The 57225-nt window shown below is 47.3% G+C and carries 59 protein-coding genes (2 of these 59 running past the window's edge); 33 read left to right on the top strand and 26 right to left on the bottom strand.

Going from position 1 to position 57225, the window contains the following annotated elements; translation table 11 throughout:
- The 3 genes in view from H7R39_RS10865 to H7R39_RS10855 are tightly spaced (at most 44 nt apart) and all read left to right on the top strand, a layout consistent with a single transcriptional unit that may run on beyond the window.
- Positions 1–1147 carry the final stretch of a cytochrome C gene (locus tag H7R39_RS10865; RefSeq protein WP_185899335.1) on the top strand. The gene continues 1226 nt to the left of window position 1, outside the view, so the window shows 1147 of its 2373 coding nt (coding positions 1227–2373); the start codon falls outside the window, past its left edge; its stop codon occupies positions 1145–1147.
- A gap of 44 nt (positions 1148–1191) precedes the next feature.
- The gene (locus H7R39_RS10860) at positions 1192–1827 is read left to right on the top strand and encodes a thioredoxin family protein (RefSeq protein WP_185899333.1); all 636 of its coding nucleotides are present in this window, start codon (positions 1192–1194) and stop codon (positions 1825–1827) included.
- The gene (locus H7R39_RS10855; protein ID WP_185899331.1) at positions 1824–2297 is read left to right on the top strand and encodes a thioredoxin fold domain-containing protein; all 474 of its coding nucleotides are present in this window, start codon (positions 1824–1826) and stop codon (positions 2295–2297) included. Before H7R39_RS10860 ends, H7R39_RS10855 begins: the two co-directional genes overlap by 4 nt.
- 2 nt (positions 2298–2299) lie before the next feature.
- On the opposite strand, the gene H7R39_RS10850 is transcribed toward H7R39_RS10855, so the two are convergent.
- Positions 2300–2938: a Crp/Fnr family transcriptional regulator gene (locus H7R39_RS10850; protein ID WP_185899329.1), complete on the bottom strand. Its 639-nt coding sequence runs from the start codon at positions 2936–2938 to the stop codon at positions 2300–2302.
- A gap of 209 nt (positions 2939–3147) precedes the next feature.
- Between H7R39_RS10850 and H7R39_RS10845 the strand changes: the two genes are divergently transcribed.
- The 17 genes from H7R39_RS10845 (at position 3148) to H7R39_RS10765 (ending at position 19191) form a co-directional block, all read left to right on the top strand.
- Positions 3148–3780 (top strand): riboflavin synthase, encoded by a 633-nt coding sequence (locus H7R39_RS10845; protein WP_185899327.1) that lies wholly within the window; start codon positions 3148–3150, stop codon positions 3778–3780.
- Positions 3781–3805: 25 nt separating this feature from the next.
- A complete protein-coding gene (locus tag H7R39_RS10840; RefSeq protein WP_185899449.1) occupies positions 3806–4528 on the top strand; it encodes a polyphenol oxidase family protein in 723 nt (240 codons plus the stop codon).
- A gap of 135 nt (positions 4529–4663) precedes the next feature.
- A complete protein-coding gene (locus H7R39_RS10835; protein ID WP_185899325.1) occupies positions 4664–5233 on the top strand; it encodes a tetratricopeptide repeat protein in 570 nt (189 codons plus the stop codon).
- Between the two features lie 132 nt (positions 5234–5365).
- Complete coding sequence (locus H7R39_RS10830; RefSeq protein ID WP_185899323.1) at positions 5366–5581, top strand: acetyltransferase; 216 nt, start codon at positions 5366–5368, stop codon at positions 5579–5581.
- A 196-nt stretch (positions 5582–5777) separates the two neighbouring features.
- Positions 5778–6917, top strand: a complete 1140-nt coding sequence (gene iadA, locus H7R39_RS10825) for a beta-aspartyl-peptidase (protein WP_185899322.1) — start codon at positions 5778–5780, stop codon at positions 6915–6917.
- A 268-nt stretch (positions 6918–7185) separates the two neighbouring features.
- Positions 7186–7986, top strand: a complete 801-nt coding sequence (gene rpsB / locus H7R39_RS10820) for a 30S ribosomal protein S2 (protein WP_122861894.1) — start codon at positions 7186–7188, stop codon at positions 7984–7986.
- Entirely contained in the window at positions 7986–9050 is a 1065-nt protein-coding gene (gene tsf, locus H7R39_RS10815) for a translation elongation factor Ts (protein ID WP_185899320.1), read from the top strand. The genes rpsB and tsf overlap by 1 nt, the downstream gene beginning before the upstream one ends.
- 6 nt (positions 9051–9056) lie before the next feature.
- Complete coding sequence (locus H7R39_RS10810; protein WP_185899318.1) at positions 9057–9713, top strand: ABC transporter ATP-binding protein; 657 nt, start codon at positions 9057–9059, stop codon at positions 9711–9713.
- 407 nt (positions 9714–10120) lie between these two features.
- The gene (gene fliR, locus H7R39_RS10805) at positions 10121–10882 is read left to right on the top strand and encodes a flagellar biosynthetic protein FliR (protein ID WP_002952713.1); all 762 of its coding nucleotides are present in this window, start codon (positions 10121–10123) and stop codon (positions 10880–10882) included.
- A 64-nt stretch (positions 10883–10946) separates the two neighbouring features.
- Positions 10947–12542, top strand: coding sequence for a saccharopine dehydrogenase (locus H7R39_RS10800; RefSeq protein WP_185899316.1), 1596 nt, complete (start codon positions 10947–10949; stop codon positions 12540–12542).
- Positions 12543–13151, top strand: coding sequence for a guanylate kinase (gene gmk / locus H7R39_RS10795; protein ID WP_185899314.1), 609 nt, complete (start codon positions 12543–12545; stop codon positions 13149–13151). It abuts the gene before it with no gap.
- Positions 13152–13191: 40 nt separating this feature from the next.
- The gene (locus tag H7R39_RS10790; protein ID WP_002952710.1) at positions 13192–13416 is read left to right on the top strand and encodes a twin-arginine translocase TatA/TatE family subunit; all 225 of its coding nucleotides are present in this window, start codon (positions 13192–13194) and stop codon (positions 13414–13416) included.
- Between the two features lie 9 nt (positions 13417–13425).
- Complete coding sequence (gene argS, locus H7R39_RS10785; protein WP_185899312.1) at positions 13426–15012, top strand: arginine--tRNA ligase; 1587 nt, start codon at positions 13426–13428, stop codon at positions 15010–15012.
- A gap of 68 nt (positions 15013–15080) precedes the next feature.
- On the top strand, positions 15081–15428 hold the full coding sequence (locus H7R39_RS10780; protein WP_185899447.1) for a VanZ family protein: 348 nt from the start codon (positions 15081–15083) through the stop codon (positions 15426–15428).
- Between the two features lie 252 nt (positions 15429–15680).
- On the top strand, positions 15681–16550 hold the full coding sequence (gene ypfJ / locus H7R39_RS10775; protein ID WP_185899310.1) for a KPN_02809 family neutral zinc metallopeptidase: 870 nt from the start codon (positions 15681–15683) through the stop codon (positions 16548–16550).
- 217 nt (positions 16551–16767) lie between these two features.
- Positions 16768–17706, top strand: a complete 939-nt coding sequence (locus H7R39_RS10770) for an aldo/keto reductase (RefSeq protein ID WP_185899308.1) — start codon at positions 16768–16770, stop codon at positions 17704–17706.
- A gap of 162 nt (positions 17707–17868) precedes the next feature.
- Positions 17869–19191, top strand: a complete 1323-nt coding sequence (locus H7R39_RS10765; RefSeq protein WP_185899306.1) for a hypothetical protein — start codon at positions 17869–17871, stop codon at positions 19189–19191.
- Between the two features lie 366 nt (positions 19192–19557).
- On the opposite strand, the gene H7R39_RS10760 is transcribed toward H7R39_RS10765, so the two are convergent.
- The 3 genes from H7R39_RS10760 to nadD form a co-directional block, all read right to left on the bottom strand.
- Positions 19558–20385 (bottom strand): dienelactone hydrolase family protein, encoded by an 828-nt coding sequence (locus tag H7R39_RS10760; RefSeq protein WP_185899304.1) that lies wholly within the window; start codon positions 20383–20385, stop codon positions 19558–19560.
- A gap of 960 nt (positions 20386–21345) precedes the next feature.
- The gene (rsfS, locus tag H7R39_RS10755; RefSeq protein ID WP_009492759.1) at positions 21346–21672 is read right to left on the bottom strand and encodes a ribosome silencing factor; all 327 of its coding nucleotides are present in this window, start codon (positions 21670–21672) and stop codon (positions 21346–21348) included.
- Entirely contained in the window at positions 21636–22208 is a 573-nt protein-coding gene (gene nadD / locus H7R39_RS10750) for a nicotinate (nicotinamide) nucleotide adenylyltransferase (protein ID WP_185899302.1), read from the bottom strand. Before nadD ends, rsfS begins: the two co-directional genes overlap by 37 nt.
- Positions 22209–22521: 313 nt before the next feature.
- Between nadD and gap the strand changes: the two genes are divergently transcribed.
- The 6 genes from gap (at position 22522) to H7R39_RS10720 (ending at position 28443) form a co-directional block, all read left to right on the top strand.
- The gene (gap, locus tag H7R39_RS10745) at positions 22522–23517 is read left to right on the top strand and encodes a type I glyceraldehyde-3-phosphate dehydrogenase (RefSeq protein WP_185899300.1); all 996 of its coding nucleotides are present in this window, start codon (positions 22522–22524) and stop codon (positions 23515–23517) included.
- 16 nt (positions 23518–23533) lie between these two features.
- Positions 23534–24736 (top strand): phosphoglycerate kinase, encoded by a 1203-nt coding sequence (locus H7R39_RS10740; RefSeq protein ID WP_185899298.1) that lies wholly within the window; start codon positions 23534–23536, stop codon positions 24734–24736.
- Positions 24733–25410, top strand: a complete 678-nt coding sequence (locus H7R39_RS10735; protein ID WP_185899296.1) for a triose-phosphate isomerase — start codon at positions 24733–24735, stop codon at positions 25408–25410. Before H7R39_RS10740 ends, H7R39_RS10735 begins: the two co-directional genes overlap by 4 nt.
- Before the next feature lie 291 nt (positions 25411–25701).
- On the top strand, positions 25702–26520 hold the full coding sequence (gene fabI / locus H7R39_RS10730) for an enoyl-ACP reductase FabI (RefSeq protein ID WP_185899294.1): 819 nt from the start codon (positions 25702–25704) through the stop codon (positions 26518–26520).
- Between the two features lie 204 nt (positions 26521–26724).
- Positions 26725–27030: a DUF2625 family protein gene (locus H7R39_RS11375; protein ID WP_228724783.1), complete on the top strand. Its 306-nt coding sequence runs from the start codon at positions 26725–26727 to the stop codon at positions 27028–27030.
- Positions 27031–27417: 387 nt separating this feature from the next.
- Positions 27418–28443, top strand: a complete 1026-nt coding sequence (locus tag H7R39_RS10720) for an NADH:flavin oxidoreductase/NADH oxidase (protein WP_185899292.1) — start codon at positions 27418–27420, stop codon at positions 28441–28443.
- A gap of 243 nt (positions 28444–28686) precedes the next feature.
- On the opposite strand, the gene H7R39_RS10715 is transcribed toward H7R39_RS10720, so the two are convergent.
- Genes H7R39_RS10715 through exbB form a run of 3 tightly spaced genes read right to left on the bottom strand, consistent with a single transcriptional unit; the run spans position 28687 to position 30308 of the window.
- Positions 28687–29544 (bottom strand): energy transducer TonB, encoded by an 858-nt coding sequence (locus tag H7R39_RS10715; protein ID WP_185899291.1) that lies wholly within the window; start codon positions 29542–29544, stop codon positions 28687–28689.
- Positions 29510–29887, bottom strand: coding sequence for a TonB system transport protein ExbD (gene exbD, locus H7R39_RS10710; protein ID WP_185899445.1), 378 nt, complete (start codon positions 29885–29887; stop codon positions 29510–29512). The genes H7R39_RS10715 and exbD overlap by 35 nt, the downstream gene beginning before the upstream one ends.
- Positions 29880–30308, bottom strand: coding sequence for a TonB-system energizer ExbB (gene exbB / locus H7R39_RS10705; RefSeq protein ID WP_002950017.1), 429 nt, complete (start codon positions 30306–30308; stop codon positions 29880–29882). The genes exbD and exbB overlap by 8 nt, the downstream gene beginning before the upstream one ends.
- Before the next feature lie 215 nt (positions 30309–30523).
- Here exbB and H7R39_RS10700 point away from each other — a divergent pair, with 215 nt between their 5' ends.
- Entirely contained in the window at positions 30524–32536 is a 2013-nt protein-coding gene (locus tag H7R39_RS10700) for a TonB-dependent receptor domain-containing protein (protein ID WP_185899289.1), read from the top strand.
- Between the two features lie 364 nt (positions 32537–32900).
- On the opposite strand, the gene H7R39_RS10695 is transcribed toward H7R39_RS10700, so the two are convergent.
- Genes H7R39_RS10695 through prfB form a run of 4 tightly spaced genes read right to left on the bottom strand, consistent with a single transcriptional unit; the run spans position 32901 to position 36308 of the window.
- Positions 32901–33518 (bottom strand): tetratricopeptide repeat protein, encoded by a 618-nt coding sequence (locus H7R39_RS10695; protein ID WP_185899287.1) that lies wholly within the window; start codon positions 33516–33518, stop codon positions 32901–32903.
- 20 nt (positions 33519–33538) lie between these two features.
- The gene (locus H7R39_RS10690) at positions 33539–34882 is read right to left on the bottom strand and encodes an FAD-dependent oxidoreductase (protein ID WP_185899285.1); all 1344 of its coding nucleotides are present in this window, start codon (positions 34880–34882) and stop codon (positions 33539–33541) included.
- Positions 34879–35196 carry a type II secretion system protein gene (locus tag H7R39_RS10685; RefSeq protein ID WP_185899283.1) on the bottom strand — a complete coding sequence of 106 codons (318 nt, stop codon included), beginning with the start codon at positions 35194–35196 and terminating at the stop codon, positions 34879–34881. Before H7R39_RS10685 ends, H7R39_RS10690 begins: the two co-directional genes overlap by 4 nt.
- An 11-nt stretch (positions 35197–35207) precedes the next feature.
- Entirely contained in the window at positions 35208–36308 is a 1101-nt protein-coding gene (gene prfB / locus H7R39_RS10680; RefSeq protein ID WP_185899281.1) for a peptide chain release factor 2, read from the bottom strand.
- Between the two features lie 108 nt (positions 36309–36416).
- Here prfB and panC point away from each other — a divergent pair, with 108 nt between their 5' ends.
- From panC to tilS, 3 genes are read left to right on the top strand one after another with little or no spacing between them, the layout of a single operon-like run.
- A complete protein-coding gene (panC, locus tag H7R39_RS10675) occupies positions 36417–37238 on the top strand; it encodes a pantoate--beta-alanine ligase (RefSeq protein WP_185899279.1) in 822 nt (273 codons plus the stop codon).
- Between the two features lies 1 nt (position 37239).
- Positions 37240–38547, top strand: a complete 1308-nt coding sequence (gene rimO, locus H7R39_RS10670; RefSeq protein ID WP_185899277.1) for a 30S ribosomal protein S12 methylthiotransferase RimO — start codon at positions 37240–37242, stop codon at positions 38545–38547.
- A gap of 1 nt (position 38548) precedes the next feature.
- Positions 38549–39535 (top strand): tRNA lysidine(34) synthetase TilS, encoded by a 987-nt coding sequence (tilS, locus tag H7R39_RS10665; RefSeq protein WP_185899275.1) that lies wholly within the window; start codon positions 38549–38551, stop codon positions 39533–39535.
- Positions 39536–39920: 385 nt separating this feature from the next.
- Here the strand turns inward: tilS and H7R39_RS10660 are convergent, their stop codons facing one another.
- From H7R39_RS10660 to pseF, 14 genes are all read right to left on the bottom strand, one after another.
- A complete protein-coding gene (locus tag H7R39_RS10660) occupies positions 39921–41273 on the bottom strand; it encodes a DUF438 domain-containing protein (RefSeq protein WP_185899273.1) in 1353 nt (450 codons plus the stop codon).
- 60 nt (positions 41274–41333) lie between these two features.
- Positions 41334–41861 carry a hypothetical protein gene (locus H7R39_RS10655; protein ID WP_185899271.1) on the bottom strand — a complete coding sequence of 176 codons (528 nt, stop codon included), beginning with the start codon at positions 41859–41861 and terminating at the stop codon, positions 41334–41336.
- On the bottom strand, positions 41848–42378 hold the full coding sequence (locus H7R39_RS10650) for a hypothetical protein (protein ID WP_185899269.1): 531 nt from the start codon (positions 42376–42378) through the stop codon (positions 41848–41850). The genes H7R39_RS10655 and H7R39_RS10650 overlap by 14 nt, the downstream gene beginning before the upstream one ends.
- Positions 42371–43372 (bottom strand): hypothetical protein, encoded by a 1002-nt coding sequence (locus H7R39_RS10645; protein WP_185899267.1) that lies wholly within the window; start codon positions 43370–43372, stop codon positions 42371–42373. Before H7R39_RS10645 ends, H7R39_RS10650 begins: the two co-directional genes overlap by 8 nt.
- A gap of 56 nt (positions 43373–43428) precedes the next feature.
- The gene (locus H7R39_RS10640) at positions 43429–43881 is read right to left on the bottom strand and encodes a hypothetical protein (protein ID WP_185899265.1); all 453 of its coding nucleotides are present in this window, start codon (positions 43879–43881) and stop codon (positions 43429–43431) included.
- Positions 43878–44504: a lysophospholipid acyltransferase family protein gene (locus H7R39_RS10635; protein ID WP_185899443.1), complete on the bottom strand. Its 627-nt coding sequence runs from the start codon at positions 44502–44504 to the stop codon at positions 43878–43880. The genes H7R39_RS10640 and H7R39_RS10635 overlap by 4 nt, the downstream gene beginning before the upstream one ends.
- On the bottom strand, positions 44494–45804 hold the full coding sequence (gene miaB / locus H7R39_RS10630; protein ID WP_185899263.1) for a tRNA (N6-isopentenyl adenosine(37)-C2)-methylthiotransferase MiaB: 1311 nt from the start codon (positions 45802–45804) through the stop codon (positions 44494–44496). Before miaB ends, H7R39_RS10635 begins: the two co-directional genes overlap by 11 nt.
- Positions 45801–46043, bottom strand: a complete 243-nt coding sequence (locus H7R39_RS10625) for an HP0268 family nuclease (protein ID WP_002949978.1) — start codon at positions 46041–46043, stop codon at positions 45801–45803. Before H7R39_RS10625 ends, miaB begins: the two co-directional genes overlap by 4 nt.
- Before the next feature lie 63 nt (positions 46044–46106).
- Entirely contained in the window at positions 46107–47117 is a 1011-nt protein-coding gene (gene pseI, locus H7R39_RS10620) for a pseudaminic acid synthase (protein WP_185899262.1), read from the bottom strand.
- Positions 47114–47845 (bottom strand): class I SAM-dependent methyltransferase, encoded by a 732-nt coding sequence (locus tag H7R39_RS10615; RefSeq protein WP_185899260.1) that lies wholly within the window; start codon positions 47843–47845, stop codon positions 47114–47116. The genes pseI and H7R39_RS10615 overlap by 4 nt, the downstream gene beginning before the upstream one ends.
- A gap of 2 nt (positions 47846–47847) precedes the next feature.
- Entirely contained in the window at positions 47848–48666 is an 819-nt protein-coding gene (locus tag H7R39_RS10610; RefSeq protein ID WP_185899258.1) for an ATP-grasp domain-containing protein, read from the bottom strand.
- Complete coding sequence (locus H7R39_RS10605; protein WP_185899256.1) at positions 48605–49045, bottom strand: hypothetical protein; 441 nt, start codon at positions 49043–49045, stop codon at positions 48605–48607. The genes H7R39_RS10610 and H7R39_RS10605 overlap by 62 nt, the downstream gene beginning before the upstream one ends.
- Entirely contained in the window at positions 49036–49830 is a 795-nt protein-coding gene (locus tag H7R39_RS10600) for a sugar phosphate isomerase/epimerase family protein (protein ID WP_185899254.1), read from the bottom strand. The genes H7R39_RS10605 and H7R39_RS10600 overlap by 10 nt, the downstream gene beginning before the upstream one ends.
- Before the next feature lie 58 nt (positions 49831–49888).
- Positions 49889–50575 carry a pseudaminic acid cytidylyltransferase gene (pseF, locus tag H7R39_RS10595; RefSeq protein WP_185899252.1) on the bottom strand — a complete coding sequence of 229 codons (687 nt, stop codon included), beginning with the start codon at positions 50573–50575 and terminating at the stop codon, positions 49889–49891.
- Between the two features lie 145 nt (positions 50576–50720).
- Here pseF and nusA point away from each other — a divergent pair, with 145 nt between their 5' ends.
- The 3 genes from nusA to H7R39_RS10580 all read left to right on the top strand — a co-directional run bounded on the left by nusA (position 50721) and on the right by H7R39_RS10580 (position 56101).
- Positions 50721–51821, top strand: coding sequence for a transcription termination factor NusA (gene nusA / locus H7R39_RS10590; RefSeq protein ID WP_185899250.1), 1101 nt, complete (start codon positions 50721–50723; stop codon positions 51819–51821).
- 617 nt (positions 51822–52438) lie between these two features.
- Positions 52439–55039, top strand: coding sequence for a DNA polymerase III subunit gamma/tau (locus tag H7R39_RS10585; protein ID WP_185899249.1), 2601 nt, complete (start codon positions 52439–52441; stop codon positions 55037–55039).
- Between the two features lie 24 nt (positions 55040–55063).
- A complete protein-coding gene (locus tag H7R39_RS10580; protein ID WP_185899247.1) occupies positions 55064–56101 on the top strand; it encodes a minor capsid protein in 1038 nt (345 codons plus the stop codon).
- A gap of 536 nt (positions 56102–56637) precedes the next feature.
- Here H7R39_RS10580 and rho read toward each other — a convergent pair.
- Positions 56638–57225: the final stretch of a transcription termination factor Rho gene (gene rho, locus H7R39_RS10575; protein WP_002949963.1), read on the bottom strand. 759 nt of this gene lie beyond the right edge of the window; only the last 588 of its 1347 coding nucleotides appear in the window; its start codon lies off the right edge, out of view; it ends in the stop codon at positions 56638–56640.

The raw sequence follows: 57225 nt of genomic DNA, 5'->3' as shown, positions 1-57225 counted from the left end.
GGAGCTAAAGCTGGGATTTGGTGAAAATTTCAAAATAAAAACTCCGGATAAGCCGCGAGGCTTAGCTATGCAGCTGCCTGAATGGATGAAACAAGGAACAATCTACGATAAAGAGGGCGGTTATCTGCTATCTACCAGAGGAAACCCTCTAGGCAACGTAGTAAAAGCAAAAGACCAGGATAAGGTTATAGCGCATTTGGCTAGCGGCAAAGACCTTGAAGTACCGCTTGTAAAAAACGGCGTAAAAAATAATAGCTTCAAGTCTAAAAACGCACGCCTGGCGATGCATGATATACCGTCTCATACGAAGGGTATGGAGTGCTATGCTTGCCACGCTACGTGGGCGCCGCAGTGCTACGGCTGCCACGTCAAGATGGACTATGCTTCGGGCAAAAACGGTACGGACTGGATAGCTTCTGCGTCTACGCACTTTGCAAACGGCGAAACTAGCGAATCAACTATCGGCGCAAAAGGCAAGCCGCTATTTGGTTCATTTACTCAGTCAAGAAGCTATCTAAGATGGGAAGACCCGGCTCTTGGCATAAACGGCGAAGGACTTATTACGCCGATAATTCCGGGTTGTCAGGTGATCTTTAGTATAATAGGCCCGGACGGCAAAACCGTAACGCTAAATAAGCGAGCCGACGTTCCGGATAACGGACAGATGCTGGCTCCGGATATGTCGCCTACGCAGCCGCATACGACAAGCAGGATAGCTAGGACTTGCGAGTCTTGCCACTCTAACCCTAAAGCCATAGGCTACGGTATCACGGACGGTCAATATATGAACGGTCAAGACAAAGACTTGCGCCTTGATATACAAGACCTAAAAACCAAAGAATTTGCTACCGAAAATACAGCTTTGCAAATCAAAGCCATACCGGGACTAGAGCACGATCTGTCTCAAGTCGTAACTAGAGACGGCAAGCAATTGCAAGCCGTCGGAACGCACTGGCCGGATTCCAGAATGCTGGATAAAGAGCTAAGGGATAAGATCGAAAAGATAGGCGCGTGCATAGGTTGCCATCAAAATATGTCCGATAAGGCCTTGTGGGATAAGATGAGCAGCGACAAGACGCTAAATGCTAAAGAGCATATTGACAAGATGAACGAGACGCTGCATAAAGCGGCTAAGATCAAAAAATAAAACGCAAAAAGGGGCGAACGCATTCGCCCCTTAAAGGAGTGTTTATGGATACTAAAATTTTAATAAAAATACTTCTACTCTCGTCTATGGCGATACTAGGAGGCTGTAACGAAAAGGCCGCCAAAACCGCAAGCATGGATAAAACACCCGGACAAACGATAAGCGCTAACGAAAAAGTAATATACGCCGCAAACGACTCGGCGATATTTGATTTTTTTCAAGATAGCGCAAAGATAGCTCCGAACGAAAAAATCATGATAATAGTCTTTGGCACGAATACCGATCCGTATTCTGATCAGCTAAAGGCCGACGTTAAAAATAATCCCGAACTCGGCGCTAGATTAAAAGGCGAATTTTCGTCGTATTATCTAAGAGCGCATAAAAATTTAAATCACAAATTTTACCACGACGGCGAATTTATGGACGTAGACACGAAGACGCTACTATCTATCTACGCTATCGACGCTACGCCTAGTATTATATTTTCCGACGAAAAAGGCAAAGTAATCCTCATGGTGCCAGGATACATGCCGCCGAAGCAATTTTTGCAGACGATGAATTTTATGAAAGAGGGCATTTGGAGAGATAAAGATAGGAAAAACGGCGAAATTTACGAAGCGCTTAGGGACTACTACCTAAAGCACGGCATAGACGTGACGAAAAAGGAAAGTAAAAAGTGAGAAAGGCCGCTTATTTTTTGCTGGCGTTTTTGATGTCTTGCGTTTTTGCTGCAGACCGCGGAGAGCCTATTTTACTATCTGCGGACGATAAGGGCGTGATGTTAATCTTTGAAAGCAAGGATTGCGAGTATTGCGAACGCCTAAAGCTAGATTTGGAAGAAAACGCCGAACTTGCAAATTTGGCCAAAGACTTTAACGTCTACCGCATCGACGTAAATGAAAATAACGAATATGCTTTAAGAGACCAGAAAAACGTAAAAGATACTCTTGCGCTAAGGATTGCTCTTGAAGCAAAAGAGATCCCAAACGTAGTGATTTTCGATAAATATTGGAATAAAATTTTCCAACTCCCCGGATACGCCAGCCCCGCTCAAATGAGCGTGTTTATGGGGTTCGTCAAGGGACTAAACGAGGGAAAATATAAGATAGAGCAGTGGAGAGAATACCTTAGTCAAAACGGTATTTTATAAATTCAGTTCGTATAGCTTTGCAGCTTTTCATAATCCACTATCAAAATTTCATGCGGCGTTATGCGCCTGATGATATCGTCTTTGATTAGTTCGTTAAACGCCGTGCTTGCGCTTTGACGCTTGAGTCCGACGAAGCTTGAAAGCACCTTTAGCGAAAACGGTAAAAAGACGTAGTGATAGCCGTTTTGCGTCAAATTTTGCTCGGCGGCGAGCTCGACTAGGAAGTTTGCGATGCGCCCCTTAGCGCTTTCAAAAAGTATCGATTTTATGATTTGGCGCTGCAGTAGCGAGATGTTTACGAGCGTGTCGGCGTATGCTTTGGCAAATCTCTCGTTTTTTAGCAGTTCGCCCATGTCGTCTGCATCGATCGAGTAGATCTCGCTGTCCTCTAGGATCTCTAGCACGCATACGTCGTCTATGATCGAGATGTTGTCTTTTTGGAGATGATAGACGATAAACTCCTCGCCATCCTCGAAAAACGAGAGCTTGCCCGAGCCGCTTTTAAGTATCACGACTTTGATGGATTCGGCGTAGATCGCGGCGCCTTTGGCTAGAAACTCGCGGTTAAATTTAGCGAGTTCGTTTTGGTCCAAAACGTCTAAAATATCGGTCTCAAGTAGGCCTAGTCGTGATTTTTTCAAGTTTATCTTTTCTTGTGGTTTAAGATTAAGTTCCTATTTTATCTTAATATTTTTAAAGTGTATTAAATTTACCGAGGCAGGGCGCGATCATCCTGCTAGTTTTGCATATTTGCGTCGCGACAAAAATCGGGCGGCTAAAATTTAGACGGTAAATTTAGCCCGCTCTGAGGCTAAATTTTATAAAATAGCTCAAAATTTAAGGACGAAAAATGTTTAACGGACTGATTAGAGAGATCGCGCAGGTTGCGAGTTATTCGCAAAATACCCTGCGACTAAAAGCCGCATACCGCCCTAATTTAGGCGATAGCGTCGCGGTAAACGGCGCATGCTTAAGCGTGACGCAGCTGCACGCAGACGGCTTTAGCGTGGAGCTTAGCGCCGAAACTAGGGCGCACATAGTGACGGAAAATCTGCGCGGACGCGTGCATATCGAGCCTGCGATGCGGTTAGCCGACCGCGTGGACGGGCATCTACTGCAGGGCCACGTAGACGCTATCGGCGAGGTCGCGCGTATAGAGCGGCGCGAAAACGGGGTTGATTTTTATATAAATTTGCCCTCTAGCGTCATGCCTTTGATGGCGAACAAAGGCAGCATCGCAGTCGAGGGCGTGAGCCTCACGATCAACGAAGTTTTGTCCGCAGGCGTGCGCCTCACGATCATCCCGATCACTTTTCGCGAGAGCTTGTTCGGCGAGTTTGAGCCGGGACGCCGCGTAAACGTAGAAAGCGACCTGCTCGCGCGCTACGTGGCTAGGCAGCTGGAGTTTAGCCGCAGTGCCCAAAACGGCGGCAAAAGCGAGATCAGCTGGGACGAATCTCAGCATATCGCGAGCCTTTATTAGGCTTGGCGGGTTAAATTTGACGAAAATGAAGCGCGAAATTTTAGACGTAGTTTTTGAGAGCGAGCGCTTGAAGCTTGGCTTTACGACGCGATTTGGCGGAGTAAGCGAAGGGGCACATGAGGGGTTAAATTTAGCGGGTCACGTCGGCGACCTGCCCGCAAATGTCGCGAAAAATCGCGAAATTTTAGCCGCTACGCTTGGTATCGCGCCCTTTAATCTAAAATTTATGCGTCAAATTCACTCAAATCGCGTGGAAATTTTGCGAGATTTAGAGGATGAGCTGCCGCCTTGCGACGGCGTGATAACGGCGCTTAGAGGCGTTACGCTTTGCGTTTTGGTCGCCGACTGCTCGCCCGTTTTGATCGCGGACGAGAGGCGGGGCGTGGTTGCCGCCGTGCATGCGGGCAGAGCGGGCGTAACGGGTAAAATTTGCACGAATGCGCTCAGTCTGATGAAAAGCGAGTTTGGCTGCGAGGCGAGCGATCTGCGCGTATTCGTCGGCGCAAATATCAAGGCGCGAAACTACGAGGTGGGCGAGCTTGATCTGGGCGAGTTTAACCGATACAAAAAAGAGGGTAAATTTGACATGGAGGCGGCCTTGCGGGACGAATTTACCGCGCTTGGCATGGGGCGAGCGGAGTTTGATCCGCGATGTACGTTTGAAACGCAGGAGCTGTTTTCATATCGCAGAGAAGGCATCACGGGGCGATTTTGCGGTTTTGCGATGAATAAAATCTTGCCGAGATAGGATCAAAATTTGACCGTTTGGAGCCTAAATTTAGGTCTTTGCGAGCGTGCGGCTCGGCAAGTTTAGTTAAAATTTCGGTTACGTTTATCAAAAAGGGCTAAAATTTAAACTGATACCTCATAAAAAGGAGTCAGTATGAGAAAAATTTTACTTTGTTTGATTTTTGCGGTGAGCGCGCTTTTTGCAGCGCAAACGAGATCCTCAAACGAGATGGCAAGCGTCCCTGCGAGCGCGCCTACAAATTTGGCAAACAAACAGTTTGAAGACGCGCTAGCGATGTACCGAGTCTCGGATTTTAGCGAGGCGGCAAGACTCTTTAATCTAGCGTGCGAGGGCGGTCACGCGCGGGCATGCTACGATCTGGGCGCGATGATCGCTAGCGGAAAAGTCGCAGCAAAGCAGCCTGGGACGGCGGCTAAATTTTACGAGCGAGCGTGCAAGATGGGCGATAAGCTGGGCTGCTACGCGCTAGCGTACGCCCACCAGACTGGCGTGGGCGCAGTAAAAGACGAAGCGCGGGCGTACGAGCTCTATAAAAATGCATGCGAGCTAGGCCTAGCTAAAGGCTGCAACGAGGCGGGCTACATGAGCGAGCGCGGTATGGGCGTGCAAGCGGACGTCAAGGCTGCGGTTAAATTTTATGAAAAAGCTTGCAAGATGGGGCTAGACGTCGGCTGCGAAAACGCTAAAATTTTAAAGCGTTAGACCGCTAGCGTACTAAATTTAACTCGGTTGCGCGTTTTGTGCTTTGCAAGGTGCGCTCCGAGGTTAAATTTGAGCTAAAATTTACGGCAAATTTTTTATAATAATCCCAAAATTCACTAAAAAACGAGAAAAATGCCATACGAAAATTTTAAATCAAAAAATCCTCTCGCAGCAAAAATCGCTGCAAACGCGAGAAAATTTGACGTCCAGACGCTGCAAAACGAGCAGCTCGTAAATTTGCTTTTAAACGAGAAAAAGATCGAAATCTCTAGCGAGCAAAAAGAGGCCGTCGAGCGCGTATTTACGGGACTAATGAAGATAGAAGAAAGCGTACAGCTAAGCGGTTAGGTTGCTAAATTTGACCCCGCCCGCCTAATCTACAATAAAATAAAACCCAAGCATCATCCAAATCGCCGTTTCTCCGCACAAAACCTAAATATCCGGTTTTTATCGAATTTGATGTAAAATGACGGCGCGATATCGCAGTCAAGAAAGCCAATAAACGTAAAATTTACAATCAAAAATCCAAAGCAAAGGAGAAAATATGCTGTTACTTAAAAACGCCGATCTATACGCGCCAGAGCACATCGGTAGGAGCGAGGTTTTGCTCGGCGGAGGTAAAATTTTAGCCGTTTCTAAGGGGCTTGATTTTCGAGTTGAGGGTCTCGAGGTTTATGACCTAGAGGGTAAAATTTTAGCGCCCGGGCTCATCGATCAGCACGTGCACATCACGGGCGGCGGCGGCGAGGCTGGTTATCACTCGCGAACGCCCGAAATAACGCTATCTGGGATCATCCGCTACGGCACGACGACGGTCGTAGGCACGCTAGGTACCGACGGGTGCACGAGGAGTCTCGAAAATCTCTACTCAAAAGCCAAGGCGCTTGAATACGAGGGCATCTCGACCTTCATCCACACGGGCTCTTACGCGCTGCCTAGCGTTACATTTACGGACTCCGTCGCGCGCGATCTGGTGCTCATCGACAAGGTCATCGGCTGTAAGATTGCGATGAGCGACAACCGCGGCAGCTACCCGACCTCTCAGGAGCTCATCAAGACCCTGACGCAGATACGCATCGGCGGAATGATCTCGAAAAAAGGCGGCGTGCTGCATATGCATATGGGCGGGCTCGCGGATAAATTCGATCTGATTTTTAGCGTGATCAAGGATTATTCGTTCCCTGTTAATTACTTTTCGCCGACGCACTGCGCGCGGACGAAGGAGCTCTTTGACGAGGCGATTAAATTTCAAAAAATGGGCGGCTACATAGACATCACGAGCGGAGGAAGCCAGTTTATGCCGCTTCACGAAGCTATCGCGTACGGGCTAGCTAACGGGCTAAATTTAGAGCGCCTAACCATGAGCTCAGACGGTAACGGCAGCGTGCCTAGATTTGACGAAAACGGCGCACTAGTTGGCTACGGCTGCGCCTCGTGCGAGACGAATTTAGAGGTCTTGCAAGCCTGCGTCAAAAATAAAATCCTAACCATCCCGCAAGCTCTAAGCATGATGGGCAAAAACGTCGCAAAATGCCTAAATCTAAGCGGCAAAGGCGAGATAAAAGTAGGCTTTGATGCCGATTTTGCGGTATTTGACGAAGCTCTAAACCTAGATAGCGTGATCGCAAAAGGGGAGTTTTGCGTGAAAGAGGGCAAGCTCGTGAAAAAGGGATTTTTTGAGTAAATTTTAGAGTAAATTCGCCGCTTTCTTAAATTTGACGAATAATCTTGCTCTCGACCTTTGTGGTCATCTTGTCTTTGCGGCGCAAAATTTAACCGTGCCGAAGTTTGGATTATATTAAATTTAGCTTTAATTCAGTTATTTTTAAATATAATCCAAGCTTCAATTCACACACACCAGTCCTAAAATTTGGTTGCGTTTGTCAAAAGCAAATGTTAATGGGTGTGGAGGAGAAACCTAAATTTCGGGGAAACCCACAAGGAGAAAACTCATGGTAACAATGAGAGATTTGCTAGAGTGCGGCGTTCATTTCGGACACCAAACGCGCAGATGGAATCCGAAGATGAAAAAATTCATTTTCGGCGAGAGAAAAGGTATCTATATCATAGATCTACAAAAAACTATCCGCTACTTCCGCTACACTTATAATGTCGTTCGCGACGCGGCTGCAGAGGGTAAAACCATACTTTTCGTAGGCACCAAAAAACAAGCCGGCGCAACTCTAAAAGAGTATGCTGAAAAATGCGGCATGCCGTACGTAAATCACCGCTGGCTAGGCGGCATGATGACGAACTTCGGCACTATCCGCCAGTCTATCCGCAAACTCGAAGTAATCGAGGCTATGGAAGAAGACGGCTCTATAAATTTATTAACTAAAAAAGAAGCTCTAATGCTTCGCCGCAAAAAAGAGAAGCTTCTAGCGTCTCTAGGCGGTATCAGAAACCTAAAAACCGTGCCTGATATGATTTTCGTCATCGACACAGTAAAAGAAAAAATCGCCGTTCAAGAGGCTAACCGCCTAAAAATCCCTGTCGTAGCTCCGATCGATACAAACTGCGATCCTGACGTTATTGACTTCCCGATTCCTGGCAACGACGACGCGATCCGCTCGGTTCAGCTTTTCTGCCAAGAGATGGCCGAGGCTATCATCGAGGGACGCTCTCAGCTTGAAAAAGACGGCGGCGAGCTAGAAGAAGGCAAAGAGGCCGTAAGCCAAGCCGAAAAAGACGCAGTCGTAAACGAAGCTGTTAACGAAGACTTCTCAGAGGACTTCAGCGAGGACGAAGAGTAATGGAAATCAGCGCACAAATGGTAAAAGAGCTCCGCGAATCAACCGGAGCCGGAATGATGGACTGCAAAAAGGCGCTAGCCGAGGCTAACGGCGATATGGAAAAAGCCGTCGATATCCTTCGCGAAAAGGGTCTAGGTCAAGCCGCTAAAAAGGCTGACCGCCTAGCTAGCGAGGGTCTTGTGAGCGTTGTCGTTTGCGATCACTGCAAAACCGCAACTATCAGCGAGATAAACTCTGAGACCGACTTCGTCGCTAAAAATGCTCAGTTTCAAAATTTAACCAAAGACACTACGGCGCACATCCAAACAAATTTGATAAAAGACGTCGAGAGCCTAAACGCAAGCGTTATCAACGGCGTTAAATTTGAGGATTATTTCAAAAGCCAGATCGCTACTATCGGCGAAAATTTGGTCGTTCGTCGCTTTGAGACTATAAAAGCGGACGACAAAGGCGTAGTGAACGGCTACGTACACTCAAACGGCCGCGTAGGCGTACTAATCGGCCTAGCTTGCCAAAGCGCAGAAATCGCAAACAAAGCGGCTGAATTTGCAAGAAATTTGTGCATGCACGCAGCCGCTATGAAGCCAAGCGTAATAAGCTATAAAGATCTTGACAAAGAGTTTGTCGAGAAGGAATTTATCGCGCTTCGCGCCGAGCTTGAAAAAGATAACGAAGAGCTAAAACGCCTAGGTAAACCGCTTCATCACATCCCAGAGTATGCTAGCCGCTGCCAGATAGGCGATGCCGAGCTTGCAAAAGCTACAAAAGCGATCGAAGAAGAGCTAAAAGCCGAGGGCAAACCTGAGAAAATTTGGGATAAGATCATCCCTGGCAAGATCGAGAGATTTTACGCGGACAACACCGTTTTAGATCAGCGCCTTACGCTACTTGGACAGTTTTACGTAATGGACGATAAAAAAACTATCGAGCAAGTCATTGAAGAAAAAGGCAAAGAGCTAGGCGGTAAGATCGAAGTAGTAAAATACGTTCGCTTCGAGCTTGGCGAAGGCCTAGAGAAGAAAAACGAGGACTTTGCGGCCGAGGTTGCGGCGCAAATAGGCTAAAATTTAATGGAAATCTTAAAGGGCGTAAATCTAGGCTTTGCGTATGATTATACGCTCTTTGAGGATGTAAATTTAAGCGTAAATGCCGGCGGTAGCTGCGCTATAACGGGCGTCAGCGGCTGCGGCAAATCAACCATACTTCATATACTTTCCACTCTTTTACGACCCAAAAACGGCGAAGTTATCTACGGCGGTAAGTCGCTTTACGATCTAACGACAAACGAACTCTTGCGCATCCGCAGATTTGATTTCGGTATCATTTTTCAGGCGCACTATCTTTTTAAAGGCTTTAGCGCGCACGAAAATATCGAGCTGGCCTCCGTTTTATCCGCGCAAAAAATCGATGATGAAATTTTGGCAAATTTAAAGATAGACGGCGTAATGAATCAAAAAGTAGGCGAGCTAAGCGGCGGGCAGCAGCAGCGCGTCTCTATCGCTAGAGTGCTTTGCAAAAAGCCGCGCGTGATATTTGCCGACGAGCCGACGGGAAATCTAGACAAACAGACTGCAAACGAAGTGATGCAAACGCTGTTTAATTATATCAAAGCAAACGATGCGGCGCTGGTTTTGGTTACTCACGACAACGAACTTGCGCAAAGATGCGACGAGGTTTATCGCCTCGAAGATAAAAAATTCTCTTTAATTTCTCCTGAAGCTATTTGAATATTTTTATAGGCGACGATTTTTCAAATTTACTAGCTATTTTTTAAGTCAAATTTATCGTAAGATATTTTGGATTCGCAAGGCGTAGCGACTTGTTAAATTTGCCGTGGCAGGCCTAGTTTTGACTTCGCCGACCGACAAAACATAAAAACGAACACCTACATCTCGCCGCCCCGCAAAACTAAAATTTAACCCAGAAACAAAAATGCAAAGCGGTCGATAAATTTAAACCGCCCAAATTTTAAAAGTAACAACGGCGCATATAAAATTTAGCCCTCAAAACGGCATTTAACCACCCTTGATCACACCTAAATTGCCGCACATTTTCATTTGTCTTTTAAATTTACCGAATTTTCAAGGATTTAACCCTAAAATAACGGCGTTTAAATTTAAAACGAAAGAGTACGGTGGAGCTAGTCGAGTTTTTTGCGCCCGAGCGCGTCATCACTTTTATGCTGCTGTTTGCGCGTATCGGCGGGCTGATGCTATTTTTCCCATTTTACGGGCACGAGCAGATCCCCATGAGCGTCAAGACCGCGTTTTCGTTTTTACTCACGCTGTTTTTGTTTCCGCTTGCTAGTATTAAAAGCGGCGAAATTTACTATCTAGCCGTCGAGATCGTGAGTGAGGCGGCGCTAGGAGTTTGCGCAGGACTGTTGCTTCACATCGTTTTTGCTAGTTTGCAGCTAGCGGGCGAGCAGATCTCGATGATTATGGGCTTTTCGATGGCTTCGGTGCTGGACCCTCAGACCGGCCTTAGCTCGCCCGTGATCTCAAATATAATAAATTTCCTCGCGCTCATGACCTTTTTGGCCTTTGACGGGCATCATTTGATCTTGCTTTTTATCTCAAATTCCCTCACACACGTCCCGCTGGGCGGCTTTTATCCGAGCCCCGATATCGTGCAGTACGCCTCAAAATCCATGATAAATTTGTTTACTTTCGGGTTTATCATTTCCTTCCCGATTTTGGCGCTTTCGCTGCTTTCTGATTTGATTTTTGGAATGCTGATGAAGACTATGCCGCAGTTTAACCTACTAGTCGTGGGCTATCCGATCAAGATCACGATCGGCTTTGCCGTGCTGATCGCGATACTAGCGGGTATGATGGAGCTTTTTAGGCAGCTTGTGCTTCGCGTTATCAACGACCTTCCGTCGCTATTTTTCTAAAACTAAGCTTGAAGTAATGGAAAATGTTTTAAAATACGTTTTCTAGGTATAAAAAGGAGAATTCGTGAAAATCGTTCTTGTAAACGCCAACCCCGCGGTATCGCGCTTGGCGACGCTGGCTCTTAGCAAAATGGGTTACGAATACGTCGAGATCGGCGATGTCAGCGAGCTTAGCGGAGTTTTTGACGTGCTTATCATCGATAGCGATATCGACGCAAAAGAGATGAACCTAAAAGAATTTGCAAATAAAATTTTATACCTTTCCTCTAAAAATTCTCCAACCTTTGAAAATGCCGACAGGATACTGCCAAAGCCGTTTTTGCCGACGGAATTTATCACTATCGTGGAGGATCTGGCGAGTAAAACAAAGAGCGCCGAGCCTACGGCAAAAGACGAAACCGCCGAGGTGTCGGTCAAAGGATTTGAGTTTATAGACGATCCGGCCGAAGACGTCTTTGAAGACGAGATCATGGAGCTGGATCCGGGCGAGCTTAGGCTGGACGACGAGCTTGACGATATTTCGCAAGCGGCATCAGGCAAAGATAGCGCCTTTGACGAGCTAAACGAGATAGTAAAAGCTATCGACGATATGGATGAGCTAAGCGAAAAACTCGGAGACGAAGAGCTGGATTTGCACGACGCGGATGATGAGGCTATGGAATTTGAAGAGTTTGAAATAGCCGCAAAAGACGATAAATTTGACGATTTTTCTGCAGATTTGGATGCGCCGGATGAGCTTATGGATATCAAATTTGAAACGACGGACGAGCCTGAACTCGCTGAACTCGGCGCAACGGAGTTTGTCGCCGCGGACGGCGAAGAGGGACTTGAAGAGGCTCAAGATAAATTTGAGCTTGACTTTGACGGCAGTATCGAGGATATCAAGCATCAAATCGACGAAATAGACAAGATGGACGAGCTATCTGAAAATTTGGATGCAAGCGACGAGCCTTCGGACACTAAATTTGAAACGGCGGATGAGCTTGATATGGCCGAGTTTGCCGATATGGATAGCGCGGACGAGCCCGAAGTTCCGCAAAGTCTTGAGCGAACGGAAAATAGCGATAAATTTACTACAGAAGAAGCCAAAGAGCAAGATGATATCTTTGCCGATATCGATATGAAATTTGACGAGCCCGACGAGCAAATGGTGCAGGTCAAAAATAGCGCCTTGGGCGATGAGTTTTTGCTGGGCGACACAGAAGCGGTTGGCGAGACGGAGCTAGCGGAGTTTGCGACTGAGGAAAATTTGGCACAAGATGTTTTAGATGGCGAGCTTGCGGAGGATATTTTTGCCGCGGATGAGCAAGATGAGGCGGAAGCGGGCTTGGAGCAAGACGTGCAAGAAATCATCGAATCTGACGACATACAAAACGAGCCTGAAATAGTGCAGGAACTTCATCCGAGCGAGTATGGCGATATCGAGCAAATCAGCGAAAAAGATATGGCCATGGCGCTTAACGAAAGCGGATTTGAGGGCGGCGAAGCGGCGAATTTGAGCTCGCAAAAAGCTCAAACCACATCAAAGATAAACGAGCTTAAGGCTCAAATTTCAGACGCCGTGGCTAAAAATCTAGAAAATTCGTTGCAAGACGGCGAACTGCGAGAAGCTCTAAAAAATCTCAACATAAAAATCAATATAAGCTTTGAGGAAAAATAGTTGAAGGGGCAAATTTTAATCGTCTCGGGCCCCAGCGGTAGCGGAAAAAGCACGCTTTTAAGCCGTCTTTTAAAAGAGGAAAACGATCTTTATTTTTCGATCTCAAGTACCACGAGAGCGCCGAGGCAGGGCGAGGTCGAGGGCGTGAATTATTATTTTATAGGCGAAGACGAGTTTAAAAAGGGTATAGACGCTGACGAGTTTTTGGAGTGGGCGTGCGTGCACGGCAACTACTACGGCACCTCGCTAAAGCCCGTTTTAAAGGCGCTCAAAGAGGGCAAAATAGCGATTTTTGATATCGACGTGCAAGGCTTTAACATCGCAAAATCAAAATTCGCCGAAAATATCACCTCCGTTTTTATCACGACTGCTAGTAAAAACGAGCTAAAATCAAGGCTGCAAAATCGCGGCACCGATAGCGCGGAAACCATCGAAAAGCGCCTGATAAACGCAGTCGGCGAGATGGAGCATATCTTAGAGTACGATTATTTTTTGATAAACGACGACTTGCAAAACTGCTACGAAAATTTGCGCGGGATTTTGCGCTCGATGCGCCTAAAAACGTCAAATTTAGACGCAAAAGAGATTATTAACAAATGGAATAATTGATAAAATTATGCTAATATAACGAAAATCAAAAGGAGAAAAAATGGGTCCAAGCGTCCAACAATTGCTTATTATTTTACTTATCGTGGTCTTGCTTTTTGGAGCGAAAAAGATCCCCGAGCTCGCAAAAGGCCTAGGTAAGGGAATAAAGAGCTTCAAATCGGAAATGGAAGATGATAAAAAAGCCGAGAACGTAGAAAAAGTAGAAGAGAAAAAAGAAGAAACCGCAACCGCCGCAAAGACTGAAGATACGGCTAAAAACGCGTAAGGAAAGGCGTTGAAAAAAAGCGTAATAAACGAGATAAAAGGCGCCGCAAGCTTTGACTTTGCGCTAGAAAAGCCAAAAGATAAGGGCTTGGCGCACTACGCGATGCCTACTTTTAGCCTAGCAAAACAGCTCAAAAAATCCCCAGTAGCCATCGCCGCCGAGCTGGCGTCTAAATTTGAAAATAGCGAAGTTTTTGAGGCTACGGCGCTCAATGGCTATATAAATTTTAAACTAAAGCCCGCATTTTTAGATAAATTTGCTTCAGCTAGCCTTGCAAATCCGAGCGAGTTTGCAAAAGGCGGCGCAACTAGCGGCGAGAAAATTTTGCTCGAGTACGTCAGCGCAAACCCGACCGGTCCGCTTCATATCGGACACGTTAGGGGCGCTGTTTTCGGCGATACGCTAGCTCGCGTCGGGCTTCACATCGGCGAAAATATCGCGACTGAATACTACATCAACGACGCAGGTAATCAAATCGAGCTTCTAGGCACGTCTATATCGCTTTGGGCGCGCGAAAATCTGTTCGGCGAGAGCGTGGCGTATCCGGAGAAATTTTATCGCGGCGACTACATCGAGCCTATCGCAAAAGAGGCGCTAGAAAAATTCGGCAAAGAGATATTTTACGATGAGAGTCGAAATCTCGAGCTAGCCGAGTTTGGCAAGGATAAAGTGCTTGTTTTGATCAAGCAAAATTTGGCCGACGCGCAAATTTTCATCGAGAACTGGGCTAGCGAAAAGAGCTACTATGACAAGCTCCCTCTCACGCTAGATCGCCTAAAAAGCGAGAACGGCATCTACGAGAGCGAGGGTAAAATCTGGCTAAAATCAAGCGAAGTCGGCGACGAAAAAGACCGCGTCATCGTGCGTGAAGACGGCCGCGGCACTTATCTGGCCGGCGACGTGGTATATCATGACGATAAATTTAGGCGCGGATTTGATCGCTGCATCAACATCTGGGGCGCCGATCACCACGGCTACATCGCGCGTATGAAGGCCGCGCTACATCTGCTTGGATACGACGAAAATCGCCTCGAGATCATACTTTCGCAGATGGTGAGCCTGCTAAAAGACGGCGAAGCCTACAAGATGAGCAAGCGCGCGGGCAACGTCGTGCTGATGAGCGACGTGGTCGAGGAGATCGGCTATGAGGCGCTTAGATTTATGTTTCTTAGCAAGCGCTGCGACACGCACCTGGAGTTTGACGTGGACGAGCTAAAGCGCGAGGATAGCTCAAACCCGATATTTTATATCAACTACGCGCACGCAAGGATCAATCAAATTTTCGCAAAAGCGGGCAAAAACGTCGCCGATGTCGCGGGCGTGAAATTTGCAAATTTGAACGAGGACGGCAAAAATTTGCTATTTGAAGCGCTTACGCTAAACGATGTTTTAGTCGATAGCTTTAACACGCGCGCGGTAAATAAAATTTGCGACTATCTAAAGAGCCTGGCTGCGAATTTTCATAAATTTTACAACGAAAATCGCGTCGTAGGTAGCGAGAACGAAGACGAGCTTTTAAAGCTTTTTGCCGTCGTCGCGCTCTCGATAAAAACTGCTCTGGGGCTAATGGGTATCGCTGCAAAAGACAAGATGTAGAGTTAAATTTGAGTAAAATTAGAAGCGCCAAGCGGCGCTTCTCGTTTAAAAACAACCACTTAAAATCCATGAATATTTCTAAAATTTCCGCCGCATTTTTCTTTATATTTTTGATAGCCATAGAGTATCTCGCCCTCACGCCCGCGCAGATAAAACTCATCGAAAATAGCTGGGATAAGGCAAATCATTTCATCGCTTTTGCCGCGCTTTACGTTACTTTGCATTTTGGCTTTTCTAGGTTAAATTTGGGCGCAAAGGTTGCTATTTTGCTAGCTTACGGTATCCAGATAGAAGTAGCGCAGTCGTTTGTGCCGGGCCGCTATTTTAGCTTGCTCGACGTCGTCGCAGACGGCATCGGTATAGTTTTTGGTATCTTAGCGGCTAGAATCTTGGACGGGTTTAAGGCTAGATTTTAAATTTAAGACCCCAAATTTAACTAGCGCGAGATTTTTATATCGCGCCGTTTTGCCGGGTGTAAATTTACCATCAAATTTACCGCGTCAAATTTGTGCGAAACAGCGGGCTAAAGCGATAAATTTATAAATAGTCGCTAAAATGCAGCATAAAATTTAGCAACACGAGGCAAGAAGGCTAAATTTCGCGGACGCTGAAAAACAGCTCAATTCGCGACTAAATTTAAAAGAAAAATCCAAAATGAAAGAGTAAAAATGAAATGGCAAGACAGCAGACGAAGCGACAACGTCGAGGATAGACGGCAAAACAGCGTAAACAGCATGGGGTCGCTGGGCGCGCTCATACCGATTATCAGATTTTTACTGGGCTCAAACATCGGCCGCGTGGTTTTGGTTATCGGCGCAGTGGCGTATTTTATGGGCTTTAACCCCCTTGCGCTACTTGAGGGCGGCAGTACCGGCGGTCAAAGAGCGGCACTAGATAGCCCGCAGGAGAAGGAAAAGGTCGCCTTCGTTTCAGCTGTTCTGGCGCAGACCGAGGACGTGTGGAGCAAGGTGTTTAAGGCGGGCGGCGCGCAGTACAAGGAGCCTAGTTTGGTGCTTTTTAGAGACGCGGTCTCTAGCGCGTGCGGCATGGCGAGCTCGCAGACGGGGCCTTTTTACTGCCCCGCAGACAAAAAAGTCTATCTCGACCTTAGCTTTTTTGACGAGCTAGAGGCCAAATACAAGGCCGCCGGCGACTTCGCGCAGGCCTACGTGATCGCCCACGAGGTCGGACATCACGTGCAAAATTTACTAGGCACGCTCGGTAAAATAAACGAGCTAAAATCGCGCACCAAAAGCCCTATCGAGCAAAACGCCTTGCAGGTCAAAGTCGAGCTACAAGCCGACTGCTATGCGGGCGTCTGGGCGCACTACATGGGGCGCTACAAGATGCTAGAAGACGGCGACATCGAGGAGGCGCTAAATGCCGCTAGTGCGATAGGCGACGACGCGCTACAGAAGAAATACCAAGGTCGCGTAACGCCTGACTCGTTCACGCACGGCTCGTCAAAGCAGCGTATGACGTGGTTTAAAAAGGGATTTGAAGGCGGACAGCCAAGCTCGTGCGCGTTTGAGATGTAAAATTGACTTTTTAGCTCTTTGGGTTGCGTTTAGCGGGGCGCGAAATTTATACTCGGCCGCATTTGGATAAATTTAAATGCGGCTTTTCGGACGTCGTTTGGCGGAATAAAATTTAAATTTCCGTGATTTTAAATAAATTTGGGCGCGGCACGGTTTGTTCGGCGCGCGGCTTGTAAATTTAAGCGCAGTAACCGATAAATCAAAAAACGGAGTGAACATGAAAAGAAGAGAGTTTATAAAGGGTGCGGCGACCTGCGCGGCGGGGCTTGCTGCGGGAGTAAATTTGTTTGCCGAGCAGACCGGCCAGACTAGTGCGGCAAATTTGACGGACGGCGTAGACCTAAGCGGCGCAAAAAACCTCGGCGAGAAGCTTGCTGCCATGACGCCATATCTTACGCTAAATAATAGAATTTTGATGCCGATCATCGGGCTTAGCGCAGATAAATTTGACGGCTCAAAGGATCAAAACGCGCTAGAGACGGCCCTCGGGTTAGGCTACCGCCTGATCGATACGGAGGGTGATAAGGAGGAGGGTGCGGCTGTTGCATTTGCGGCTAGCGGCTTAGAGCGCGGGCAGCTGTTTATCCAAAGCTCGGTAGGCGCTCAAAACACCGACGAAAACGGCATGATAAAAAGTTTTGAGCATTCGCTAAAAAAACTAAATACCGACTACGTCGATCTGCTTTTGCTGCGCGTAGGGGCGGGCGATGCTAGCTCTGCGTGGCGCGTTTTGCAGAGGCTTTGCCGCGAGGGACTTGCGGCTGCGATCGGCATCCGCGACCGTCTCGGAGAATTCGGGGCCGAAAATTTAGCCAAAATCGCGCAAGGTAGCGAGGTTAAGCCCGCTGTTTATCAGACGCGCTCTCGCTCCTATCTGCGGCGCTTTACTGCACGCGGCAAGGTGACCGACCATGACGTGCAAGTGCAGCTGATGTACGAGCCCGGCCAAGAGCTAAAAGAGCCCGCGCTCGCGCAAATCAGCGAAAAATACGGTAAAACGCGGTCACAAATCATCTTGCGTTGGCTCGTACAACACGGGGTTTGCGCGGTAGTAAACTTCGCTAGCAAGGAGCGATTGCTTGAAAATATCGATATTTTCGGCTTTGAACTCGCGGACGAGGACGCCGCGCAGGTAGAAAAGCTCTGGCGGAGCTAGTAGGCGGACGAGGCTGGTTTTGCCATCAAATTTGCGTGTCTTAAATGTGGCAAGCTTGGGTTGATGGCAAATTTTAAGAGCATTTTACTGATTTAATTATTTGTCGCGCTAAATTTGCTAGCTTGAGAGACGTAAATTTGGATAACAAACCTAAGGAAATCAATGAAAAACTTGGACTACGAGATGCTTAAGGCGGAGTGGCAGAAAGAGTGGAATGAAAAGGGCGAGAAATACGCCAAGGCCGTAAACGATATGGTGGCGTTTGCCGAGGTGCACGGCTGGGATGCCTACAATGGCGAAGATCCAGTCGATGAGCGCGAGGGTATGACGCAGCTTTACGAGGCGGTTTTTGAGCTGCTAAAGGAGGCCAACGAGCGGGGCGAAACGGAGAGGTTTAGAGCCGATTTTCCGCCCTCAAACGTTATTTTCAGTGGCGAAAACGAGAAATTTAAAAACAAGCTAAGAGACATCGATCAAATTTGCCCTCTTGGCGGCGAGAACGTCCTTTTTATCGCCTCAAACGACTACGGCAAGACGCTGTATCTGCTGGAGGGCGACCGCGTGAGCGAGGTGGCAAAGGGCGTCATCGCCGTGGGCAAGTCTAAGCGAAACGAAATTTACGCCCTGCTAAATCAAAACGAGGTGCGGCTGATCAGGGGCTACGACGGTAAGAGCGGCGGCGAGCCTATCGCAAAATTTAGTCACGACGTGAAACTAACATACGACGAGGCTGAAATTTTACCCTTTAACGACGGTAGCAAGGTGCTTTTGAGCTGCCACGACGGGATATTTTTGATATCGCAAAGCGGCGCGAAGCTTATCCATCCGATCTGCGAGGACGGGCAGCTCTACGAGGACGATGAGGGCAATGTCGCACCGCTCTACATCGACATGGCAAACGCGACGCTCTCAAACGACAACGCTCTCATCGTCGCGGGCGAGCAGAATACCGATGAGCACGTGCTGATGGATAGCGAGGGCGAGCGGCTGGGCGGCATCGGCGCGCAGAGCTCGTATCCGCACTTTTGTCTCTTTAGCGCGGACGATACGCAACTCATCACGAACTCCTGCCACTTCTACAACGGCGTTACGATCGGCGTGGACAGGGCGCTGCTAAAGCGCGGACTAGAGGTTGAGGCGTATTCGTACGACGAAGAGGGCGAGAAAAATTTCACGCTGATCGACGATGCGATGAGGGTGTATGTGGGTGTAGCGACGCAGGACTTTTACATCCTCGGCGACGCATACGGCTACATCAAAGCAGTCGGCAAGGACGGGCGTAAAATTTGGCGCCACTATCTGGGCGGCACGATAAAGTCTATGGCGCTAAGCGAGGACGGTAGTGTACTTTTTGTGGGCACTTACGGCGGCAGGCTGCATAAACTACGCCTGGGCGCGGGCCAAGACAGCCACACGATCGGCAACGGCAACCACAAAGAGGAGTTTAGGCTTATCGCTTACGAGGATAAAATTTATCGGTGGTAGCCGCGGCGCGCAGTATGACGGCTCAAATTTTATCGTTTTTAAAATGCCGGTCTTGACAAGTAAAATGCGGAGCTAAGATTTGTCAAATTTGACCCAAATTTTGAATGCTAAAATTTAAAACAAATTAGCCAAATTTGAATACAAAAAATATAAAACGAAGTATTTTTGCCGCGAGACCGCTAAAATTCGGCTCAAATTTACGAGTCGGTAAAAAGCGCGCGAGCAAAAAACTACGCAAATGTCAAAAATACAGGCGGCGAAATGAAACATAAAGGCGCAAAACGAGCCTCTAAAACAAAGACTTAGCGCTAAAAAGTGGCGCGGCGACAAAATTTATGAACCTCGTCGCCGCAAATTTATCGGTCGTTACTCGCCGACCGTATCGGCGTCAAGCGTGCCTCTAAGTATGCTTTTGATAAAAGAAATGGTCGCAAAGCGCGCGGCCGGTAAATTTATGAGCGTGTGCGGAGCATTAGGCAGGAGTAAAACTATCGCGTTTTTCTTGTCGCCGTAGGCTACGGCGCAGTTTCCGGCGGCGTTTTCGTTGCCTAGATAGCTATTTTTTTGAGAGAAATATTTATCCTGATCGCTTATTAAATTTAAAACCGGCGTATCGCTAAGCGCCGTTTTATGCTCTTTTACGAAGTAGTTTTCCTCGCACGACCAAGAGTTTATTATCTTGCCCAAAAAGTACTTGCCATCGTATCTGGCTACAGCCACCGCGCCTTCGCTGGTGCCGGCTAAAAACAGCTTACTCGTATCCGCCCACTCCGTGTTTCTTAGTGCATTCAGGGCGACTTTGATTTCGCTAGAGCGCAGCGAATGAACCTTTTCATAAATTTCCTTATCCGCCGGAGATTTGTACGTTATCCTGTTTTCCAGAGCCATACTATCAAACATAAAGCTTGCTATGCCCTCTTTTGCGAGCCACTCTTGCCATTTGTCAAGGCCTATTTTGTTGTTGATGCCGGACGAGCCGTGCAGAAAAACTACGACCGGCGCTTTGGCTTGCGTCTTTGGAGCGTCTTTAAAAAGTCCGACGTAAATATCGCCGCCCGTGACGTTTTTTGGAAGCGCGATCTGAGCCTGCGCTATGCCCTTTCTGGCTGACTCGCTCGTGTGCGAGTACGCGTCGCCCGCAAACAAATGCGCCGCAAAGAGCGCAACCAATAAAGCAAAAGTTTTTCTAAACATAAGTATCCTTTATCTTGACTTTGATCGATTATATAAAAAATAGATTTAAGGCAGGCTTTTAATTTATAAAATAATCGCTAAAAAACGCAGGAAAAACTCGCGGTAGTCGGCATTTAAATTTCGGCGCTAAAACTGCCTTGACCGTAGCGCGCAAAATCGGTTGCTTTTGCGTATTAAAAAGTTCAAATTTGACTCCTGTTTGCCCGCTTTTGCAAGGCTAGAGCGCCGTAAAAGACGTCAAATTTGACGGCTACGGCTTAAAAATGTTTTCGCAATTTAGATTCGATTTTGGGGTTTAAATTTTACGTGGATAGTGCGAAGTATTGCGAGATGGATTTTTTGGGGAGGGAAGGCACTTCCGCTTACGGTCGCAATTGCAAGCGGAAGCAGCGTAAAATTTAGCAAAGATAAGGTATGTAGCCTATAAGGCTAAATTTTTACCAACTCCGTAAAGACGATCGCGAGACGAGCCGACTCGCTGCTAAACGCGTCTAATTCGTGCTTTACGTCCCGCTTGCCACCCGCTTTTTGCCAAATTCTTGGGCGAAATTTAGGTCGCGTCTCCCGCCTTTTTTACCGGCTTGGGGAGCCAAATTTGACCGCAAACTTTCCTTCCTGTTTTGCAAGATGATTTTTGATTTTATTTAGCGCAGGAAAAATTTAGCGTAAGTTTTTAGTTCCATTTTTTTGTTCCGTGGATTAAATTTGCGGGCTTCACGCTTCCTGCTAGCCCGGAGCCGCCCGGCGAAATCGCGTCCAAAAATAGCTTTCTAAAACTGGTCAAATTTAAATAAAAAGAAAGGCCTGCGCGTCGGCTTTTGCCTCGGATAATCAAACGCGCCGCTTGCGAGATCAAGCAAATTTTTATCGTTTATAGCAGAGGCGGCTTTAGTCAAATTTACCGTCCGCTTTTGCGCTTTAGGCAAATTTGACGCTATCCGCGCGGCAAGCAAATTTAGCTTAAGCTTTTGCCTCTTTTAGCTTGCTTAAAAACTCTTCGATGTTGTATTTTGCGCGGTACTGTGCGCTCATGAGGTGGATGAGGATGTCGCCTAGATCGATCACGACCCAGTCGCCTGAGCTTTCGATGCCTAAAAACTGCTCGCCCTCGTCCTTTAGACCCTCTTTTAGGTCGTCGGTTAGCGAGTAGGCGTGGCGTTCGCCCATCGTGGTGGCGATGATGACGCATTTTGCGATGTATTCGCGCCCGCTCATGTCGATAGCCTCGATGGCTTCGGCCTTTTTGGCGTCTAGGATTTTGATGATTCGTTCGATTCTTTCTTGCATGTTTTTCCTTGGTAAAATTTCGCCGCTTCGTCCGCTATACACGGTATCATCAGGCTTTTGTCCAAATTTTGCCTGATTTGCGAGGACGAAACGGGCGCATTTATGTTTAAAATTTTAAAATTTTCAGGCACGGCTACGTCGCCGCGGCTAGCTACGACGAAGGTCGCGAGTTTAAAGAGCTCGTCTATCTCGTGCCATTTATCTAGGCTTGCCAGATGATCGGCGCCGATGATGAGGTAAAGCTCGCTCACGGCGTAAATTTGCCGTATATGACGCACGCTTTCTATCGTCGGTACGGGACGATTTTGCGCGATCTCGTAGTCGCTCACGCAGACTTTTGTCAGCGCGCCCCAAGCCTCGTTCGCCCACCTTAGCCGAAGCAGCGGCGGAGCGGAAAACTCGCTCTTAAATGGGCTGATAAAGGTCGGCATGATGATGAGCTTATCCGCGTCTAGCCGCTCTAACGCGGCTCTGATGGCGGCGTCGTGCCCGAGATGAGGCGGGTCGAAACTGCCGCCGAAAAGCGCGATTTTCATAAATTTGCCTTTAAAATTTCGGTGCAGTTTAGCGAATTTGAAGTGAATTTCGGTTGAAAATCAAAAAAATCGCCGATAAAGCGCAAATTAAATGGAGATTTTGTAAAATTTGGGGATTTTTGGGCTTTGACGGGCTGCTTTTGGCGTCCGTGCAGGGCTAAATTTGCAAAAGGCGGGCTTTAGGGCGGCTTAAATTTACGCGCTTGGCGACGAGCAAAGGCGGGTAAATTTAACGCGCAAAAAGCTAAAAGTACGAAAATAACCTTTCCGGTCGCCCTAAAGCGACCGGAAAATCTAGCACAAGGAGCTAAACATGGTAAAAATCGCGATCAACGGTTTTGGACGTATCGGCAGGTGTGCCGCTCGTATTATTTTAGAGCGAGACGATGTTGAGCTTGTCGCTATCAACGACACGGCGACGCGCGACATGACGCGCTATCTGCTCAAATACGACAGCGTGCACGGCGAATTTAAGCAAGACGTTAAGGTGATAAGCGACGATTTTATAGAAGTAAATGGTAAAAAGATAAGAGTTTTTTCAACAAGAGATCTAAACGAGCTTAGCTACGCAGACTACGGCGCAGACGTGGTTTTGGAGTGTACGGGCAAGTTTTTAACCACTGAAAAATGCGAACCGTATCTAGCTCGCGGCGTGAAAAAGGTCGTCATGAGCGCTCCGGCTAAAGACGACACGGCGACGTTTGTAGTCGGCGTAAACGACGATAAATACGCAGGCGAAGCGATCGTCTCAAACGCAAGCTGCACCACAAACGGCCTAGCGCCCGTCGCAAAGGTGCTAAACGATAAATTCGGCATCGTAAAAGGGCTCATGACCACGATCCACGCCTATACGAACGGCCAAAGCTTGGTTGACGTGAAGGCTAAAGACTTCCGTCGCTCGCGCGCTGCAGCCCTAAATATCGGGCCTACGACCACAGGAGCTGCCAAAGCGATCGCAAAAGTGCTTCCTGAGCTAAACGGCAAGATGCATGGCCAAGCCGTCCGCGTACCGGTCGCAAACGTATCAATGGTCGATCTAACGGCGGTTTTAAAAAGACCGGCCAGCAAAGATGAGATAAACGAGGCGTTTAGAGCGGCTGCGGAGTCAAATTTAAGGGGAATTTTATTCGTCGATGACGACTATAGAGTGAGCAGCGACTTTTGCACGAGCGCGTACAGCAGTATCGTAGCGAGCGACACTACGCAGGTAATCGCTGATGATATGGTGAAGGTCTTTGCGTGGTACGACAACGAGTGGGGCTACTCGACAAGGCTTGTAGACCTAGCTAAGATCGTGGCTACGAAGTAAATTTAAAGGGTGAAAAATGAGTGAAATTTTATCGATCAACGACCTTGAGCTCAGCGGCGCGAAGGTATTTGTCAGGTGCGATTTTAACGTGCCTATGGATGAGTTTTTAAACATCACCGACGACCGCAGGATCCGCTCAGCGATACCAACTATTCGCTACTGCCTCGATAACGGCTGCAGCGTGGTTTTGGCTAGCCACCTAGGACGTCCCAAAAACGGCTTTGAGGAGAAATTTTCGCTGCGAGGCGTGGCAAAGAGGCTTTCAAGGCTGCTTGATAGAGACGTGATATTTGCCGAGGATGTCGTCGGCGCGGATGCCAAAGCCAAAGTCGCTGCGCTAAAACCGGGCGAAATTTTACTTCTTGAAAATTTACGCTTTGAAAAGGGCGAGACCAAAAACGACGAGGCGCTAGCCGCCGAACTCGCTAAATACGGCGAATTTTACATAAACGATGCATTCGGCGTCTGCCATAGGGCTCACAGTTCGGTCGAGGCGATCACTAAATTTTACGACGAGAAGCACAAGGCGGCGGGATTTTTGCTACAAAAAGAGATAAATTTCGCTCAAAATCTCATCAAACACCCTGCGCGCCCGTTCGTGGCGGTCGTCGGCGGTAGTAAGGTAAGCGGCAAGCTACAAGCCCTACACAACCTGCTTCCGCGCGTGGATAAGCTGATAATCGGCGGCGGCATGGCGTTTACGTTTTTAAAATCGCTCGGTGAAAATATCGGAAACTCTTTGCTCGAAGAAGATCTCATCGAGGACGCGCGCGAAATTTTACGCAAGGGCAGGGAGCTTGGAGTTAAGATTTACCTACCTGTAGACGTCGTCGCAGCCCAGACCTTTTCGGCCGAAAGCGCCGTGAAATTCGTCCCAGCCCAAGAAATACCAAGCGGCTGGATGGGGCTAGATATCGGACCGGCGTCCATTAGGCTCTTTAAAGAGGTCATCGCCGACGCGCAAACCATCTGGTGGAACGGGCCGATGGGCGTTTTTGAGATGGATAAATTTAGCAAAGGTAGCATCAAAATGAGCCACGCCATCATCGACACACACGCGACTACGGTCGTTGGCGGCGGCGATACGGCCGACGTCGTCGAGCGCGCGGGAGACGCCGACGAGATGACCTTTATCTCGACTGGAGGCGGCGCTAGCTTGGAGCTTATCGAAGGCAAGGAGCTGCCCGGCATAAAACCGCTTAGAAAGGCTGCGGAGTGAGGTTTTTAGCAAATTTAAAGTGCAATCACACGAGAGCTAGCTTTGCTAAATACGCTGAAATTTTAGACGCAAATTTAAGCGCAAACGACGACGTGACGGTATTTCCTCCGTTTAGCGCGCTTGATGGTGCGGCTCATAAATTTAAACTCGGCGCGCAAAATTTCTACCCGTGCGAAAGCGGCGCTCACACCGGCGAGATTGGTAAGGCGATGCTAGATGAATTTGGCGTAAAAAGCGTGCTGATCGGGCACTCCGAACGACGCGAGCTAGGCGAGAGCGAGGAGCTTTTGCGCGCTAAATTCGATTTTGCCGCAAAGGCTGGCTGGCAGATCGTCTACTGTATCGGCGAAAATTTGAGCGTGAATGAAGCGGGGCGCACGAAAGAGTTTTTGGCAGGGCAGCTAAAAAATATCGACCTTGGCTACGAGCAGCTGCTGATCGCCTACGAGCCAATTTGGGCGATAGGCACTGGCAAAAGTGCTGGCACGGAGCAGATCGAGGAGATTTTAAATTTCATCCGTGAGCAGACGAGCGCGCCGCTACTTTACGGAGGCAGCGTAAATGTCGCAAATATCGGCGGGATAGCGGGAATCGCGAACTGTGATGGAGTACTAGTAGGTACGGCGAGCTGGGACGCTTCGAAGTTTTTGGAGCTTATACGCGTTGTCTCGTGAGTGTCTTTTAATGAGTTTGAAATTTTAAGTCCGCGACAGGCTACGCGCCTAGTTTTGACTTAAAATTTCTACACAACATTAAAATCCATCTCACGATACTGCCGCTATTAAATTTGGCGTTTCGTCGAATTTTGTAAATTTATAAATTTCAAATTGCAAAGGATTTTGAGATGATTTTTGGGGCTTTGCAGTTAAAATTTTGTGTAGGCTAGACGGATGGTCTGCCGAGCAAAATTTTAACAAAATCGCCAAAAAGCGCTCAAAAGCCAAGCAAATTTTAAAGGAGAAATAATGATTTTAAAAGGGAAAAAGGGCCTCATCGTCGGCGTCGCTAACGCCAAATCTATCGCTTACGGCATCGCCGAAGCTTGTCACGAGCAGGGTGCGCAGATGGCGTTTACCTACCTAAACGACGCGCTGAAAAAACGCGTAGAGCCGATCGCGGAGGAGTTTGGGAGCAAATTCGTCTATGAGCTTGACGTAAACAACCCCGCTCACTTGGACGGTCTTGCGGATCGTATCAAAGCAGACCTTGGCGAGATAGATTTTGTCGTGCATGCCGTGGCTTATGCGCCAAAAGAAGCGCTAGAGGGCGAGTTCGTAAACACGAGCAAAGAAGCCTTTGATATCGCGATGGGCACGAGCGTGTATTCGCTACTAAGCCTTACTCGCGCGGTGCTGCCGGTGCTAAAAGAGGGTGGCTCGGTGCTAACTCTTACATATCTTGGCGGACCAAAATTTGTGCCACACTACAACGTTATGGGCGTTGCAAAAGCAGCGCTTGAAAGCTCCGTGCGCTATCTCGCTCACGATCTTGGCGCGCGCGGCATCCGCGTAAACGCTATCAGCGCGGGCCCTATCAAGACGCTTGCTGCAAGCGGTATCGGCGATTTTAGGATGATTTTACGCTACAACGAGATCAACGCGCCGCTCAAGCGCAACGTCACGACGCAAGACGTCGGCAAAAGCGCGATGTATCTACTCAGCGACCTTGCTAGCGGCGTGACCGGCGAGGTGCACTACGTCGACTGCGGCTACAACATCATGGGCATGGGCGACGTGGCTACCGACGCCGAGGGTAACACGATCTTAGCCTGGGACGCAAAATAATCCTCTAATACAAATTTGGCGGGGCGACTCGCCAAAATCTTCTTTTAAATTTAATCAAATTTATCGTAAGAACGCGCAATAAGAGTTCTAGAGCTGCCCACAGATACAAATGAGCCGGGCCGGGAGTTGGTCGAGTAGCGGCTAAATAAGCTAAAAACTAGTGAAGTTTTACCGCGTGATGAGAGTAGGGCGCAAAGCGAGCTTTTGGGGCTTCAGGTAACTACTCGCTCGCCGATGGAAGCGCTTGCTTATGTGAGCGGCAGCATCGTGATAGACGGCAATTGGCTGTGCGTGCTTGGCTCAGGATGCGAGCAGGTGAAGCGTGGAATTTACGGTTTTAATCTTGGCAAGAGTTTTAGCGAGGCAGGGCAGATGCCTAGATATTTGCTAGTAGCAGACGATGTTTTGGGCGAATTTTTCGCGATAAACGGCGGCGCTTTCGGTGGCAAAGCTGTCAATGTCTTTTGCTGCGCGCAAGATAGTGGCAAATGGGAATATACGCAGCCTTAGCTACTTTGCGGTTTTTTACCGAGCGCTTTGCGGCAATATATCTAAATTTTACGAGCTTTACCGCTGAGATGGATAGCACGAGGATGTGAGAAATTTTAGCTTTTGCAAGGTGATGTTTGCGATGTCGCCGCTACTATGGGCAGGACGCTAGCGTGACGCTAAGACTAAAACAGATAAAAAAGGCGGCATGGATACAGATGAGTACTTTGCTTCTATTTCAGCGGCGGCGAGCAAATTTCAAATTTGGCGGGAACTAACTTAGGCTGTTGCCGCACGCGTCTTTATAGTCGATCGTTCACTAGTGCGGTCGCTAAAATTTGCCGCGCGAGTTCATAAATTTAAACAAATATCCTAAAATAACCGCAAATAATCTTTAAAGGATTTCTCATGCAAAGCTTGCTTTTTGCGCCGCTAAAAATCGGCGATCTGCAGATCAAAAACCGCATCGTGATGCCGCCGATGTGTATGTATAAGGCCAAAAACGAAAACGGCTGCCCTAGGTGCTTTCACCGCCTGCACTACGCCGCACGGGCGCTAGGAGGCGTCGGGCTCATCATCGTCGAAGCTACGGCGGTCGAGCCTAGGGGCAGGATCACGAGCCGCGATCTGGGGCTATGGAACGACGAGCAGCTAGAGGCGCACGCCAGACTCGTCAAAGAGTGCGTCAAATACGGCGCCGCAATGGCCGTCCAGCTCGCGCACGCTGGCAGAAAAAGCGAGTGCGATGGCCTGATCGCGCCTAGTGCGGTAAAATTTAGCGAGAGTTACAAAACGCCGCGTCAAATGAGCGCGGACGATATTGTTGCAGTCAAGCAAGCTTTTGTTCAGGCTGCGATCAGAGCCGAGCATGCAGGATACGCCGCGACCGAGATCCACGCCGCGCACGGTTATCTCATCAGCGAATTTCTCTCACCTGGGATCAATCTGCGAGACGACGAATACGGCGGGAGCTTTGAAAATCGCACGAGATTTTTAAAAGAAATTTTAAGCGAGATAAAAGCCGCGGTAAAAATCCCCGTCGGCGTGCGCATAAGCGCGGATAGCTGGGTGAAGGGCGACTGGAGCCTAGAAGATAGCGTGCGGCTAGCAAAGGAGCTCGAGGCTTTGGGCGCGGCGTTTATCCACGTCTCGGCGGGCGGATTTTTTGAGCGCACGGATAGCGCGCCTGCGTTTACTCCGCTTTATCAGGCTGGCTACGCTAAGGCCGTAAAGCAGGCCGTTAGCATCCCAGTGATCGCGGTTGGACTCATCACAAAGGCGTCCGAGGGCGAGGCACTGCTACTAGGTGGCGTTTGCGACGCGGTGGCCTACGGCAGAGAGCTGCTGCGAAATCCAAATTTCGCGCAGGCTGCGATGAGCGAGTTGAGGTGTTCTGAGCTGATAGAAAACTCGTATAAGAGGGCTTTTAAGTAAAATTTGGCGAGATTCCTCGATATAAATTTGAACTAGTTTCGTCGGATAAATTTGGCGCAAATTTGACCAGTCGCTTGGGCGAGCTGTTTGGCAAATTTGCATCCCTGCTACGCCGTCAAATTTGATTTGATTACGGCCGATTTTAGCGGCGCTAATTTATAAATATAGTGGCTTATTTTTTGATTTATTGCGTCAAATTTGTAGAATAAAAGTAGAAATTTAAGCCGCAAAAACGGCTTAAACTTACGTGAGTTTGTAACTAACCGGGATTTTTATGACGTAGTCGCGATCAAGTGTCGGAAAGTCCGGCGCGGCGCGGTTTATGAGCTCGACCGCGGCCTCGTCTAGCGTCTCATAGCCTGAGCTTTTTATCACCTTTACGTCGCGGACGGTGCCGTCTTTTTTATACAAAAAGCTAACCTCTACTACGCCCTGATGGCGCATTTTTTGCGCACGTTTAGGATATTTGTGATGCTTTTGTATCGCCTTTTGGATTTTAGAAAATCTCTCGTCGCCGGCTGATGTCGCGAAGTTAAATTCCCCGACCGTTTCCGCTCCGCTAGGCGGTAAATTTGATTTTACATTCGAGCTTGGAGCGCTACTTGGCTGTGCCGCGGGCGGCGTAGGAGTAGGCGGCGATGGCTGTGCGGGCGGTGCTACCTGCGCGACTTGCTGTTCCGGCTCAGGCTCAGGCTTTTTGACCGGTTTTGGCGTAGGTTTAGGCTTTGGCTTTTCAACCGGCTTTTCTACGGGTTTTGGTTTCTCTACCGGTTTTTCTATTGGTTTTGGTTTTTCTATCGGCTTAGGCGGCTCAACCGGTTTTGGTGGCTCCGGCGGCGTGACGACAGGTTCAGGCGGCGGAGGCGCAGGCGGTGCCGGAGGCGGCGGGGCCGGCGGAGTTGGTGCCGGCGGGAGCGGAGCTGCTGGCGGCGTAAAGGTATTTAGCGCTATCTTGACGCTTTTTTCCTCTGGGATCGGCTTTAGCTCGTCGTAAAATTTGATAAAAGAGCCGATGAGAACGGAGTGCAACAGGATAGAAACGCCAAGCCCCGTAAAGCTGGCGCGTCTATTCAGTTGTTGTCGTGATAGCGAAGTTTTCATGATTTTTTTCTTTTAATATGTCGATAACCTTGATAAACGAGTCGAATTTGCTCTCTTTATCGCTTTTGAGTTCTATTAACGTTTCGTTTTTTATCTCGTTTAGCTTTTCTTTTAAATTTTCCTCGGCGATTTTATCTTCGCCTATAAAAAATTCATTATCTTTATTAATTAAAACGGCGATTTTATCGTTTTCGTCTTGCTTTTTTTCCGCGCTTTCGCTGTTTGGCAGATCGATTTTGATATGGCCTTGAGCGATAAAAGTCGAAATGCTAAGTACGATGGCTAGCAAAACGAGCATAATATCTATGAGTGGGATTACGTTTAATCCCTCTTTTTTAGGCATTCTCACGTGAAGCCTTGTAGCGGTTTACTAAAACGTCCACTTTTCTCATAAACGCGTTGTAAATCATTAGCGTCGGTATCGCGACGATGAGGCCTAGCGCGGTTGCTTTTAGTGCGAGAGATAGGCCGACCATGATACTTTTAGTGTCGATGCCGCCGCTCATACCCATGTCGTAAAAGGTCACCATGATGCCCGCAACCGTACCTAAAAGCCCGATATACGGCGCATTTGAATAAACGATATAAAGCGTTGTTAAATTTCTGGTTACGCTCTCTTCAAAGTCGTCTTGATTCTTGTAGTTTTCAAATTTAACGTTTGCGTAAAAGATCAAGCGCTCTATCGTAAGCCACACTACCGTAAAACTCATAAGCCCTAAAATGCCGATAATAACGTAATCGACGTTGTGTTTGAGAAATTCCATTTATTACCTTTTATAAAAATTTGCGCGCAATTATATCAGATTATGGTATTTATTGTCAATAACGAATAAGCAAGTAATATTTTAGATAAATTTATCTAAAATTTAGTCTTAAGATTGTAGTATTCGTTTTCAAAATTTGAGCAGATTAAAGAAAACAAAATTTAAATATTTTTCTAAATCGGCGCAAATTTTCGTAAATTTAAAGAGGAGAAAAAATGAGTTTTAACAATGTTGCGAAAATTTCTTTCGTAGCGGCTCTAGCCATCGGTGCAAATGCCGCCGAAAACGTAACGCTAAGCGGCGTAGAAGTAACAAGCACCGGCGGCGGCTACGGCGTGGACGACGTAAAGATAAGCACTAGAAATGCAGGCATACTAAAAGACGTCATGCGCGATATTCCCGGCGTTTACGTAGGTGGCACGAACGGCATGAACCAAAAAATTTACATGAGGGGTGTGAGCGACCGCGGCTTAAATATCACGATCGACGGCGCGAAGCAAAACGGAAATACCTTTCACCACAACGCCGACTTGCTAATCGATCCGGATCTTATAAAAGCAGTCGATGTCGAGGTTGGCTCAAGATCAGTAGTAAACGGCTCGGGCGCGCTTGGCGGTTCGGTCGCCTTTAAAACGGTTGATGCAAAAGACTTGCTTGATGATGGTGAGATCATCGGCGCAAAGATAAAGACAGGATACGCCTCAAATAACAGCGAATTTTCTCAAGGCCTTATGATCTTTACCGCGCCGGTTGAAGGACTTGATTTTATAGCCGCTATTAATCACAAGGGCTACGACTACGGCAAAAGCGGCAACAAAAGAAAGATAGGCGGCGACGGCAATGACCTTAGCTATCTTTTAAAGCTTGGTTATAGCTTCCTTGATGCACATAGAATTTCTATCTCAAGAGAACATAATGAATTTAAAGGCATGTATCCAATGAGAGCCGAGTTTGGTAGCTGGTACAGCGATTCAAATGCTGTTGATAATCGTAAATATGAGCGAGATACGACGACGCTAAAATACGAGTATAAACCAAGTGATCTTCTAAATTTAGATGTAACGGTATACAACACTGAGCATAAAAAAGATGATCCGGTCTTAAAAATTTTAGGCGTAAAAACAAACGGTATAAATGCAAAGGCTAAGAGTATAGTCGAGACCGGCACTTTGACGCAGACGCTTAGATACGGCGCTGAGTTTTACCAAAGTAAAAATTTCAACAAACCAGACAATCACTACCCAGAAAAGGTAAATAACTACTCTATCTACGCAGAAGATGCGCTAAATTTTGGCTCACTAACCGTTACTCCTGGCATCAGATACACTCGCCACGAGCTAAAAAGCTACGATGGTAGAGCCGGAAACGTAAAGAGTTATACCTATAAATTTGATGAATTTACCCCAGCACTTGCACTTGATTATGAGATACTTAAAGGTCTTAACGCTTTTGCAAGCTATGCAAGAGTCTTTAGAGGGCCTGATGTCATGGAGTCTATGTATGCTAGTAGAGCAAAAAATTTTGAAGCAAATAAAAAGCTAAAAGCAACGACTGGCAATAGCTATGAAACCGGTCTTAAATATCATGGCGATATAAATGAAGCTAGCTCATATAGCTTATCTGCAAAATACTTCATGACAAAATATAAAAACTTAATCGTAGATAACAGCTCTTATAAAGTTGGAACGCCGCCAAATACAACAACTATTTTTAAACGTATAAATGCTGGTGGGGCTGATATAAGTGGTATCGAGCTACTTGCAAGGCTAAATTTAGACGCACTAAGCCTAGCTGCTAGCTACACTCACCAAAAGGTAAAATATAAAGATAGAGTTGCAAACACAGAATGGGGCGGATACTATACCTCAAACGTTATCGGTTACCGCGATCAGGGCGATAAATATACGTTTAACGCCGAGTATGCATTTTCTAGCATCGATACGCTAATAGGCTACAACCTAATCTACTTCGCTTCAAAAAATACCATATCAGCTGGCAATAGTGAAAATGCCAAGATACCAAGCTATGCAATTAGCGACATCTATGCTAGCTATACGCCAAGTAGCGGTAAATTTAAAGGGCTAGAGATAAATGCTGGAATTTACAACCTTTTTAATAAAACTTATGCTTCGCAGTCTCAAAGAATGGCTGATTATACAGGCAATCCAAACTACGTAGACTGGGAGCCGGGCAGAAACTTTAAGATTAACGTATCTTATAAATTTTAATTTTACTCTAAACTCACGCCTTTGGGGCTTAAATCTAAGCCCCTATTTTCTAGCTTTTTAAATTTACTCAAATCTAGCGTTGTTTCTTTTTGTTATTTGCGGCAAAGGATTGTTGTTTTAAATGCGCTCAAATTCATGCAGCGTTAGTCAAGCAAGCGAAATTTACCGCGCGTATCGTGAAGGTAAATTTGCAGAGTTAAATTTATGGGCGCGCGGCGTCAAATTTAACGGATAGTTTTAAATTTGCATTTTCAAGATGCGGGTTTTTTGGGGAGTAAATCTAGAAGCAAAAAAGCGAGCCGAATTTGACTCGCCGTAGTAGATTTAACGCCGAATTTAAAGGCGTTAAATTTGATGTTTTATATTAGCGTTTTCTGCCCATTCTTTTTAGGTTGTCGCATGCGGAGGTGTCGCCGCTAAAACACGCCGAGCGGTAGATGCTTCTAGCTTTTGTTTCATCCTGCGCTACGCCTAGTCCGTGCTCGTAAAGTACGGCTGTGTTTGTGCAGCACGGCACGTCGCCTAGTTTGCAGCCTCTATCGTAGGCCGACATAGCGTTTGCGTAGTCAGGCTCCTTGCCGTCGGCGTTTGAGCGGTAAAACTCGCCCAGATAGTAGCATGAATACGCGCCGCCGTTCGCGCAAGAGGCGTTGTAGATTTCAAGGGCTTTATTTGCGTCTTTGCTTACGCCAAGCCCGGTTTGATACATGTTGGCAAGGTTTGTGCAAGCAGGCTGATAGTTGTTGCCGCACGCTCTTTCATAGTATTTTATAGCTGTTTTGTGATCTTGCAGGTTTTGATAGCTGATGGCAAGATCGTTGCACGCGGAGTAGTTGCCACTTTCGCATTTCGGTTTTAACACGCCTATGGCACGCTTGTTAAAGTCATAGTCCGGGTTGTCGCTAGAGAAGCTGCTGCCGCCGCTTGAAGCCGCGCACCCTACAAACAAAAGCCCGATCAAGGCAAGAAGTAAATTTCTCATTTTTTATCCTTTCCGTAGTTTTAAAATTGTCCAAACAGGTCGTTTAACGCTTCGCTGATGCTAGGATGGGTGAAAATCTGATTTTTGAAAAAATCAGCGCCTGCGCCAAGGGCCATCGCGACGGCAATCTCGTTGATAAGCTCGTTTGCGTAAACGCAGTGAAACGCCGCGCCCAAAATTTTGCCACTTTTTGCCTCCACGATCGCTTTTAAAAATCCCGTTTCGTTGCCGACTACCTTTGCGCCCGGGACCGCGGCTAGCGCGAGTTTTAGGACTTTAAAGTCTAAATTTTGCGCCGCGGCTCGTTTTTCGCTTAGTCCGATGCTAGCTAGCGGAGTCTCGGTAAAAAGGGCGCTAGCGTGAGGAGAGCGGTTTAGAGTGCTGCGTTTGCCCGCGCCAAAAAGCTTGTCGAATACGATGCGAAAATCATCTAGGCTCGTGTACGTGAAAAGCTCGCCGCCCCGAACGTCGCCTACTGCGTAGATATGCGGCTGTGCGGTTTGTAAAAACTCGTTTACTAGCACGTTTCCCTTGGCGTCCGTTTGTACGCCGGCCGCGCTCAAATTTAGCTCCGCAGTCGCAGCTACTCGTCCGGTCGCTAGTAAAAACGCGTCCGCGTCAAGGCTTTTTGCTTCGCCGTTTTGGGCGAAATTTAGCGTACCGTCTTTTAAATTTTTAACTTCGCAGCCCTCTAAAATATCGATCCCTTGCGTTTGTAGTAGCGTTTTTACGCTCTCTTTTACGTCCTTGTCCTCGTTTTTTAGCACGCCCGAGCGAGCTACGATAGTGACTTTTGATCCAAACTCGGCAAACATCGAGGCAAACTCAAGCCCGATGTATCCGCCGCCCACGACCGCTAGGTGCTTTGGAAGCGTTTTTAGGTTTAAAATCCCCGTGCTGTCGTAAGCTAAATTTGAGCTTACCTCAAAGCTTGGTTTTTCGTTAATCGAGCCCGTATTTATGACGATCGTCGGCGCGGTAAATACGCTTTTTGAGCCGTCTGCGGCCGAGACTTCTATGCTATTTTTATCTATAAATTTAGCCGTGCCGTTTATTACGTCGATGTTTTCATTACTATCAAGCATCGCGAAATTTTTGGCTCTAAGCGCGGAGATTAGCTTGTCTTTCTTTTCTACGCTAAGCGCGAAATACTCGCCTGCGACGTTATTATTGACGTATTTTGCCTCTTTGCTTAAATTTACTAGCTTTTTAGTCGGGATGCAGCCGACGTTTATGCACGTGCCGCCGTACATCTGCGCCGATTTTTCGATCACGGCGACCTTTTTGCCTAAATTTGCGGCTTTTGCGGCGAGAGTTTTGCCGGCCTTGCCAAAGCCGATGACTATGATATCGTAGTTTTTCATATGTTTTTTCCTAGTATGTAGTGAGTATTTTCATTTACTCTTTTTATGCTTATTTTGTTTTTTTCAGCCCAGTTTTCGATCACGTCTAGCGCGTCGCTTTGCGCGTCTGGCGTTTTGCCCGCGTTTTTTATCTTAAACACGTCCTCGCTGCCGCTCATCGCGACGAAGCTACCGAGCGGCTTTAGGTGGTCGTTTAGCGTGATTATACTGCTTAAATTTAACCCGTCGCAGTTGTTTAGGATGCGCTTAACTTGCGCGGTGGTCGCGTCGTTTTCGTTGTAGCCTAGTTGGTTTAAAAGAGCTGAAATTTCCATATTTTTCCTTTCTAGTTTATACTTTTTTGACTTACCAAAACGCCCTCGATGAGCTTTTTTATATCGCCGTCTAGTATCGCGTCGGTTTGGCTATACGCCTCTCCGCTGCGGTTATCTTTGACCTGCTGATACGGGAAAAGCACGTATGAGCGGATCTGGTGACCCCAGCCGATCTCGCTTTTTTCGATACTGCCGGCGGCTTCTTGCTGCTTCATTAGCTCTAGCTCATACAGGCGTGATTTTAGCATTTTCATCGCGGTGGCTTTGTTTTTGTGCTGGCTGCGGTCGTTTTGACACTGCACGACGATGCCAGTAGGCGCGTGAGTGATGCGTACGGCAGACTCTGTTTTATTTACGTGCTGACCGCCCGCTCCGCCTGCGCGGTAGGTGTCGATTTTTAGATCTTTTTCGTCGATTTCTATCTCGATGTCGTCATCGATCTCCGGGCTTACCATCACGCTAGTAAAGCTCGTGTGTCGGCGACCCGCGCTATCAAACGGGCTGGTTCGTACTAAGCGGTGGATACCGTTTTCGGCCTTTAGATAGCCGTAGGCGTTTACGCCTTTAACGATAAAACTTACGTCTTTTAGTCCGGCTTCTTCGCCCTCTTGGAAGTCCAGGGTTTCGACCTTAAAGCCCTCGCGCTCGCAAAAGCGCAGGTACATGCGGTATAGCATGCTCGCCCAGTCGTTGCTCTCCGTACCGCCCGCGCCCGGGTGGATGGTGACGATGGCGTTTTTGCCGTCGTCCTCGCCGCTAAGCAGCATAGAAATCTCTAAATTTACTATCTTATCCTCTAACTCGCCAGCCTCGGCAAAGAGTGAATTTATCGTCTCTTCGTCGTTTTCCGAGTTTGCCAGCTCGTATAGATCCTTTGCGTCGTCTACGGCGCTTTTGGCGTTTAGGAAGTTGTTTAGGATATTTGAAATTTTCGTTTTTTCCTTACCGATGGCACCCGCTTTTGCGATATCTTGCCAGAAATTTTGATCGTTTTCTAGCTCCTGGATCTCTTTTAGGCGAGCTTTTATACTCTCGGGCTTTACGACACCAGCGATATTTTCTACTTTCGTGCTTAGGGTTTTTAGAAGTTCCGTGTATTCGTAATTATCCAAAATTTAAGACCTTTTTTGTGCTTTTTGGCGTGATTATAACATATTTGTAAGAGTAAAGATAAAATTTGCTATAATCGCGCGTTAAAATTAAACCTAAAAGAAGAGAAAATGCAAATTTTAAGAACAGCAGAGCAGCTGCGAGATTTCGTCGCGGCAAATCCCGAAGATATCGGCTTCGTGCCCACCATGGGCGCGCTTCACGACGGACACGCTAGCCTCATAGAAAAGTGCGTAGCGGAAAACAAAACCGCGATCGTTTCGACTTTTGTAAACCCGACGCAGTTTTTAGCGGGCGAAGACTTTGAAGATTATCCGAAAAACGAACAAAACGACGCTAAAATTTGCGAAGAGCTGGGCGTGCATGCGATGTTTGCGCCTGAGGCTAGGGAGTTATATTTTGATACCGAGCCGCTAATCATCGCGCCTGAAAATCTAGCGAGCGTGCTTGAGGGCAAGACTCGCCCTGGACACTTTGACGGCGTGCTTCGCGTGCTAAATAAGCTATTTAATCTAACAAACGCAAAGCGCGTCTATATGGGCAAAAAGGACGCGCAGCAGCTGCTCATCGTGCGTAATTTCGTAAAGACCTGTTTTTTAAATTTAGAGATCGTGCCTTGCGAGATCGTTCGCGCGCCCGACGGACTGGCGCTTAGCTCGCGAAACGCCTACCTAGACGAAGGGCAAAAGCTAGAGGCGCTTAAGCTTTCGCATTCGCTTAAAAAAGCCTCAAATTTGATCGCAGCCGGCGAGCTAAGCGCGCAGACGATAAAAGGCGAGATGCTACAAACCCTGGAGCCGCTAAACGTCGATTATGTAGCGATCGTGGATAGAAATTTAAACGAAATCTCGCTAATAGAGCCGAGCAACACCATCATCCTAGTCGCTGCGTACGTTGGCAAAACGCGCCTGATCGACAATCTGTGGGTATAAGATGGGCAAACTTCACTTAGTATCATTAGGCTGTAACAAAAATCTGGTGGACTCCGAGATCATGCTCGGACGCCTACAAAACTACGATATCACGCCAGATGTCGCCTCTGCCGACATCATCATCGTAAATACCTGTGGCTTTATAAACTCGGCGAAAGAGGAGAGTATCCGCGCGATCTTAGATATGCACGAAGCACGCAAAAAAGGCTCTTTGCTCGTGGTTACGGGCTGCCTAATGCAGCGTTACCGCGAGGAGCTGATGAAGGAGCTGCCCGAGGTCGATCTATTTACCGGCGTCGGAGACTACGACAAAATCGATGAAATCATCCTAAAAAAGCAAAATTTATTTAGCCCGGACACCTACCTGCAAGCAAGCGAAGAGCGCGTGATAACGGGCTCAAACTATCACGCTTACATCAAAATTTCAGAAGGCTGTAATCAAAAATGTAGCTTCTGCGCGATCCCGACCTTTAAGGGTAAGCTAAAATCCCGCGCGCTCGAAAACATCGTAAACGAGGTGCAAAAGCTCGTAAAAAGGGGCTACTACGACTTTAGCTTTCTCTCGCAAGACAGCAGCTCGTATATGCGCGATCACGCGGTTAGCGACGGGCTCATCTCACTCATTGACGCGGTCGAAAAGATCGAGGGCGTCAAAACCGCGCGCATACTCTATCTCTATCCTAGCACCACCTCAAACGCGCTAATAGAGCGCATCATCGCCTCGCCCGTGTTTGTGAACTACTTTGACATGCCGATCCAGCACGCAAGCGATAAAATGCTAAAAATCATGAGACGCGGAAGCGGCGCGGAGCGGATCAAAGAGCTTTTAAATTTGATGAAAAAGGCACCCGATGCGTTTTTGCGAACGGGCGTCATCGTCGGACACCCTGGCGAGAGCGAAGCTGAATTTGACGAGCTTTGCGCGTTTTTGCAAGAGTTTAAATATGACCGCGTTTCGGCGTTTGCATATTCGAAGGAAGAAGACACTCTCTCATACGAGATGGAGCAGGTGCCTGCCAAAATCATCTCAAAACGCTTAAGTAAGATCGAAAAGATCACTCGAGCCGCGATTGAAGCGAGTTTCGCGCAGGAGCTGGGCAAGAAATTTATCGTTTCGCTCGAGGGCGAAAGCAGCGAGGGCGAGATGTTTTATGCCGCGAAAAAGGCACTGTGGGACAAAGACATCGACGGCGAAATTTTGATCAACGAAAGCGACGTGGAGCAGCTAGAAACCGGCGGTCGCTACTGGTGCGAGATCACGCAGGTAGCGGGCAGCCAGGCGCTAGGCAAGATCACGGCAAAGGCCTAAAATGCTAAGCGCGCCCGTTTTGCATAAGCTAAAATCGGGGCGAAATCTGCTTGCCTTTTCGTACGGCGTCGACAGCACGGCGCTTTTTTATCTTCTGGACGAGGCGGGTGTGAAGTTTGACCTCGCGATCGTGGATTACAACGTCCGCGCGCAAAGCAAGGACGAGGTCGCCTCGGCGAGAGACTTGGCGGCCAAATTTAATAAACAAATCTACGTAGAAAGCGTGCAGCTGGGCGCGTCAAATTTCGAGCACGAAGCGCGTGCGGCCAGATATGATTTTTTCGCCGAGATTTGCCGCAAGCAGGGCTATGAAAATTTGATCTTAGCGCATCAGTTTGACGATAAATTCGAGTGGTTTTTGATGCAGCTTGGGCGCGGCGCTGGGCTTAGCGAACTACTTGGCATGCAAGAGCTTGAAGCTCGCAATGACTACGTGATCGCTCGTCCGCTTCTAGGCGTGCGAAAGTGCGAGCTGGAGCGGTTTTTGCGTGAGCGAAATCTAAAGTACTTCACCGACGAGACGAATTTAACGGACCGGTTTAAACGCGGATTTATTCGCGCGAAATTTAGCGAGCCGTTTTTAAACGAATACTTTAGCGGCGTGAAAAAAAGCTTTGAGTTTTTAGCGGCCGACGCGTTAAGCTTAATTCCCGAAATTTCTAACCCCGCACCTAAAATTTATCTCGTAAAACGCGGTGCAAACGAGCTTCGCGGCGTCGATCAGGCATGCAAGCGACTAGGGCTCGTACTAAGCTCGGCGCAGCGAAACGAATGCGCGCGCTGCCTGGAAAGCGGTGCAGGCTGCGTGCTAGGCGGCAAGGTAGCCGTGGGAGCTGGCGAAAAATTTATCTTTATGACGCCATATATCAAAGCGGCAATGGACAAGAAATTTAAAGAAGCATGCAGGCAGCTCGCCGTCCCGCCGATAAACCGCGGATTTTTGTTTGCCGCGGACGCGGATCTTGCGCTATTTGAGGAGCTTTTTTAGACGCCTACGTTTTGGGCGTGAACCTGCGATAAAAGATACTTGAATCTTAAAAAAGACGCTAATGCTTTCTTTGCGGTAGCTTTAGATTTAGCGGCGCTAGACGGCCGGCTTAAGCGTCCTTACGCAAAAACTAGATATCGTCGCTTTATCTTAAAAAGGCGGCTTAAAGCTCGGTTTGGTACTAAATATGCCGCACTAACATCCTTAAATACCGCTTACGAAAATATCGGTATCTACAAAAATAGCTCGAATCGTCGTGCAAAAGGCGTAGGCGTAAATATGCGAAAAGGCAAGCGCCCCCAAATCTTCGATAAATTTACGCCAGAAATTAGAATTGGGCGATAAGGATCAAGCGGTCTTAATCAAATTTCGCAAGCCGTTATCATCACTCCCCGTATTTTTTCTTTAGATCGTCCCACGTCACTAGCGTGCGTTTGCCCTCTAGGCTGCGGATGCGCGTGACGTCTTGCATCATCTCGAGCACCCCCTTAAATACGCCGTTTTCATCGCGCACGGCGGCGTAGTAGATGTAGATAAATTTGCCGTGAAGCTCCAGCCAAAAGTCGATCTCGTCGCGCTCGCCCTTGCGAAACGCATCGATGATCTCTAGCACGCTAGCTACGCTCTCGCGCGGGTGGCAGTTTTTCACGTCACGCCCGATGACGCCGGCACTTCGCGGAAATACGCGGTGCTTTGTATCGGTGTAAAATTTCACGATCTCGTTTTCGTCGACGAATGAGAGGTCGACTGGCATGTGCCTATAAATGAGGTTGATTTGCTCTAGCGTGAGCTTGCCTGTGGCGACGTCAAAAACCGCGTTTTTATCGCGGTTTGCGTTTGGATTTAGTCCGTATTTACTCATCAAATTTGACAGCTCTTTTAGGAAATTCGGATTTAAAACCACTTCGTTTAAGTTGCTGTTTTGTAAATTTGCCACGCTTAAATTTGACTCGTTTTGCAAATTTGAGTTCTTTAAATTTGACTTCGAGCCGCCGCCGGAGTCTAAATTTAACGGATAAAATTCGCTCGGCTTTTCGATGAGAAAATATCCGATCTCATCATCGCCGCGTCTCATCGCGCGAAACTCCTCCTCGCTGATCATCTCCAGCGACGTCGGATAGAGCGCCACCTCCTCGCGTGCGAGCAGATCGAGCAAGTTTTCGTAGATCTCGTGCTGAGCCGCGATAAACTCGTCAGCCTTGCCTTCCTCTAGCAGCTCGCGCGCTGCGGCGATACCGTCGCGGACCTTGTTATCAAAGCTCCACATGAAGCGCGACGGGCGGTCAAAGCCCTTGTTTTCGAGCATCGAGTAGAGTTGGTGCTGTTTTCTGGCAAAATGCGTCCTGTTAAAGCCGCCCAGTTTGTCGTAAATTTCAAGCCATTCGTTTTTGATAAATTTCTTTTTTAGCAGCTCTTTTGCCTTTGCGATCAGCTCGCGCGCGGCATCGTTTTCGCTGATGTAGGTAGCTACTGGGTGGTCTTTTGGTAGCTGTGGGCGCTCGGCGGTTAGGATACCGCGCAGGATTTCTGATAGCTCGGCGGCGTTTTTGTCGATAAATTCGCTCTTAAAGCCTAGATTTAGCAAATTTGCGCGCACGTTTTTAAAATCTGCCGGCGTGAGTTTCGTTAGCTCCGATTTCGCAGCTTTTCTAGAGGCAAAAAAATTTGCCGTTCCGTTAAGATAATCCCTTAAAATCGCAGTCGCCAAGGCAACGGCGGCGTTGTTAAATTTTATCATTTTGTATCCTTAACTTAAATTTTAAGGATTATACAAAAAGCGGAGATTAAAAACTTTGATTTATCTTAAGCTGTAAATTTTGATACCAAAGGTCGCGTCGATCTTTTCGGTATCCTTGCGCATTTTGATCGGAAAGTCGATTTTGACGATATTTTCGTAGCTTTGTAGCGCGTCCATAAACTCGTAAAATTTAGCAGGAGTTTTCATGGAGCCCGTTACGGTTAGCTCATAGACCGAGATCTCGCCGTTTTTTGCGGCCTCTTTTAGCCCGCTTAGATTTACGTTTGCGAAATATTTTGATGTGAATTGAGTAAATTTATCCGTGTCAAATTTGTTTTCAAGCGCGTCTAGCTGAGCCTTGTCGTTTTGTTTTATCTCGTCTAGGGCCTTTGATTTGGCGTCGTAGAGCCTTTGCGTTTGCGCGCTTGCGGCGATTTGCATGCGGCTTTCGTATTTGACCTGCTTGTACTCCTTGATGCTCGGCACCAAAAGGCCAAATATCATCGCGAGGCAAGCTATGATACAAATGAGTACGTAGATGAGCAGCTTGGTGACGTCGATATTTTGCAGGCTTCTATCTTTGCTCATTTTTACCCTCTAGGTTGTCGGTTTTGTTTGTGCTGACGAAATTTAACCAGCCGCTATCTAGCTGATAAAACGAGGTATTTGACGTGTTAAAAATCGACTTTAACGGCGTTGCGAGCAGCATGTTATAAACGTCGCGGCTAGGCGTGGTGCCTTTCACGATGAGCGAGTTTTTATCCATCGCGATCTCGTATAGCGTGATGCTTGAGGGTACCAGATCGAGTAGATTGCGCAGGCTTTGCTTTAAGACGGCGTTTGAGGCCGCGATCTCGTTTGCGCTATCTCTTCTTTGCTTTAAAAGTGCGGTTAGCTCGTCGGTTTGCCTGATCTGATCTTTTGTTTGTGCTTGCTTTTGTCTTGAGATTTGAGTTTCGTTTAGTAGCGAGTTGCTTTTTAGCTCGACGACTAAATTTACTATGGCAAAAAGTAGCACCGCCGTAGCTATAAAAAGTAGCCAAATTTTACTAAAGAGATCAAAAAACGGTTTTTTTCGAGGTTTTATGAAGCTATAACTAGTCATTTTCCAACTCTTTTTTCATTAGCTCGGTCATCGTCTTTAGGGTACTAACCGGATAAACGGCGGTCTTTACCAAAAGCTCGTTTTCTATATAATGTAAAAACGTAGCGCTCGTCCTCTGCGTAGCGTCGAAAATTACGACGTTTTCGATAAAATCGCCCTCGTAAAGCGGATTTGTGTAAAATTCTTTAAGCGCTAGCGAGATATAGCGGTATATGCTCATATCGCGCCCAAATATCGACACGGATGCCGTTACGTCGGTGGATTCGGGCATATTTATATCATAGTCGAGGTCTGCAAACTCTTCTTCGTTGTCGTCCATTTTTAACATTTCGCCAAGATCATCCAGACCGTCCATGGTGTTAAAGCTTTCGTCTACATTTGCGATAAAATCGTCTATCTCGTCGCTGTTTTCTTTATCAAAATCAGCGCTTTCGCTATACTCTTCATCGTTTTCCTTGCAAACGGCAGCGTATTTTACCCCTTCGCTTGAGGTGATACAGATGGTAAAACCCTCCTCGCAAGAGTAGACGAAAAGGGTGCTTGCGGTTGGTAGATTATGTTTTTCGATCTCTTTTTGTGTTAGTGCGATTGGCGAATAAAGTACGTCTACGCCGATGTCTGTAAACTTTTCCTCTGCGGCTTTGACGTCCGAGTGTTTTGCGTATATGAGCCAGTTTTTGGCGGGATTTATGCAGGTTATTTCTTTTGTTTTGATCCCCAGTTTTTCGAGATTGTCTGCATTTTTAGCCTCAAACGCGCCTTGTTCGAGTGTGTCGAAAAACAGCGAAAGATAAACCCATTTATACTCTTTTTGCAAATTTCTTATGTACTCGTTTGCTCTTTCGGAAACTACGCCGGATTCATCTAGGTCAAATTCTGCTTTTATCGTTTTTAACAGCTTTGCGCCCTTGTAGGCCTCGCCGTAAAATAGGCATTTTCTGGACTGGATAACGGCGCTAAGATATAAGACGCTAAAAAAACGACGTATCAGCAAAGATTTCTCCTAAAAATTGCAATGCGTTATCATACCCAAAAAGCTATTAAGTTCAATTAAAACAGCTCTTTTTGCAGGGTTAAAAATTTATCCCTTATTATTTTGGCTTCTTCTTGCAGCGACGGATCGGTTAAATTTGACGGCTTGAGCAGATCGTAGTCGCTCACGGCGATGTCGCACATCATGTGGATTTTGTCCAAATCTACTTTATTTACCTTGCCTGATTTGCTGATTTTTTGGATACTTTCTAGGTAGCCGTTTGAGCGGGCGATGTAGATGGCGTATTTTTGCGAGATTTCGCTTTGCACCATCACAGTGTGGGCGAGTTTGTTGTAGATGTCTTTGTTGTATGCGGATTTTGATAGCTTGTAGGCGGTTTCATAGTCGCCCGTTTCGTAGTAAAATTTGGCCTGAAGCGCGTTTTTATAAGACGGACTAAATGTAATAAACGAGATAAAAACGACCGCCAAAAGCGCTCCGATAGATAAAACTACGGTCTTTGAGCTCATTTTTCCATCTCCTTTTTTACTAGCTCTCTTGCGTCTTCTAGCGCCATGTCCGTTACGCTAAAAGGCGGCGAGAGCGTATAAGAAATCTCGCTAAAAGGCTTTGGGATTATCATTTTATCCCAGCTTTTTAGCTGCCAAAATTTACTCGCTTCGTAGTTTAAAATTTGTATTTGCGCATTTTGCTTTTGCGCGATGACGACCGCGCCGTCGGCTACGCTATGATAGGGGCCGCGCGGACCGTCTGGGGTGATGATGACGTCGGTACCGCCTTTTAGCTCTCTAAAGCTTTGCGCAAGGGCCTTTACCGCGCCTTTTGAGCTACTGCCTCTGATGGCGCCGATACCGAAAAACGAAATCACGCGCGCGATGATCTCGCCGTCTTTGTGGTCGCTTATCATGACTTTGGCGCGTCTTTGCGGGTTTTGGCCGTTTTTCCACCAGTGCACGTAGGCAAAACTCATCAGCGCCAGTCTGCCGTGCCAAAACAGCACGACGCATGGCTCGTTCGTCAAATTTGTCTTAGAAAAGCTCTTTTTGCAGGTTAAAAATATAATCCAAATAAAAAAATAGATAATGCGCGGGGCTAAATTTATAAAAACGCTTCGTTTAAATTTAGCCCACAAGCTCACCGTAAAGCACCATTCTCTTTGGATCGTTCACGCGCACTTTTAGCGTCTTGCCTAGCAGCTCTTCGCTGCCTGCGACTTGAACGAGGAAGTTATTAAAGCTTCTGCCGGCAACCCCGCCGTTTACGCGAAGCTCCTCAAAATATACGTCGAAAATTTTGCCTTTTTGCTCCGCGACGATTTCGTCTAAAATCTCGTTATGGCGGCTTTGTAGGCGGGTTAGACGAGCGCTTGCGACGGCCTCTGGGATTTGATTGGTAAATTCCGCCGCTTTGGTCATCGGGCGAGGCGAATACTTAAAGCTAAAAATTTGCTCGAAGCGTACCTTTTCCAGTACGTCCATCGTGTCCTCAAACTCCTCGTCCGTTTCGCCAGGAAACGCCACGATAATGTCAGTAGAAATGCTAACCTCAGGACATATTGCGCGTAGTTTAGCGGCCCTGTCTAAAAACCACTCTTTGGTGTAGCCGCGCTTCATCTCGCGCAGGACTTTGGTGTTTCCGCTTTGAAGCGGCATGTGCATGGATTTGCAAATTTTGGGATTTTGACTAAAGATTTCTAAAAATTTATCGTCCATATGAAGCGGATGCGGACTTGTAAATCGTATGCGCTCGACGCCCTCTATCTCGCTGATCTTTACGAGTAGGTCGCTAAAGTCGATCTTCTCGTGCGCGCCCGAAAATCTCTTGCCGTAGTTATTTACGTTTTGCCCGAGCAAGAAAATCTCCTTGGCTCCGCCCTCGGCAGCTTTTTTTACTTCGCGCAGGATCAAATTTGCGGGGATCGAGATCTCGTCGCCTCTGGTGTGCGGAACGATGCAGTAGGTGCATTTTTTATCGCAGCCGATCGAGATATTTATGTGGCTTTTATACGGCGAGCCTCGAAATTCGCCGAATGCATACTCGCTCTCGTCGTGATTTATGTCGGTGCTGATAAATTTAGGCGTCTTAACCGCGGCTGAAATTTTACTGACGTTTCGCGCGCCGAGCACGAAATCCACGTAAGGTGCTCGTTTAAAAATTTCGCTTCCCAGATGGCTTGCCGTGCAGCCGCAAACGCCGATTTTAGCGCCCGCTTTTTTTACTTTTTCAAAGCCGCCGACCTCGCTAAAAAGCTTATGTACTGGCTTTTCGCGCACCGAGCAGGTGTTGATAAGGATGAGGTCGGCCTCGGAGATATCCTGAGTGAGCTCGTAGTCCTCTTTTTGCTTGAGCTCGGCGATGATGTGCTCGCTGTCGCGGACGTTCATCGCGCAGCCTAAAGTCTGGATAAAGAGCTTTTTTTGCGCTGCGCTCAAAGGATGTGAACCTCGTACATATAGTCGTTTTCGTCGAGTCCGTATTTTACGGTGCGGTGATAGACGCTAAGGCCCTTTTCCTCGAAAAATTCAACCAAAGCGATGAGTTGTTTGTGGCTGTTTTCTCTGTCGAAATAGAAAATTTGTTGCGGATCTTTAGCAAATGCCGCTTCGATTTTTTCAAGAGAGATCGTTTTTGGTTTGGCGTCAAGTTGCGTTCTAGCGAGTTTTAGCTCCATTTTTAATCCTTTGAAATCTTTAATTTAATCTGTGAATATAGCAAAAACATCTTAAAAAACGGATTAAAACTCGATATCCTCTAAGGCTAAAGGCGTTGCAAAATTTATATCGCGGGCGGCTTTTTTGCCTAAAATTCTCTCGTAATATCTCGGATGCAGTCCGCTTGCAGGCCTTACGGAGCGAACGTTGGCCGCCGTTAAAATTTCGCCTTTTTTGATATTTTCCGACGCAAATAGCGACCTTGCGCCGTGCCTATTTGCTTGATTTATTTCGTAATTCACCCTGCCCATCGCCAGAGCCGTATCTCTGACCGCGTTCGCCATTTCTTTAAACTCGTTAAAATTTAACGAAAATCCGCTATCCTCGCCGCCTAAAGCCCTGTCTATCGTGAAGTGCTTTTCTATCACGCTAGCTCCCAGCGCCGTAGCCGTTATCGGCGGTACTAGGCTTATCGAGTGGTCGCTTAGTCCGACTTTTACGCCCATAGGAGAAAATTTCTCAAACATATCTTTAACGGTGATTAAATCCATCTTATCTACGGGAGCGGGATAGCTAGAGGTGCATTTTAGTATCGTAACGTCGTTATTTCCGACTTTTTTGCACGCTTCTATCGCTTCTAAAATTTCTTCGTAACTTGAAATGCCCGTAGATATTATCATCGGCTTTTTAAATTTAGCCGCATAAGAAATAAGCGGATAATCTATCGCCTCAAACGATGCGATTTTATACATCGGCACGCCTATACTCTCTAAAAAATCCACCGCACTAAAATCGAAAGGCGTCGAGAAAAAATCTATGCCTACGGTTTTTGCATAGTCAAAAAGTTCTTTTTGCCACTCCCACGGCGTATAGGCTTTTTGATATAGTTCGTATAGGCTTTGCCCCGCCCACAAGCCGCTTTTTATCATAAAAATTTCATCTTTGGAGTTTAGCGTTATCGTATCGGCCGTGTAGGTTTGGATTTTGACCGCATCCGCGCCGGCGTCTTTTGCGGCCTTTATGATTTTAAACGCCAACTCTTTGTCGCCGCAGTGGTTTGCGGACATTTCGGCTATGATATAAGGCGCTTTCATTTAGCTTCCTTTAGGGCTTCTACGATGTAAAACGAGTTAAAAATTTCGCCGTTATTTTGCGTAAATTCCTCTTTATCCAGCGCGATTATTTTTAGTCCGGCCTGCCTAAATATCTCCTCTATCTCAGTCTTTGAATAAAACGAATAAACTAGCCCCTCGTAGCCTTTTCTGGTCGTTTTATAGGAGTTTTGATTTATGCGTTCGGCTCCGATTTTTAGTCCGTCGGCGTCCGTTCTTAGATTTATAAATACTCGCCCGTTTTCGTTTAAACTATTTGCGAATTCTTTTAAAATTTCAGCGGCTGCGGACGGTTCGTAAAGATGAAGCACGCCCCAGCTAATTATCGCATCTACTTTTTTGTCGCTTAAAATTTCGCTTAGGCTCTTGCCGTCGCTGCAAAAAAGCTCTAGCGTCGCTCCGTTTTCTAAATTTAGCTTTTTACCGTTTTCCCACTCTTTAGCGTCTTTGATAGCGCCGAATTTTAGCGCGACCGCGGCAAGAGGCAGAGCGTTTATATCTATACCGATTAGTTCTTTTGCGCCAGCTTTTGCCAGGCAGGCTAGATGCCTACCGGTCCCGCAACCGAAATCCATCGCGCTTGCGGGTTTAAATTTCGCCGCAAATCTCGCTACGGCTTCGTGCGGATATATAAGATCCCCTTTTAGCACCAGCTCTTGCCACTTTTTTAAATCGCCGTAATTCCGATTTTCGTTAGATTTTTCTTGCACTTTTACTCCTTTATTCTAGTAAATTTACTCATTAGCGCGCCTGCTTTTTCTAGGCATTCTTCTTCGCTTTCGGCTATGATTATAGCGTAGCCGCGACTTATCAGCGACGCGCCGTCTTTTACCTCGCCTAGATTTTTTAAGTCGCCGCATTTAAATTTTACTATACCGCACTCGTCTTTTATCTCGCTAAAATTAGGCGGTACGACGCCGTAATCAAAGTCGAAATATTTAATCATCGCGCTTTTTAAAAATTTAGGCTCAAAGCTAAAAGGCTTATTTAATACGAAATTTAGCCATTCGCGCGTCAAATTTACTCCCGTAGCTATTTCTACAAAATCGCTCGTGAGGTAATGTCCGCTGGGTCTTGGCGCAAGCTCGATGACGAAAGGCTTGCCGTTTTCGCGCAATATAACATCGGCGTGCATCAGACAGTTTTTTAGTTTCAGCCTTTTTACGACTTCTTTTAAACGCTCGCTAATCGCGGCTATCTCGGGCGTCGCGACGTAGCCCACGCTTTGGCGGTAGGGCGGAGGCGTTAGAAGCTTTTTACGCGCCAAGACGTGGATATACTCGCCCTCTATAACGGCGGCGTTAATGCCGTATTCTTTGCCTTCTACGAAGCTCTCGCGTAAAAATTCGCCGCTTTTTAAATTTAGTCGCGTGGCGTATTTTTCGTACTCGCTAGCGTTTAAAACGACCGTTACGTTTTTGCTGCCGCTGCCGTAGCGAGGCTTGATAACGAGCGGAAAGTCCGCGTCGCTAGGCGAATCTGACGCTTTGCTCATCGGGTAGCACTCGGCATCTCTTAAATTCGTCCTCATCGGCTCGTTCGTCTCTCTCTCTCTCTCTCTTATTTTTGGGATTTAGCGCGGAGTGGAAGGCTAGTTTGTCCGTGCATACGTCGCATGTTTTTTCGTTCGGACCTTTTAATCCGTAAAAATCGTTTATCGCTCCGGCGACGAGTAGGCATCTGCCTACGGGAACGGGTAGGACGCAAACCGGTTTAAAACCTTGTTCGGTTATTAAATTTATTATATTTTGCGGATCTCTTATATCGCAAACGAAACTAAAATCGGCCTGCTTTAGTCCTGCCGCATTTTCGTCGCCGTCAAACGCCGCGACCTTTAGCCCGCTTTCTTGCGCTAAATCTATCGCGTAGAGACTTTCGCTACTCGCGCCTATTACTAGAGCTACTTCCACTTAAGCTTCCTAAAAAACTCGGCGTCTTGCCTAAAATCGTCTAAATTTTCCTCGCTATTTTTGTTTGTCTCTATCGCAAGCGGTAGAGCCTGATTTAGGATTTTAGCGATTTTGGCTAGATCAAAACTCCCTTCGCCGAAGTGTAGATGCGCGTCGTACATGCTATCTGCTACGTTGTCGCTTAGGTGGTAAACCAGCGGATTTAGGCTATTTAAAAGCTCTACGTAGCCGTAAATTTCAAGCTTTTGATAGTTTGCCGAGCAAATAGCGTGTCCGACGTCTAGGCAAAGCCCTACGCCCGTTTCTTCTTTTATGCGTTTTAAGCTCTCGTAACTAGAACCTATGCAAAAGCCCGTCTCGCCCGTTTTTTTAAAATTTACTATAAAAGGCTTATTTTCTATTATAAATTCGCTCTTTGAGAGACGAGATAAATTTGCTATCTGATAAATACTCTCGTTTAAGTTACCGCCGATACCGGGATGAAATACCGTATATATCGCATTTAGCGCCTCGCTCCATTTAAAAGCTTCTTTCGCCGCGGCTAAATTTAGCTCTCTTTTGTCCTTGTTGGAAAAATCAAGCCCGTGCGAAAAATGAGGCGCATGCACGGCAAAGGGCAGATTTAGTTCTTTTTGCAAATTAACCCAAAGGCTAAGCTTTTCAAGGCTGTCCGGTACCGCGTAAAGCTCGATATAGTCGTAAATTTTCTCTTTAAAAAGCTCGCGAGCGGGCGCGATATAGTTTTCGTTTAAAGACCACAGCTTAAGCCCGATTTTGTTTTTCATCTTTATTTCCTTAAATTTAATACGAATTTTACTAGCAAAAACCGAGCCTTTTTAAAATTTAGCGATTTTGAGCTTGCAAAATTTTATATTTCATTTCCGCCGTAGCCCAGTCCTCGGGCGTATCGATATCCTGTACGGTTTTTTCGTCCATGATGAAAGGCAGAACCTTAGGGGACGCGCTTGCCTCCGTCTTATAAAAATAAAACATCCCGACGTCGTGGTACATCGGTTCTAAATCTTGCGAGCGTTTGGATGCGTTTTGCGGCTGGGCGTAGGTTAAAAATCCGCTATTTTCTATCCTAAAAGCTCGCTGTATAGGAAAACTAAATTTAACCACCGGTACGAGCGAATCCGCGCCGCTAGAAACGAATTGACGGTATGCCTCTTTCAAAATCTCGCCCGTTAAAAACGGCACGCAAGGATAAATGCAGCAAAGCGTAGCGGGCTTTACGCCTAGTTTTGCGTATTCGTCCAAAACTTCGTTTAAAACGTCCGCCGTAGTGGCAAAATCGTCCGAGGTCTTAGCCGAGCGCATAAAGGGTACTTTCGCGCCTAAATTTAGGGCGACTCGAGCGATCTCTTCGTCGTCGGTCGAGACCGCGATCTCGTCGAATATCCCCGCGCCTTTGGCCGCCGTTACGGCGTATGAGAGCATCGGACGTCCGAAAAATTCCTTGATATTTTTGCGAGGTATTCGCTTGCTGCCGCCTCTTGCGGTAATGACGGCCAAATTTGATATATTCATCGTTTTACGCCCCTTTAAATTTGCGTTAAATTTACCCAAAACGGCGTAAAAATACGGTTAAAGTTGATTAAAAGTTTGATTTTTATATAATTTCTGTCTACGCAAATAAATTCCCCAGAGATTTATCAGAAAATAAGGAGAAAATATGGAAAAAATAGCGGACATCATAGAATCTATCGCAAATGAAAAAGGGCTCGAAATCGAAGACGTAAAAGAGCGTGTCATAAGAGCTATTATCAATACCGCAAAGAAAATTTACGGCGAAAACTACGAATACGACGCTGTTATAGATAATGCGACCAAGACCCTTCATCTATATCAAAAAATCACCGTCGTAGAGGATGGCGACGAGCGATTGGCCGAGGATAACGAGCATTATCTCGGCGTAAGCGAAGCCAAAAAAGTAGACTCTGGCGTAGAGATCGGCGACGAGCTAACATACGAGCTATCTACCGACAATCTCGGCCGAACCGCCGCGCAGACGCTTCACAAGGAGCTTGAGTACCACATCCAGCGCTTGATGGAGGAAAAAATCTTCCAAAAGTATCAAGACATGGTCGGACATATGGTTTTTGGCTCTGTCACGCGCGTAGATAGCGAGGAAAATACCTTCATCGAGATAGACGAGTTGCGAGCCGTGATGCCGCGCAAAAACCGCATAAAAGGCGAGAAATTTAAGCCCGGCGACGTCGTAAAAGCCGTCATAAAAAGCGTCTATATCGACAAATCTATGGGTATCAAGGTCGAGTTAAGCCGCACGTCGCCAAAATTTCTCGAAGCCCTGTTAAAAGCCGAAGTACCGGAGATCAAAGACGGCCTCGTGCTGATCGCTGCAAGTGCTAGAATCCCGGGCGAACGCGCTAAAGTAGCGCTCGTAGCCACCTCGCCTAACGTCGATCCCGTGGGCGCGACCGTGGGCACCAAAGGCGTGCGCATAAATGCCGTCACAAAGGAGCTAAACGGCGAAAATATCGACGCGATCGAGTATTCGGCCGAGCCTGCGATCCTCATCACGCGAGCGATGGCGCCCGCGATCATCAGCTCGGTTAAAATCGGCGAGGACAACAAAGCCGTCGTGAGCCTAGTGACTGAGCAAAAGAGCAAAGCTATCGGTAAAAGCGGCATAAATATCAGGCTAGCCAGCATGCTAACCGGTCACGAGATCGAGCTAAACGAGCTAGGCGCTAGAGGCGAGAGCAAAGACGAAAATGCGAAGGATCTAAAAGCGCTGTTTGGCGATCTGTAGCCAAATTTGAGCCCTTTGGTCACATGCGTCTGGGGCGGTAAATTTAGGGCGCAGCACCAGGATCAAATTTGAGTTAAATTTGTCTCAAAATTTGATCCGCTTCGTTTGCTAAAATTTGCCGCTTTTTTATTTTAGTGCGTTAAATTTTACAAAGCGGCAGCGAGATAAATTTGAAATTTCAAGGCGGCGATCAACCGCCTGATTTGAGGTTATTTATTTTTAGTAGAGCGGTACATCGGATGCTGGTAGTCGTTCCTCTCGCAACCCGCAGCCAATAATCCAAATACCAAAGCAAGCGCGCATAATATAACTTTTCTCATTTTCTCCCTTTTTTGAATTTCATTTTCGCGCGATTATAGCAAATTTCGCCAAATTGCCAAAATATCCGCGGCTAAATTTGACGGTATTTGTACTTGGCTATTTTGCGTCAAATTCGTCGTAGTTTATAGCGAGCAAGCAAAATTTGCTCGCCTGATACCCGCATGCGACAGATTCGCGCTTTCTGGCAAATTTATTAGCCTAAATTTATCCCGTCCCGCGACGCGCCGAGTCATAATATATTAAATTTTTATCCAAAAAAAAGTAGAATATCACATCTTAAATTTAAGGAAAAATCCGTGTTGCAAGCATTAGCGCTTAGATATAGACCGCGAAATTTTAGCGAGCTCGTAGGCCAGGAGGCCGTCAGCACCAGCCTCACGCACGCTCTGGACGAGAGCCGCCTCACCCACGCCTACCTTTTTTCGGGGCTTCGCGGCAGCGGCAAGACCTCGAGCGCGAGGATATTTTCGAAGGCTCTGGTTTGCGACCACGGCCCGACTAGCCGGCCCTGCGAGCAGTGCGCCAACTGCATCGCCGCAAACGAAGGCCGCCACATCGATATCATCGAGATGGACGCGGCCAGCCACCGCGGTATCGACGATATAAAGGGCCTCATCGAGCAGACCAAGTACGCTCCGGCGATCGCGCGCTTTAAGATTTTCATCATCGACGAGGTGCATATGCTCTCCACGCCCGCGTTTAACGCGCTGCTAAAGACGCTCGAGGAGCCGCCGCCCTACGTCAAATTTATCCTGGCTACGACTGATCCGCTCAAGCTCCCGGCCACCGTGCTATCGCGCACGCAGCATTTTAGATTTCGTCAGATCTCGCGCCCGGACGTCGTCGCGCATCTTGACTTTATCCTAAACCGCGAAAACGTCCCGCACGAAAAAGAGGCTCTCAAGATACTCGCTCGTAGCGGCGCGGGTTCGCTGCGCGATACTCTCACGTTGCTAGATCAGGCCATCATCTACGCCAAGGGCGAGCTCACGCAAAGTGCCGTTGCGCAGATGCTAGGGCTACTTGATCCGCAGCGCATAGAGGAGATCTTGGCGCTTGTTATGAGCGGCGACAAATCGGCCGTGAGTGCGGCTGTAGCGCAGCTGGAGAGCTACGATGCCGAGATGGTGATAGACGAGATAACGGCAAATCTCAAGGCGAATTTTCTCGCGCAAAGCCCGAAATACTCGCTACTTTTATATGAGAGATTTTTTAGGATCCTCTCGCAGGCGCGCTCGATGCTAAGCGTCAGCAGCGACGGCGGATTTGTGCTTGGAGTGATGCTTTTTATGATGATCGAGGCGATAAATCTAAAATCGATCGACGAGATGATAGCCGTGGACGCGAGGGAAAAATTTGCGGATTCGCAGGCGCGCGTAGCTTCAAATTTTGCGGGTGGACGAAGCGAAACGGCCAGGTTTGCGGCTCCTGCGCAGTCGGGTCAAATTTCACCCTCTACGGACGGGTCAAATTTGACGGGCACAAACGCGGCTAAACTCGCCTCGCAAAACGGCGCGGCTTTGGAGCAAAATTTAAGCGCAAAGACACTGACCGGCTCGGCAAATTTGAGTGCTCAGACTCCTCAGGAGCCGGGCGGCCAAACCGGCGCCGCGAAAACTCCAAGCCCTGCTTATGAGGCGTTTTTAGCCAAAATTTACGACCGCAGCTTTGATCTTGGCGAGTGCTTTAAAAACTGCATCGAGTTTTTGGAGTTTTCAGACGGCTGCATGAGTCTGGCCTCAAGTGCGGCAGGCGATGATCAGAAACGGCTTCGCGAGGGTTCGAAGGTGATTTTGCAGATCTTGCGCAGTCTTTTTGGCGAGAGCGCAAAGATAAAGATAAATCCCAAGCAAAGCCCCGAAATAGGGGGTGCGGAGCAAAAGGACGCGGCGGCAAATTTGACGGCGGAAAGCGCTACAAATTTGGACGTTGAACGCGGCGGCGAGGTTAAATTTGGGGGCAATGAAACTACGTCAAACCATGAGGGCGCTAAATTTGACGCGAACGGTTCGGAGGAAAATTTAAATCAAAACGCCCAAGCGCAAGAGTCCTCAAATTTGACTGGAAATTTGTTTGCAGGCGGTAGCGAGGGGAGGACGGCTATGCTCTCGGAGCAAAATTTAGACGCCGAATTTGAAAGCGGCGAGCAGGACGAGCAAGCGGAAAATTTGACGCCGCAAACGCAATCGGATATTTTGCAAGCGGCAAGCGACTCGGCTCCGAGCGCGCAAACCAATGGCGGCTCGCCTATGGGCGAAACCGAGCCCTTAAATTTAAACGAAAACGCGGCAAATTTGACGCAAAACTCGCAAACGCAGGCTGATTTAAATCAATCGACCGAGCCTAAATTTGCGCCCGATTTTGAGAGTATGCGCGACGATACGCACGATTTTGGCGAGGCATATTCGTTAAAATTTAAGACCGACGACGGAATGTCTGCGGGGGCGGATCTGGCGTTTTTAGACGACGAACTAAGGCGGCTAGAGAGTCAAAATGCCGCAAAAACGGAGCAAAAACCAAGCGCCGCAGCTAAATTTAACCAAAACAGCGCACCGCAAACGGCTACCTTTGGCGAGCCGCCGTTTGATCCTGATGATGTGAGCGAGATGTTTAGCGAAGCGGCCGAGTATGATGACGGCCTTTTTGAGCAAGACGCAAGCGAGCCTGTAAACGCGGCTGTAAGGCAAAATTTAGATACGACAAATTTAAGCGGCAAGAAGTTTCAAAACGAAGAAAATTTTAAAGACTCGTCCTTAAGCGAGGTAAATTTGAACGCTCAAAATCCTGCGCCAAATTTGCCTACAAAAACTCAAGCCGATCCTAAGGCCGTAAAAAATCAAGCGGTTTTAAAAGAAGCCAAACGACTGTTTGGAGAGCCTGAAATTTTGGAGATTTGAGGCGTTTGATTCGGCTCTAAATTCGTGGGCAAGTTTTATTGCCTTTGGTGTGGTGCCACCGTCAAAGCTTGGAATAACGGGCTAAATGCCGATCAGAAAAAACGCCTTGAGCGCGAGCTGAAAATAGGCGTGAGCCTAGGTGAAACTACGCCGATGTTAGCCCAAAGGATAGCGCAGGCTTTACAAAAAAGTAAACGCGACGCGACGTCGATAGCATTAACCGGAGCGGGCGCGATAGTAAGCGAAATTCGCCAAGCCTTTTTTGAAGCAAACGATGACGTCATAAAATGCTACAAATATCAAGCCACGCTAGATACTCGCACGTCTGCGTTATGCAGAGCTTACGACGGCCTAACGTGGGATAAAGACTACAAGCCCATCGGGCATAACTTCCCGTTTCGCAAACCGCGCGTAAATACTCATTTTAATTGCCGTAGCACCATAATACCCGTAACCAAAAGCTGGGGCGAGTTGGACGTAGAGGGTATGGATAGCGCAAGCGACCGCACGAGGTCGTCTATGAACGGCTACGTGCCGCAGGATATGACGTTTAATGACTGGCTAAAAACCCAAAGCCTCGAAACGATAGAAAAGACGCTTGGTAAAGGTAGAGCCGAGCTATTTATGCAAGGCAAGATCACTATGCGGGATTTAATAACGCAGCAGGGGCGTGCGCTTGATTTGAGAGATATTTACAAAAAGAAAAAGCTAAACGAATACGACACCAGGAACGTGAAGCATTTTGATATTCCGCGCAAACTAGCTAAAAGGATAAATTTGAAAACGGATACCATACGGGGCAGTATTGATTATTTATATGAAAAACACCCCGAGATGTTTACTAACAAAGATGATTTAAAAAATCAAATCATAGACGCCTTGAGAAATCCTGAATTTATAAAAGAAGCTACATTTAAAGCTGATGACGTAATTATCGGCAAGTCGATAGACGATAAGAAAAAGAAAATGATTGACATCGGCATAAATATAAACGACGGCGTGATTTTTCACATAAACAAGAAGCGTTGGGATACCACAATTAAGGCTTTAAAAAATAGGTAAGCGGTGAGACCACCCACACCCTCACACAGGTTTCTATCCCCAGGGGCGGTAATGCTTTGCTAAGAAGCTGGGCTGTTTGACGAGCCGTTCGCTTACCTACTTGTGAAATTATACCATATTTTTTACCAAACCAACCCCGTTTAAAATTTAAGTTACTATTCTATCAAAGGCAGTGCCTTAATTTTACTCTCGTGGAGGATAGAATGGATATTGAGGAGCTAAAAAAGCAAGTCAGTGATTTGCAAGCAGAAAAAGAAGCGATGAGCGCTAAAAACAAAGAGCTTTTAGGCGAGGTAAAAAACTAAAAGCGAAAAAACGCTGATGATTGCTTATGCCTGCAAAGCGGCGGACAGCAAAAGCTAAAAGCAAATTTGAAAGGCCGCGTTAAAATATTGGCGCTTAGATAGTCCCCGTCGTAGACGTGAATTTAAGCGGAGAGGGTTTGTAAATTTATAAAATTTAGAGCATTTTAAAGTAGGTCGGCGAGCCGCGAACGACTCGCGCAAGGGTTAAATTTATCTAAAAACGCAACTTTACTATTCGTTTAATATTGAAAGAAGCTCTTTGTTGTCTTTGGTTTTTAGCATCTTGGCGTACAAAAACTTAAGCGCCTCTACGTCGTCCATCGTCGCGATCGCCGAGCGGATAGCCCAGATCTTTTGTAGTTCGTCGGGTTTTTGCAGCAGCTCCTCTTTTCTGGTGCCTGATTTTAGTACGTTGATGGCCGGGTAGATTCGGCGATCGGAGATGTTGCGATCTAGCACGATTTCGCTGTTGCCCGTGCCTTTAAACTCCTCGAAGATTACCTCGTCCATACGAGAGCCCGTGTCGATGAGCGCGGTTGCGATGATGGTGAGGCTGCCGCCGTGCTCGATGTTTCGCGCCGCGCCGAAAAAGCGCTTAGGTTTATGCAGAGCGTTTGCGTCCACGCCGCCCGTTAGCACCTTACCGCTTGGCGGAGTTACCGTGTTATACGCGCGCGCTAGGCGGGTGATGCTATCAAGCAGGATGATGACGTCCTTGCCCATTTCTACGAGGCGCTTGGCCTTTTCGATGACGAGCTCGGCGACGCGTACGTGGTTCATCGCGGGCAGGTCAAACGTCGAGCTAAATACCTCGCCCTT

Origin of the sequence: Campylobacter massiliensis (assembly GCF_014253065.1) — a bacterium.
In the GTDB taxonomy this organism is placed as follows: domain Bacteria; phylum Campylobacterota; class Campylobacteria; order Campylobacterales; family Campylobacteraceae; genus Campylobacter_A; species Campylobacter_A massiliensis.
Note: the sequence above shows the minus strand (reverse complement) of the source record. Positions and strands in the feature narration are given on the sequence as shown.

Bases quoted from the DNA above. Each gene is read 5' to 3' on its own strand.
- H7R39_RS10790 (WP_002952710.1), top strand. From the start codon at position 13,192: ATGGGTCCAAGCGTCCAACAATTGCTTATTATTTTACTTATCGTGGTC.
- H7R39_RS10780 (WP_185899447.1), top strand. From the start codon at position 15,081: ATGAATATTTCTAAAATTTCCGCCGCATTTTTCTTTATATTTTTGATA.
- H7R39_RS10695 (WP_185899287.1), bottom strand. From the start codon at position 33,518: ATGAGAAATTTACTTCTTGCCTTGATCGGGCTTTTGTTTGTAGGGTGC.
- H7R39_RS10715 (WP_185899291.1), bottom strand. From the start codon at position 29,544: ATGAAAACTTCGCTATCACGACAACAACTGAATAGACGCGCCAGCTTT.
- pseF (WP_185899252.1), bottom strand. From the start codon at position 50,575: ATGAATATATCAAATTTGGCCGTCATTACCGCAAGAGGCGGCAGCAAG.
- H7R39_RS10760 (WP_185899304.1), bottom strand. From the start codon at position 20,385: ATGTTTAGAAAAACTTTTGCTTTATTGGTTGCGCTCTTTGCGGCGCAT.
- fabI (WP_185899294.1), top strand. From the start codon at position 25,702: ATGATTTTAAAAGGGAAAAAGGGCCTCATCGTCGGCGTCGCTAACGCC.
- H7R39_RS10690 (WP_185899285.1), bottom strand. From the start codon at position 34,882: ATGAAAAACTACGATATCATAGTCATCGGCTTTGGCAAGGCCGGCAAA.
- H7R39_RS10625 (WP_002949978.1), bottom strand. From the start codon at position 46,043: ATGGAGCTAAAACTCGCTAGAACGCAACTTGACGCCAAACCAAAAACG.
- H7R39_RS10810 (WP_185899318.1), top strand. From the start codon at position 9,057: ATGGAAATCTTAAAGGGCGTAAATCTAGGCTTTGCGTATGATTATACG.
- H7R39_RS10740 (WP_185899298.1), top strand. From the start codon at position 23,534: ATGAGTGAAATTTTATCGATCAACGACCTTGAGCTCAGCGGCGCGAAG.
- H7R39_RS10600 (WP_185899254.1), bottom strand. From the start codon at position 49,830: ATGAAAAACAAAATCGGGCTTAAGCTGTGGTCTTTAAACGAAAACTAT.
- H7R39_RS10640 (WP_185899265.1), bottom strand. From the start codon at position 43,881: ATGAGCTCAAAGACCGTAGTTTTATCTATCGGAGCGCTTTTGGCGGTC.
- panC (WP_185899279.1), top strand. From the start codon at position 36,417: ATGCAAATTTTAAGAACAGCAGAGCAGCTGCGAGATTTCGTCGCGGCA.
- H7R39_RS10720 (WP_185899292.1), top strand. From the start codon at position 27,418: ATGCAAAGCTTGCTTTTTGCGCCGCTAAAAATCGGCGATCTGCAGATC.
- H7R39_RS10835 (WP_185899325.1), top strand. From the start codon at position 4,664: ATGAGAAAAATTTTACTTTGTTTGATTTTTGCGGTGAGCGCGCTTTTT.
- H7R39_RS10770 (WP_185899308.1), top strand. From the start codon at position 16,768: ATGAAAAGAAGAGAGTTTATAAAGGGTGCGGCGACCTGCGCGGCGGGG.
- exbB (WP_002950017.1), bottom strand. From the start codon at position 30,308: ATGGAATTTCTCAAACACAACGTCGATTACGTTATTATCGGCATTTTA.
- iadA (WP_185899322.1), top strand. From the start codon at position 5,778: ATGCTGTTACTTAAAAACGCCGATCTATACGCGCCAGAGCACATCGGT.
- H7R39_RS10610 (WP_185899258.1), bottom strand. From the start codon at position 48,666: ATGAGGACGAATTTAAGAGATGCCGAGTGCTACCCGATGAGCAAAGCG.
- H7R39_RS10650 (WP_185899269.1), bottom strand. From the start codon at position 42,378: ATGACTAGTTATAGCTTCATAAAACCTCGAAAAAAACCGTTTTTTGAT.
- nusA (WP_185899250.1), top strand. From the start codon at position 50,721: ATGGAAAAAATAGCGGACATCATAGAATCTATCGCAAATGAAAAAGGG.
- rimO (WP_185899277.1), top strand. From the start codon at position 37,240: ATGGGCAAACTTCACTTAGTATCATTAGGCTGTAACAAAAATCTGGTG.
- gap (WP_185899300.1), top strand. From the start codon at position 22,522: ATGGTAAAAATCGCGATCAACGGTTTTGGACGTATCGGCAGGTGTGCC.
- exbD (WP_185899445.1), bottom strand. From the start codon at position 29,887: ATGCCTAAAAAAGAGGGATTAAACGTAATCCCACTCATAGATATTATG.
- H7R39_RS10830 (WP_185899323.1), top strand. From the start codon at position 5,366: ATGCCATACGAAAATTTTAAATCAAAAAATCCTCTCGCAGCAAAAATC.
- rpsB (WP_122861894.1), top strand. From the start codon at position 7,186: ATGGTAACAATGAGAGATTTGCTAGAGTGCGGCGTTCATTTCGGACAC.
- tsf (WP_185899320.1), top strand. From the start codon at position 7,986: ATGGAAATCAGCGCACAAATGGTAAAAGAGCTCCGCGAATCAACCGGA.
- H7R39_RS10860 (WP_185899333.1), top strand. From the start codon at position 1,192: ATGGATACTAAAATTTTAATAAAAATACTTCTACTCTCGTCTATGGCG.
- H7R39_RS10685 (WP_185899283.1), bottom strand. From the start codon at position 35,196: ATGGAAATTTCAGCTCTTTTAAACCAACTAGGCTACAACGAAAACGAC.
- nadD (WP_185899302.1), bottom strand. From the start codon at position 22,208: ATGAAAATCGCGCTTTTCGGCGGCAGTTTCGACCCGCCTCATCTCGGG.
- H7R39_RS10660 (WP_185899273.1), bottom strand. From the start codon at position 41,273: ATGATAAAATTTAACAACGCCGCCGTTGCCTTGGCGACTGCGATTTTA.
- ypfJ (WP_185899310.1), top strand. From the start codon at position 15,681: ATGAAATGGCAAGACAGCAGACGAAGCGACAACGTCGAGGATAGACGG.
- H7R39_RS10840 (WP_185899449.1), top strand. From the start codon at position 3,806: ATGAAGCGCGAAATTTTAGACGTAGTTTTTGAGAGCGAGCGCTTGAAG.
- pseI (WP_185899262.1), bottom strand. From the start codon at position 47,117: ATGAAAGCGCCTTATATCATAGCCGAAATGTCCGCAAACCACTGCGGC.
- H7R39_RS10655 (WP_185899271.1), bottom strand. From the start codon at position 41,861: ATGAGCAAAGATAGAAGCCTGCAAAATATCGACGTCACCAAGCTGCTC.
- H7R39_RS10845 (WP_185899327.1), top strand. From the start codon at position 3,148: ATGTTTAACGGACTGATTAGAGAGATCGCGCAGGTTGCGAGTTATTCG.
- H7R39_RS10765 (WP_185899306.1), top strand. From the start codon at position 17,869: ATGAAAAACTTGGACTACGAGATGCTTAAGGCGGAGTGGCAGAAAGAG.
- tilS (WP_185899275.1), top strand. From the start codon at position 38,549: ATGCTAAGCGCGCCCGTTTTGCATAAGCTAAAATCGGGGCGAAATCTG.
- H7R39_RS10700 (WP_185899289.1), top strand. From the start codon at position 30,524: ATGAGTTTTAACAATGTTGCGAAAATTTCTTTCGTAGCGGCTCTAGCC.
- rsfS (WP_009492759.1), bottom strand. From the start codon at position 21,672: ATGCAAGAAAGAATCGAACGAATCATCAAAATCCTAGACGCCAAAAAG.